At 60.1% G+C, this 57,353-nt stretch carries 54 protein-coding genes (1 of these 54 running past the window's edge); 18 read left to right on the forward strand and 36 right to left on the reverse strand.

The window, feature by feature from the left end; translation table 11 throughout:
• Positions 1–182: 182 nt before the first annotated feature.
• The 3 genes from LA321_RS02430 to LA321_RS02440 form a co-directional block, all read right to left on the reverse strand.
• Positions 183–1,229 (reverse strand): NAD(P)H-dependent flavin oxidoreductase, encoded by a 1,047-nt coding sequence (locus LA321_RS02430; RefSeq protein ID WP_042071342.1) that lies wholly within the window; start codon positions 1,227–1,229, stop codon positions 183–185.
• A complete protein-coding gene (locus LA321_RS02435; protein ID WP_042071341.1) occupies positions 1,226–1,513 on the reverse strand; it encodes a Pathogenicity locus in 288 nt (95 codons plus the stop codon). The genes LA321_RS02430 and LA321_RS02435 overlap by 4 nt, the downstream gene beginning before the upstream one ends.
• A gap of 62 nt (positions 1,514–1,575) precedes the next feature.
• Complete coding sequence (locus LA321_RS02440; RefSeq protein ID WP_042071338.1) at positions 1,576–2,217, reverse strand: ribonuclease T2 family protein; 642 nt, start codon at positions 2,215–2,217, stop codon at positions 1,576–1,578.
• Between the two features lie 229 nt (positions 2,218–2,446).
• Here LA321_RS02440 and LA321_RS02445 point away from each other — a divergent pair, with 229 nt between their 5' ends.
• The gene (locus LA321_RS02445) at positions 2,447–3,007 is read left to right on the forward strand and encodes a gamma carbonic anhydrase family protein (protein ID WP_026457421.1); all 561 of its coding nucleotides are present in this window, start codon (positions 2,447–2,449) and stop codon (positions 3,005–3,007) included.
• Between the two features lie 63 nt (positions 3,008–3,070).
• Here LA321_RS02445 and LA321_RS02450 read toward each other — a convergent pair whose 3' ends face one another.
• A complete protein-coding gene (locus tag LA321_RS02450; RefSeq protein WP_042071336.1) occupies positions 3,071–3,982 on the reverse strand; it encodes an SAM hydrolase/SAM-dependent halogenase family protein in 912 nt (303 codons plus the stop codon).
• Positions 3,983–4,179: 197 nt separating this feature from the next.
• Here LA321_RS02450 and LA321_RS02455 point away from each other — a divergent pair, with 197 nt between their 5' ends.
• The 3 genes from LA321_RS02455 to LA321_RS02465 all read left to right on the forward strand — a co-directional run bounded on the left by LA321_RS02455 (position 4,180) and on the right by LA321_RS02465 (position 7,588).
• Entirely contained in the window at positions 4,180–4,644 is a 465-nt protein-coding gene (locus LA321_RS02455; protein WP_042071333.1) for a hypothetical protein, read from the forward strand.
• Between the two features lie 141 nt (positions 4,645–4,785).
• Positions 4,786–6,291 (forward strand): GGDEF domain-containing protein, encoded by a 1,506-nt coding sequence (locus LA321_RS02460; RefSeq protein WP_042071330.1) that lies wholly within the window; start codon positions 4,786–4,788, stop codon positions 6,289–6,291.
• Between the two features lie 49 nt (positions 6,292–6,340).
• Entirely contained in the window at positions 6,341–7,588 is a 1,248-nt protein-coding gene (locus LA321_RS02465) for a DEAD/DEAH box helicase (protein WP_042071328.1), read from the forward strand.
• A gap of 421 nt (positions 7,589–8,009) precedes the next feature.
• Here LA321_RS02465 and LA321_RS02470 read toward each other — a convergent pair whose 3' ends face one another.
• Positions 8,010–8,957: a transposase gene (locus tag LA321_RS02470; protein WP_042071324.1), complete on the reverse strand. Its 948-nt coding sequence runs from the start codon at positions 8,955–8,957 to the stop codon at positions 8,010–8,012.
• Positions 8,958–9,128: 171 nt separating this feature from the next.
• On the opposite strand from LA321_RS02470, the gene LA321_RS02475 reads away from it, so the two are divergent.
• The gene (locus LA321_RS02475; protein ID WP_082043403.1) at positions 9,129–10,055 is read left to right on the forward strand and encodes a DUF2971 domain-containing protein; all 927 of its coding nucleotides are present in this window, start codon (positions 9,129–9,131) and stop codon (positions 10,053–10,055) included.
• Positions 10,056–10,163: 108 nt separating this feature from the next.
• Here LA321_RS02475 and LA321_RS02480 read toward each other — a convergent pair whose 3' ends face one another.
• A complete protein-coding gene (locus LA321_RS02480) occupies positions 10,164–11,867 on the reverse strand; it encodes an amidase (protein ID WP_042071322.1) in 1,704 nt (567 codons plus the stop codon).
• 168 nt (positions 11,868–12,035) lie between these two features.
• On the reverse strand, positions 12,036–13,133 hold the full coding sequence (gene aguA / locus LA321_RS02485) for an agmatine deiminase (RefSeq protein WP_042071320.1): 1,098 nt from the start codon (positions 13,131–13,133) through the stop codon (positions 12,036–12,038).
• Between the two features lie 144 nt (positions 13,134–13,277).
• Here aguA and LA321_RS02490 point away from each other — a divergent pair, with 144 nt between their 5' ends.
• Positions 13,278–14,231 carry a LysR family transcriptional regulator gene (locus tag LA321_RS02490; protein ID WP_042071318.1) on the forward strand — a complete coding sequence of 318 codons (954 nt, stop codon included), beginning with the start codon at positions 13,278–13,280 and terminating at the stop codon, positions 14,229–14,231.
• A 56-nt stretch (positions 14,232–14,287) separates the two neighbouring features.
• Here LA321_RS02490 and LA321_RS02495 read toward each other — a convergent pair whose 3' ends face one another.
• The gene (locus LA321_RS02495; protein ID WP_042071315.1) at positions 14,288–14,854 is read right to left on the reverse strand and encodes a TetR/AcrR family transcriptional regulator; all 567 of its coding nucleotides are present in this window, start codon (positions 14,852–14,854) and stop codon (positions 14,288–14,290) included.
• A 200-nt stretch (positions 14,855–15,054) separates the two neighbouring features.
• Here LA321_RS02495 and LA321_RS02500 point away from each other — a divergent pair, with 200 nt between their 5' ends.
• On the forward strand, positions 15,055–16,092 hold the full coding sequence (locus tag LA321_RS02500; protein ID WP_042071313.1) for an alkene reductase: 1,038 nt from the start codon (positions 15,055–15,057) through the stop codon (positions 16,090–16,092).
• Between the two features lie 77 nt (positions 16,093–16,169).
• Here LA321_RS02500 and rpoS read toward each other — a convergent pair whose 3' ends face one another.
• From rpoS to LA321_RS02595, 19 genes are all read right to left on the reverse strand, one after another.
• Positions 16,170–17,153: an RNA polymerase sigma factor RpoS gene (gene rpoS, locus LA321_RS02505; protein WP_026456793.1), complete on the reverse strand. Its 984-nt coding sequence runs from the start codon at positions 17,151–17,153 to the stop codon at positions 16,170–16,172.
• Positions 17,154–17,198: 45 nt separating this feature from the next.
• Positions 17,199–18,233, reverse strand: coding sequence for a LysM peptidoglycan-binding domain-containing protein (locus LA321_RS02510; RefSeq protein ID WP_042026880.1), 1,035 nt, complete (start codon positions 18,231–18,233; stop codon positions 17,199–17,201).
• A gap of 9 nt (positions 18,234–18,242) precedes the next feature.
• Positions 18,243–18,824: a YqaA family protein gene (locus LA321_RS02515; protein WP_026456795.1), complete on the reverse strand. Its 582-nt coding sequence runs from the start codon at positions 18,822–18,824 to the stop codon at positions 18,243–18,245.
• A complete protein-coding gene (locus tag LA321_RS02520; RefSeq protein WP_026456796.1) occupies positions 18,821–19,438 on the reverse strand; it encodes a protein-L-isoaspartate(D-aspartate) O-methyltransferase in 618 nt (205 codons plus the stop codon). Before LA321_RS02520 ends, LA321_RS02515 begins: the two co-directional genes overlap by 4 nt.
• 4 nt (positions 19,439–19,442) lie before the next feature.
• Positions 19,443–20,189, reverse strand: coding sequence for a 5'/3'-nucleotidase SurE (gene surE / locus LA321_RS02525; protein ID WP_042071311.1), 747 nt, complete (start codon positions 20,187–20,189; stop codon positions 19,443–19,445).
• Complete coding sequence (truD, locus tag LA321_RS02530) at positions 20,170–21,228, reverse strand: tRNA pseudouridine(13) synthase TruD (RefSeq protein WP_042071309.1); 1,059 nt, start codon at positions 21,226–21,228, stop codon at positions 20,170–20,172. The genes surE and truD overlap by 20 nt, the downstream gene beginning before the upstream one ends.
• Positions 21,228–21,704: a 2-C-methyl-D-erythritol 2,4-cyclodiphosphate synthase gene (ispF, locus tag LA321_RS02535; RefSeq protein WP_042026884.1), complete on the reverse strand. Its 477-nt coding sequence runs from the start codon at positions 21,702–21,704 to the stop codon at positions 21,228–21,230. Before ispF ends, truD begins: the two co-directional genes overlap by 1 nt.
• Positions 21,705–21,744: 40 nt before the next feature.
• Complete coding sequence (gene ispD / locus LA321_RS02540; protein WP_042071307.1) at positions 21,745–22,437, reverse strand: 2-C-methyl-D-erythritol 4-phosphate cytidylyltransferase; 693 nt, start codon at positions 22,435–22,437, stop codon at positions 21,745–21,747.
• Positions 22,430–22,747: a cell division protein FtsB gene (ftsB, locus tag LA321_RS02545; RefSeq protein ID WP_026458807.1), complete on the reverse strand. Its 318-nt coding sequence runs from the start codon at positions 22,745–22,747 to the stop codon at positions 22,430–22,432. The genes ispD and ftsB overlap by 8 nt, the downstream gene beginning before the upstream one ends.
• Before the next feature lie 204 nt (positions 22,748–22,951).
• Complete coding sequence (gene putP, locus LA321_RS02550) at positions 22,952–24,469, reverse strand: sodium/proline symporter PutP (protein ID WP_042071305.1); 1,518 nt, start codon at positions 24,467–24,469, stop codon at positions 22,952–22,954.
• Positions 24,470–24,826: 357 nt separating this feature from the next.
• Positions 24,827–25,753: a L,D-transpeptidase family protein gene (locus tag LA321_RS02555; protein ID WP_042071302.1), complete on the reverse strand. Its 927-nt coding sequence runs from the start codon at positions 25,751–25,753 to the stop codon at positions 24,827–24,829.
• A 148-nt stretch (positions 25,754–25,901) separates the two neighbouring features.
• Positions 25,902–27,179 carry a mechanosensitive ion channel family protein gene (locus tag LA321_RS02560; protein WP_042071299.1) on the reverse strand — a complete coding sequence of 426 codons (1,278 nt, stop codon included), beginning with the start codon at positions 27,177–27,179 and terminating at the stop codon, positions 25,902–25,904.
• A gap of 141 nt (positions 27,180–27,320) precedes the next feature.
• On the reverse strand, positions 27,321–28,520 hold the full coding sequence (locus LA321_RS02565; RefSeq protein ID WP_042071296.1) for an acetate kinase: 1,200 nt from the start codon (positions 28,518–28,520) through the stop codon (positions 27,321–27,323).
• Positions 28,521–28,720: 200 nt separating this feature from the next.
• Positions 28,721–29,191 (reverse strand): YhcH/YjgK/YiaL family protein, encoded by a 471-nt coding sequence (locus tag LA321_RS02570; protein ID WP_042071294.1) that lies wholly within the window; start codon positions 29,189–29,191, stop codon positions 28,721–28,723.
• Between the two features lie 304 nt (positions 29,192–29,495).
• Positions 29,496–30,602, reverse strand: coding sequence for a 1-acyl-sn-glycerol-3-phosphate acyltransferase (locus LA321_RS02575; RefSeq protein WP_042071292.1), 1,107 nt, complete (start codon positions 30,600–30,602; stop codon positions 29,496–29,498).
• 160 nt (positions 30,603–30,762) lie between these two features.
• Positions 30,763–32,370 (reverse strand): multicopper oxidase CueO, encoded by a 1,608-nt coding sequence (cueO, locus tag LA321_RS02580; RefSeq protein ID WP_042071290.1) that lies wholly within the window; start codon positions 32,368–32,370, stop codon positions 30,763–30,765.
• 126 nt (positions 32,371–32,496) lie between these two features.
• On the reverse strand, positions 32,497–33,189 hold the full coding sequence (locus LA321_RS02585; protein ID WP_042071287.1) for an aspartate/glutamate racemase family protein: 693 nt from the start codon (positions 33,187–33,189) through the stop codon (positions 32,497–32,499).
• 98 nt (positions 33,190–33,287) lie between these two features.
• Positions 33,288–33,878: a LysE family translocator gene (locus tag LA321_RS02590; protein WP_042071285.1), complete on the reverse strand. Its 591-nt coding sequence runs from the start codon at positions 33,876–33,878 to the stop codon at positions 33,288–33,290.
• A gap of 141 nt (positions 33,879–34,019) precedes the next feature.
• Positions 34,020–34,616: a LysE family translocator gene (locus LA321_RS02595; RefSeq protein ID WP_042071283.1), complete on the reverse strand. Its 597-nt coding sequence runs from the start codon at positions 34,614–34,616 to the stop codon at positions 34,020–34,022.
• Positions 34,617–34,734: 118 nt separating this feature from the next.
• Between LA321_RS02595 and LA321_RS02600 the strand changes: the two genes are divergently transcribed.
• Together LA321_RS02600 and LA321_RS02605 are read left to right on the forward strand one after the other, a co-directional pair.
• Positions 34,735–36,111, forward strand: coding sequence for an aminotransferase-like domain-containing protein (locus tag LA321_RS02600; RefSeq protein ID WP_042071281.1), 1,377 nt, complete (start codon positions 34,735–34,737; stop codon positions 36,109–36,111).
• A gap of 50 nt (positions 36,112–36,161) precedes the next feature.
• On the forward strand, positions 36,162–36,626 hold the full coding sequence (locus LA321_RS02605) for a hypothetical protein (RefSeq protein WP_042071280.1): 465 nt from the start codon (positions 36,162–36,164) through the stop codon (positions 36,624–36,626).
• 77 nt (positions 36,627–36,703) lie between these two features.
• Here the strand turns inward: LA321_RS02605 and LA321_RS02610 are convergent, their stop codons facing one another.
• Positions 36,704–37,120, reverse strand: a complete 417-nt coding sequence (locus LA321_RS02610; RefSeq protein ID WP_197064497.1) for a CBS domain-containing protein — start codon at positions 37,118–37,120, stop codon at positions 36,704–36,706.
• A 155-nt stretch (positions 37,121–37,275) separates the two neighbouring features.
• On the opposite strand from LA321_RS02610, the gene LA321_RS02615 reads away from it, so the two are divergent.
• From LA321_RS02615 to LA321_RS02625, 3 genes are read left to right on the forward strand one after another with little or no spacing between them, the layout of a single operon-like run.
• A complete protein-coding gene (locus tag LA321_RS02615; protein WP_042071277.1) occupies positions 37,276–39,186 on the forward strand; it encodes an ABC transporter ATP-binding protein in 1,911 nt (636 codons plus the stop codon).
• The gene (locus LA321_RS02620) at positions 39,179–39,640 is read left to right on the forward strand and encodes a DUF2390 domain-containing protein (RefSeq protein ID WP_042071274.1); all 462 of its coding nucleotides are present in this window, start codon (positions 39,179–39,181) and stop codon (positions 39,638–39,640) included. The genes LA321_RS02615 and LA321_RS02620 overlap by 8 nt, the downstream gene beginning before the upstream one ends.
• Positions 39,634–40,488, forward strand: a complete 855-nt coding sequence (locus LA321_RS02625) for a 23S rRNA (adenine(2030)-N(6))-methyltransferase RlmJ (RefSeq protein WP_042071271.1) — start codon at positions 39,634–39,636, stop codon at positions 40,486–40,488. The genes LA321_RS02620 and LA321_RS02625 overlap by 7 nt, the downstream gene beginning before the upstream one ends.
• Positions 40,489–40,582: 94 nt before the next feature.
• Here the strand turns inward: LA321_RS02625 and LA321_RS02630 are convergent, their stop codons facing one another.
• Positions 40,583–40,789 (reverse strand): hypothetical protein, encoded by a 207-nt coding sequence (locus LA321_RS02630; protein WP_042071359.1) that lies wholly within the window; start codon positions 40,787–40,789, stop codon positions 40,583–40,585.
• Positions 40,790–40,971: 182 nt separating this feature from the next.
• On the opposite strand from LA321_RS02630, the gene LA321_RS02635 reads away from it, so the two are divergent.
• Complete coding sequence (locus LA321_RS02635; protein ID WP_042071270.1) at positions 40,972–41,334, forward strand: DUF2061 domain-containing protein; 363 nt, start codon at positions 40,972–40,974, stop codon at positions 41,332–41,334.
• Between the two features lie 117 nt (positions 41,335–41,451).
• On the forward strand, positions 41,452–42,063 hold the full coding sequence (locus tag LA321_RS02640) for an MliC family protein (RefSeq protein WP_042071268.1): 612 nt from the start codon (positions 41,452–41,454) through the stop codon (positions 42,061–42,063).
• Between the two features lie 55 nt (positions 42,064–42,118).
• On the opposite strand, the gene LA321_RS02645 is transcribed toward LA321_RS02640, so the two are convergent.
• Complete coding sequence (locus LA321_RS02645) at positions 42,119–43,297, reverse strand: aspartyl protease family protein (RefSeq protein ID WP_042071266.1); 1,179 nt, start codon at positions 43,295–43,297, stop codon at positions 42,119–42,121.
• A gap of 328 nt (positions 43,298–43,625) precedes the next feature.
• Between LA321_RS02645 and LA321_RS02650 the strand changes: the two genes are divergently transcribed.
• The 3 genes from LA321_RS02650 to LA321_RS02660 all read left to right on the forward strand — a co-directional run bounded on the left by LA321_RS02650 (position 43,626) and on the right by LA321_RS02660 (position 45,394).
• Entirely contained in the window at positions 43,626–43,817 is a 192-nt protein-coding gene (locus tag LA321_RS02650; protein WP_042071264.1) for a hypothetical protein, read from the forward strand.
• 126 nt (positions 43,818–43,943) lie between these two features.
• Positions 43,944–44,984 (forward strand): hypothetical protein, encoded by a 1,041-nt coding sequence (locus LA321_RS02655; RefSeq protein WP_156141021.1) that lies wholly within the window; start codon positions 43,944–43,946, stop codon positions 44,982–44,984.
• Between the two features lie 110 nt (positions 44,985–45,094).
• Positions 45,095–45,394, forward strand: a complete 300-nt coding sequence (locus LA321_RS02660) for a hypothetical protein (RefSeq protein WP_082043401.1) — start codon at positions 45,095–45,097, stop codon at positions 45,392–45,394.
• A gap of 559 nt (positions 45,395–45,953) precedes the next feature.
• On the opposite strand, the gene LA321_RS02665 is transcribed toward LA321_RS02660, so the two are convergent.
• The 6 genes from LA321_RS02665 to rlmD form a co-directional block, all read right to left on the reverse strand.
• Positions 45,954–47,627: a methyl-accepting chemotaxis protein gene (locus LA321_RS02665; RefSeq protein WP_042071260.1), complete on the reverse strand. Its 1,674-nt coding sequence runs from the start codon at positions 47,625–47,627 to the stop codon at positions 45,954–45,956.
• A 346-nt stretch (positions 47,628–47,973) separates the two neighbouring features.
• Positions 47,974–49,275: a phosphopyruvate hydratase gene (gene eno / locus LA321_RS02670; protein ID WP_042026918.1), complete on the reverse strand. Its 1,302-nt coding sequence runs from the start codon at positions 49,273–49,275 to the stop codon at positions 47,974–47,976.
• Between the two features lie 89 nt (positions 49,276–49,364).
• Positions 49,365–51,002 (reverse strand): glutamine hydrolyzing CTP synthase, encoded by a 1,638-nt coding sequence (gene pyrG / locus LA321_RS02675; RefSeq protein ID WP_026458419.1) that lies wholly within the window; start codon positions 51,000–51,002, stop codon positions 49,365–49,367.
• A gap of 141 nt (positions 51,003–51,143) precedes the next feature.
• Positions 51,144–51,941 (reverse strand): nucleoside triphosphate pyrophosphohydrolase, encoded by a 798-nt coding sequence (mazG, locus tag LA321_RS02680; protein ID WP_042071257.1) that lies wholly within the window; start codon positions 51,939–51,941, stop codon positions 51,144–51,146.
• A 72-nt stretch (positions 51,942–52,013) separates the two neighbouring features.
• Positions 52,014–54,227 carry a GTP diphosphokinase gene (gene relA, locus LA321_RS02685; RefSeq protein WP_042026921.1) on the reverse strand — a complete coding sequence of 738 codons (2,214 nt, stop codon included), beginning with the start codon at positions 54,225–54,227 and terminating at the stop codon, positions 52,014–52,016.
• Positions 54,228–54,496: 269 nt separating this feature from the next.
• Positions 54,497–55,819, reverse strand: coding sequence for a 23S rRNA (uracil(1939)-C(5))-methyltransferase RlmD (gene rlmD, locus LA321_RS02690; RefSeq protein WP_042071255.1), 1,323 nt, complete (start codon positions 55,817–55,819; stop codon positions 54,497–54,499).
• A gap of 153 nt (positions 55,820–55,972) precedes the next feature.
• Between rlmD and barA the strand changes: the two genes are divergently transcribed.
• Positions 55,973–57,353: the 5' portion of a two-component sensor histidine kinase BarA gene (gene barA, locus LA321_RS02695; RefSeq protein WP_042071253.1), read on the forward strand. Its footprint extends 1,328 nt past the window's final position; the window shows 1,381 of its 2,709 coding nt (coding positions 1–1,381); its start codon is at positions 55,973–55,975; the stop codon falls past the right edge of the window.

Raw genomic sequence — 57,353 nt, forward strand, 5'->3', positions numbered from 1 at the left:
TGGCAAGGGCCTCAATGAAATAAAATTGCAAAAAAGCGCACTTTTTTAGTTATTCATATCAACGCACAGGGTTTATACAAATTTATCCACAGCCAATCTGCTTTTAGATTAAATATGCAGCAATGCGGTACTCCCCTAGCCCGTCCACCCAGCTCAGCAGATGGACTCCGAATATAGAAGGCTTATGCCAATCCGGCTTCCTGCACCCAACGGGCGATCAGTTCCCCGGCCGGTAGCTCACGACAACCCGACACATTCTGCCCAGCCCACAATGGCGAGAAGCTGCTGTCTCCCGCTTTTTCTGCCACCGCACGCAGCGACGCCAGAGCGCCACCGGCATAGGGGAAATCGGGCGCCAAGTCTGACAGGGGCCCTAGTTCTTGCATCAGGCGGTTGACGATGCCTCTGGCCGGACGGCCGCTGAACAGATTGGTCAGGGCAGTATGATGGCTGCCGGGAGCATGTAGCGCCGCCCGATGCAGCGCCGAGGTGGTGGCCTCCTGGCTGCACAAAAATGCCGTTCCCATCTGCACCGCGCTCGCCCCCAGCGCCAGCGCCGCCTGAATGCTTTTACCATCGACGATCCCTCCTGCGGCAATCACCGGCAGATCGACTGCTTCTACTATCTGCGGCAACAGGGTGAAAGTGCCCTGCTGCAGGTCGAGATCGTCGGAGAGGAAATGGCCACGGTGGCCGCCGGCCTCCAGCCCCTGGGCGATGATGGCATCGGTACCATGGCGGGCCAGCCACTGCGCCTCGGCCACTGTGGTGGCACTGGCCAGTACGCACGCCCCCATGGCTTTCACCCGGGCCAGCAGTTTGGGCTCGGGCAGGCCGAAGTGAAAACTGACGACCGCCGGTTTGAACTCTGCAAGCAGGGCTGCATGTTCGGCATTGAAGGGAGCCCGGCTTGGGGCTGCTACTGCCTCGTCTGCACTGATCCCCAATTCTGCGTAGTAAGGTGCCAGAGCCTGCTGCCAGCGCAGCATCTGCTGCGGGTCAGGGTCAGCTTGCCGATGGCAGAAGAAATTGACGTTGAAGGGAGCGTCAGTTGCGGCGCGGATGGCCGTCAGTGCTTTATATAGCTGTTCGGCATTGAGCATGGTGGCTGGCAGAGAGCCCAGCGCGCCGGCACGGCAGGCGGCGATGACCAGGCGGTGATCCTGCACACCCGCCATGGGTGCCTGAATGATGGGGTAACGCAGCCCCAGTTCGACAAACTGGTTCATGGGCGAGCCTCCTCGTTGGCCTGGAGAGGAGTGTCGGCGCTCTGGCGACGAGCCAGCACAATGGCGCCCTCAATGGCCGCGCGAGCTTGCGGGCTGTTCTGCCAACAGGTCGAGCCCAGCATACCGGCCACCAGCGTGACGATATGGCCACTATCGGCCTTCGCGAGTTCACTCAAACTGTGATAGCCCAGCTGTTCGAGCCGGCCAATCACGGTAGGCCCGACTCCCTTTACGCCGAGCAGCAGGCCACGGTCCTGCGCCGAAAACTGTTTCATCTCGCCCATGGTTCAGATTCCTTTCCGAAGGTGGTGTTTATCAGGCCCGCGAGGAGCCTGATGTGGGGGTATCAACGAACGCTGCGCAGCAGGAAGTCCGGCTGGCCACAGGAGCGGCGCTCCCGTGTTTGCATCTCGTCCGAGCAGGGAACCGCCTCCGTCCCTTCCTTATTGATGCAGACATAGATCTCCCGCAGGAAACGCCCCCCGTCGGCGCAGGCGATCGTGATGGTGTCCGGCGCCAGCCAGTCGTTGGCCGTGGCCAGATCCGCCTTGAGCTGGAAGCTGCTCTTGCGCAGCGGCACCTCGGGGGACTGATAGGCGGCCGGGATGTTCACCCGCTGGCGCAGATCGCTGGCCAGCTGATGGAACTGCTGCTGGGTGAGACCGGAGCAGGTGCCGTGCTTCTCCCACTCATGGCGATAGAGAAAACGGCTGGGATAGAGCCCGGGGAAGGCCTCCTCCATCCCGGGATAGAGCTGCTCGCCGGTGCAGTTGCTCGGGTAGCCCCGCTGATATTGCGGCCAAAGCCCGTGCAGCACGAATCCCAGCTGGCGGGAGCACTGCTCCCGATCGGCCGGTTTTACCGCGCAATGCTGCGGCGACCAGGAGAGCGCCATGGCGTAATAGTCAAATTCCCCCGCCTCCCCTTTGGCCTGAACGGCAGCGGAGAACAGCAGGCCTCCCATCAGCAACCCAATCATCTTCTTCATTTTGGTGTTATTCCTCGCAGCCACTTGCGCTTGGGGATGCTCCAAATGTCACCCCTGTTGACCCATGCTCCCATATTAAAGCGGCAGGCAACAGCCACCCCGGGCCGGAACGTGACAAGGGTCAGACCAGTGAGGGGTTTCCCAAGGCGATATCGAGGCGTAAGCTGGCCAACCGGTAGACTCCCCGTCCACCAGCTGACAATCCTTCATGGCAACCACAGGATGTAACATGATCCGCAAGAATCCCTCCGGCCACCTGCCGGTCATCGACGAATCTGCCTATATCGACAAGACCGCCATCATCTGCGGCAAGGTGATCATCAAAGAGAATGTGTTCGTCGGCCCCTATGCGGTGATCCGTGCCGACGAGGTGGATGAGAGCGGCGACATGGAGCCCATCATCATCGGCGCCAACTCCAATATTCAGGACGGGGTGGTGATCCACTCCAAATCCGGCGCTGCCGTCACCATAGGCGAATACAGCTCCATCGCCCATCGCTCCATCGTGCATGGCCCCTGCGAGGTGGGTAACCGGGTCTTCATCGGTTTCAATACCGTGCTGTTCAACTGCCATATCGGTGACGGCGCCGTGGTACGTCACAACTCGGTCATCGATGGCTGCGATCTGCCGCCGGAGTTTTATGTCCCCTCCACCACCCGCATCAACCAGCAGAGTGATCTGACCCACATCCCCCGGGTGTCGGTCGATGCCGCCGAATTCTCGGAAGACGTGGCCCACACCAACATCGATCTGGTCAAAGGCTACAAGGCGCTCTCCAACGAGTTCTGAGGCAGGCCAATCCTGCGATGACAAACGGGCGCCGCAGCGCCCGTTGCTATTTATGGTTCGTGCTTATGGTGAACACTTCTTCAGACTGATATGCCAGTTGGACCCGGACTCCACCTGATATTTGGTGGCAAAGCTATCCATGTTGAGGGCCACAGAGACCTGCAACAGGCTGTTGAGGTAAACCAGCGGCTGTCCTTCCGGCACATCGCCAAAGCTGCTGACGTAAGGGGCCTTGCCATCATATTTGACGACATCCCCTTGGCTAATCGCGATGCAGGCGGTGTCTCCCTTGTCGATCCCGGCTTTGGTCAACAGGGCGTCGTCGATATTGGTCCAGACGTTGCCATATTGCACATCCAGAATGGGGATGGTGCCCTTGAGGGTGCCATCCTTCTCGGCCACCGCAGCTTGATAGGGGATAGTCACCACCTCGGCGGGCAGTTTGGGCCCCACCTGCTCGTAACTGATGGTGCCGGAGGCAAGCCGGGCCCCGGTATAGGCGTAAACATCGCGACCGTGGAAGGTATAGGACTTTTCGGACCCCTCGAGGCGATTGTGCTTCTCATCGATCTGGCGCACCTGATCAATGCCGAAATGCTCGGCCACCAGAGTCAGGGTGCCGTTGTCCGGCGAGACGATATAGTGGCCACTCTTGGTCTTGAGCACGACTGACTTGCGATCCGTGCCCACGCCGGGATCCACCACGCTGACAAAAACGGTACCCTTCGGCCAATATTGCAGGGTCTGATAGAGGCGGTAGGAGGCTTCCCAGATATTGTAAGCCGGGATCTCGTGGGTCAGGTCATAGAGCGGCAGGGTACGATCCACCCCGAAGGCCACCCCCTTCATGGCCGACACGGCGCCATCCTTGAGACCGAAATCGGTCTGAAACACCAGTGCCTCGTTGGCGGCGGCGACACCGCTGGCCAACATAAAGGCGAGAGCAAGGGCGCGAGGTGCAGTACGAATGTCCATATTGAATCTCCTGAATCTGGTGGAAACGAAGAAAATGGCGACACCATTTGGCCAACCAGACTGTCACCATCGGGATCGTTTGCAAGGAAAAAGCCGTAAAGTGAGTCCTGGCTCGCAGAAAAATTGCTCATCAAACGGCCAGTCGATACCCTCAATCAACTGACCACCCCACATTGCTCACTGCAGGAGGCGTTGCTATGCCCCTATCCACACCCCGCACTGACTGCCTGCTACTGGAGATCGGTGAAAAGAGCAGCCAGGTCCGCCTTGATCTGTGGGACGCCACCCTTGCCCCAATTTCGCTGGCCTTTGGCATTCGCGCCATCCAGCCCGGGCCCTTTAGACATGCCCCGCCCACCCCGCTCGAACTGGAGCGCGCCATCATGGTGGTGGAGGATGAGCTGATGCGCATCGCCCCCCGGATCCCGCCCGGAGTGCCGCTGGCGGTACGCAGCCAGCCTTCACTGGCGCCGGTGCTGGGGGCGCACCAACTGAGTCGGGAGCACATCGAGCTGATCTTCGGCCAGTTGGCCGCCATGGCGGAAGGGGATCCCCTCGCCGCCAGCCAGCTGCCACGGGATGCCGATTTTGCTGCAACGCTGCTGATCATCCGGGAGTGGCTGCATCATCTGGCCAGCGACAGCGTCATCCTCATCGAATAACCGATCGCTTCAGCCTGGGGCAAGGATTGACAGTGGATTCTAGCGGGGTGCCGGTGGCATATACTCCAGCCACACGGACTTCATTTCCGATCAGTGCTGTACTTGACTCATCACACTCATTCCCGAGGAGAAGCCCCGGCCATGATCCGGAACCAGGTTCGCTTTCATCATCCCAAACCGGCACTGCTGGGAGTGATCCTGCTCATCCTGACCGGCCTTGGTTGCGTGTTCTACTACACCTATCTGAACATCCGCCACGACATGGACCTCATCACGGCCAAGCAAGACAACGTGTTCGAGGTTTTCTACCAGCGAGCCAAGATCCTCAAGGTGGAGAACATCACCCACTATCTCGAACAGCACCACGCTCTGGAGCAAGGGAACCCCAAGAGTGAAGAGGGCACCAACTACCTCTATGGCTACGATATCGAGAGCAAGGCCCGCTTTGCCGATATCCCGCTGCAATATCCGGCCGCCAATATTCTCAACACCTTCCGCTATGCCCTCTCCTATCCGGAGGTCATCAATATCTACACCATCTGGAATGACTACCGGCTGCTCGGCATGGTGGCCAATGACGATGTGCTGCCGACCAAACTGACGCCCATTGGCTCCAATATGAGGGCGTTTGCGCCCTGGCATCACTATTTTGGCTGCACCGACTTCATCACCAAGCACAAGCTGTGCAGCAAGGACGAGGCGTTCGTCTCGGATATCGAGGTTGACAGTTTCACCCTGCGCAACACCATAGTGATGTTCTTCCCCTTCGTGCTGGAGCAGAAGAGAAGCGATGCCAAATATGGGTTGCTCGGGATCGACATCGCCGTCGACAAAGCCTTCGAGGATGTGTTGCGCCCGTTCAACGAACTCAACCCGACACGCACCGCGATCTCCTTTGATGCTGCCAAGCCCTGCCCCGCCAGACATATCTGCCTGAGCCAGCCCTTTATGCGCACCAAGGCCGGGACCATTCTCTACCTCAAATGGGCATATTCCTGGCTCGACTTCATCAAGGTGACGCTGCACAGTGCCGCCTTCAAGGTCTATCTGATCCTGTTGCTGCTGATCATGGTCATCGGCAAGCAGCTCTACCAGCGCGTGCGCACCCTGGCCTATACCGATCAGCTGACCCGCTTGCCAAGGCGCGATGTGCTTAACCCGGCACGGTTACACGAGCACGACTACTTGATGCTGCTGGATATCGACAACTTCAAGTCAATCAATGACATCTATGGCCACAACGCGGGCGATCAAGCGCTGGCTGCCTTCGCCCGCCATCTGGAGGACAATACCCGCAAGATAGATACCGCCATCCGCTGGGGAGGCGAAGAGTTTATCGTGCTGTTCAAGGGGATGGGGGATGACGACATGATGCGCCACTCGGCGGCCCGCTTGCTGGCCAAGCCACTGGCGATCCCTGCCTTGCCGACCCCCATCACCTTCTCGGCCGGCATCATCCGCATTCGCGACTATCTGACGGTCTCGGAGGCTGTGCACCTGGCCGATGAGCTGCTCTATCACGTCAAACAGCATGGCAAGCACAATATCGCCTGGTATGAGGGGCAGGAGATCCGCCTGATCCGCGAGCCCTCTGCCCAGCCAGCTTCTGCCGATGAGGCGGCTCTGCTACCATCGCGGCCATTGTGACTGTTTCTGTCGTGGCCGCCGGCCGCGATAACCCCTATCTGGTGCCCTTATGTCTATTGCTTCTTTTGCCGAACTGGCTCTCTCCCCCCAACTGCTTCAGACCCTGAACGAGCTGGGCTATGCCGCCCCCACCCCCATCCAGGCTCGGGCGATCCCCGCCATTCTGGCGGGGCGGGATCTGCTGGCCGGCGCCCAGACCGGTACCGGCAAAACCGCCGCCTTTGTGCTGCCGCTAATTGAACAGTTGCAAAAGATGCCCACCAGTGACACCCGACCGGTGCGCGCCCTGGTGCTGGCACCGACCCGCGAGCTGGCGGTGCAGGTGCAAGAGAGCGTCGCGCGCTATGCCAAGGGCACAGATCTCACCAGCACCCTCGTCTACGGCGGGGTCAGCATCGCCGCCCAGGTGGAGGCACTCAAATCGGGTGTGGATATCCTGATCGCCACCCCGGGTCGTCTGCTCGATCATCTGCGCCACGGAGCAGTGAGCCTGGAATCTGTGGCCCATCTGGTGTTTGACGAGGCCGACAGGATGCTCGACATGGGCTTTATGGACGAAATCAAGGCGCTGCTCAAACACCTGCCAAAGGATCGCCAGACCCTGCTCTTCTCCGCCACTTGCGATGACAACCTGTTTGCCTTGAGCAAGGTATTGCTGCGCGACCCGAAGCTGATTGAAGTGGCACCGCGCAACACCACGGCGGCCGAGGTGGAGCAACGTGTCTATGCGGTGGACAGAGATCGCAAGGTGGAGCTGGTGCAGCACCTTATCAAGGTGAAGGGGTGGGCGCCGACGCTGATCTTCAGCCGCACCCGCCAGGGAGCCGACAAGCTGGCCCAGCAGCTTGGCAAGGCGGGCATCAATGCTCTCGCCTTCCACGGGGACTTGTCGCAAAGCGCGCGGGAGAAGGTATTGATCGAGTTTCGCGCTGGCACCCTGCAGGCCCTGGTGGCCACCGACGTGGCGGCACGCGGCCTCGATATCAGCGATCTCAACTATGTGATTAACATGGAGTTTCCCTTTGTGGCCGAGGACTACGTGCACCGCATCGGCCGCACCGGTCGCGCCGGCAACAAGGGACTCGCCATCACACTGTTCAGCCCGGAGGAAACGCCACTGCTGGAAAAAGTCGAGGCGGTGCTCGACACCCGATTGCCCCAGCAGTGGTTCCCGGGCTTTGAGCCAGATCTGACCCGAGATATCCCTACCCCGCGCCGCAATAGCAAGGGGGCCCAGAAGCAGAAGGCCAGACGCCAGGCTCTGGGGGGCAATAAAGGCAGCAAAGGACGACGCTAACACCCCGCCTCCATAAAAAAGAACGCCCAATCGGGCGTTTTTGTTACTGGCGTTTTGGCCTCTTGTTCGGGACACCCTTGTTCGGGACACCCACTTTTCTACCTATCTCTGTAGTGAAGACCGAGCTAATCGGCTGGTGGTGTGGTTTCAGCAGGATACAGCCAGAATCGTCACCATTTCAGGGCGAGATATGGAAGGCGCCGAAAGAAGGGCCTCTTAATTGGGACACCCATCTTTCTACTTATCTCTGTAGTGAAGACCGAACTAATCGGCTGGTGGTGTGGTTTCAGCAGGATATAGCCAGAATCGTCACCATTTCAGGGCGAGATATGGAAGGCGCCGAAAGAAGAGCCAGATAACGGCCAGCCAATGATACTGGTGTCATGGGACATACCAGGTTGCAGGTGGGTTTGGAGTGAAATCAGTGAATTGGTTGATGACATCGTCGCTGTCCACAGTGGTGGGCGTAGCGCTCACGAGCCACACCGTGACCGATGGCCCGGATACCGCTTCGTTTAAACAGCATCACCTGCTTGAGCCAGTCTTCACCGTCGAGTTGCAGCCGTTGCAAGATGGGGGAAAGCGCCTCGGGAATATAACCCCGCTTGTCACCCCGAATGGCACGGCCGGTCCAGTCGACCAGAATCAGATAGTCGGTGAGGGTGTAGGGGAGTGACCTGGGTTCACCCTTTTGAGCAAACGGGAGCAGCAGGGGTGGCAGTTCGGTGGCCTGGGTACGACCCAAGCGCTGGCTGATGCTGGTGTAGTCGCTCTCCTCTGGCCGGTCGGCCAGCTTGGCGCGAATGGGGTTTAGCTCTACATAGGCCATACAGGCGAGCAGCGCCGATTCCGTCAGCAAGGCCTGACTCTTGAAGCGCCCCTCCCAGAAGTGGCCCTTGCAGCTATCTTCTTGATTGGCTTGGCGAGCCAGCCCCTCGTTGAGCAGGCGCACAAACCAGCTGATGGAGTAGAGTCGCCCACGCCACTCCTCTATCAGCCCTTGTACCACCGTGAGCTCTGGCTCAATCAGGACATCCCCCTGATACCAGCGGCGGACCAGCAATGGCCACTGGAACAGCCCGGCCCAACGCTCGGCCACCTCTCGCTCACTCCAGCCCTGCGCCTGCTCTGGATCCACTTTCAACACCAGATGGTAGTGGTTACTCATCACGGCATAGGCGCAGATGCCGATGGCAAAAAGTCGCGACAACTGGCCCAGCCTGTCGACCACCCACTGACGGCGATGCTCGTAGCTCTGCCCCGAGTGGGCATCTTCCCCACACAGGAAAGCCCGCCGCACGCAGCGGCTCACCACGTGGTAGTAGGGCGTATCCTGCAGACTGATTTGACGTGAACGGGCGATGGTCATGGCAAGTTCCTCGGCAGTGATGTTTCAAGCCAAGCAGACTGCTACGCCCCTGTCAAAATGGTGGGTGTCCCAGAATCTTGCCATCCCAGAATCTTGCCAATAGATTAGAAAATAAATATGAAATCATATTATGATGCATAAAATTACTCACTAAAATGTGCAGGCACGGTGATGAAGAAAGAAATTTTCTACAAATACAGGGCAATGAATACTAACCTAATAGAATCTCTTTGTTGGGATAAAATATTTTATGCTTCACCCGCAACCTTTAATGACCCACTTGACTGCAAAATGTTCTCCATTGAGAATAATTCTTCAATTGAAGAGCTAAGAGAAATATATGCGTGGCTAAAGTTTCCTAGAACACTTAAAAATGCAGAAAAGAACATTAGAGGTAAAGACATTGAAGAAAAAATAAAACCCTTACTGGAAGAAATGGCAAAATCTATAGTAATAGATGACTTAAATAGAATAAGTTATAACTCAACCGATCCAGAGTATACCTGTACACCTGAGGATGCTGAAACTGGAATATTAACTTCAAATATACTTTCAGAGTTAAGGGAACATTACAGTAGAGGTGTTTTCTGTTTTTCGAAAGATGGGAAAAACATGCTAATGTGGAGCCATTATGGTGATGAACATAAAGGTATCTGCATTGGATATAGCAATAATAGAAAACCAATTCCTGATATCAAACCTGTGATATATGGCAAGCATGGCGTGATAAAAACATCATCACTTTACAATGCATTTGTTAAAAATGATAAAGATGAACAAACCATCATAGAAAATGAAATCCTCTTAAAGAAAAGCAGAACGTGGAAATATGAAAAAGAATACAGACTGATAAGTAACATTGGTCTTCAAAACTCTCCCCTAATGTTAGAGGAAATCACGTTTGGTCTCCGATGCCCAGCTGAAATAAGGCATACGATTATAAAAATGATGGAAGGTCGACAACCAAGTATAAAGTACTATGAAATGGTATTAACAAACAAAAGTGCCAACCTGATTAAACAACCTTACAACGAAAATTGCGAGTGGAGCGTCCACTTACCCAAGGTAGCATATTCAGGCGTGGAAATTTTTGGTTAACATAAGATGGAAATGCCGAACCAATAATACATTTAAATAAAAACCACCCGCATAACGGGTGGTTTTTTATCTCGGAATTACCCAGAGATATTTAACTCACAACACAAATCACCCCAACGGCGGCGTCCGCGGCGGCACCTTGCGCTTGCTGCCGGTAGACTCGAAGGCCGAGGCGACGCGCAGCAGGTTGTTGTCGTCATAGGCGCGACCGGCGAAGGTCAGGCCCACCGGCATACCGATATCGGTCATGATGCCCATGGGGACGGTGACTGTCGGCACGCCGAGATGGCGAATGGCGAGGTTGCCGTTAGCGACCCAGATGCCGTTGCTCCAGGCGATATCGGCGGAGGCCGGGTTCACATCCGCATCGGCCGGGCCGACGTCGGCGACGGTGGGGAACAGCACGGCGTCGAGCTTGAGTCCGTCCATCCAGTCTTCCAAGTCCAGCTTGCGGGTCTTTTCAAGGCCACGCAGACCGTCCGGCACTGTGGCAATCTCATCCCAGGATTTCAGGCCGCGCTTGGCCATATTGACGTATTCGTCCATGCCGGCCGCCAGATCGCCCTCGCGGTTCGGCAGGGTGCCCGGATCGTGGGGGAAGATCTTGGGCCCATCGACATCGGCGAGTTTATTGAGCTTGGGATCGCCGTTGGCGCGCAGGAAGTCGTCGAACGCCCAGCCGGAGAGCTCCCACAGCTCGTCATTGAGAAACTCAGGGCTCACGATGCCACGGTTGAACACGGTCGGTGCGCCGGGTCTGTCCCCTTCGCAGTTGGAGACCAGCGGGAAGTCCACCTCGATGACCTCGGCGCCCGCGGCTTCCAGCGCCTGGCGCGCCTGTTCCCACAGGGCAATCACCGACTCGCGGGTGTGGATGCGCTGACCGGTCGGGCCGCCGATGCCGGGGTGCTCGCTGGTGCCGGCCAGTTCATCCTTGTTGATAAACATGCGCGGCACGCCGAAGCGCTTGCCCTTGAGGGCCTCGGGCTTGGCGGCCAGATCCAGATAGGACGCCGGGCGCACCTCGGACGCCTTGGGCAGTTGCACCCAGGGCTGCATGCGCCACAGATCGCCACGGGTGTCGGCATCGTCGGCCACCACCACGTCCAGCACGGCCAAGAGATCGCTCATGGTGCGGGCGTAGGGCACCACCACGTCCATGGTCGGGGTCAGCGGCCAGTTGCCGCGCACCGAGATGACGCCACGGGACGGGGTGTAGGCGCACAGGCCGTTGTTGGAGGCCGGGCCCCGGCCGCTCGACCAGGTCTCTTCAGCCAGCCCAAAGGCGGCGAAACTGGCTGCGGTAGCGGTGCCGGCCCCGTTGGAGGAGCCGGAGGCAAAGGGCGCTGTCAGGTAGTCGGCGTTGTAGGGGCTCTCGGCGCGGCCATAGACGCCGCGCTGCATGCCGCCGTTGGCCATGGGCGGCATATTGGTTTTGCCCAGGCAAATCGCACCGGCGGCGCGCAGGCGCTCTATGGTGAAGGCGTCACGCTGGGCCACCAGATCCTTGAACGCCGGGCTGCCGGAGGCGGCGGTCAGCCCCTTGACCAGGTAGCTGTCTTTGGCGGTGTAGGGGATGCCGTCCAGCGGCCCCAGGGTCTCGCCACGGGCGCGGCGGGCATCGGACGCTTGCGCCTCTTTCAGGGCATCGGGGTTACGCACCACGATTGCGTTGAGTTTGGTGTCGGTCTCGGGGCCGTCATAGGCCTCGATGCGGGCCAAGTAGGCCTTGACCAGTTCGACCGCTGTGGTGCGGCCGGATTCGAGCGCGGCACGCAGCTCGGCAATGGAAACTTCAGTCACTTCGATCATTGGGGATCTCCTGTAAAAGGGTGACGGTGTGACGATATCCGCACAGCTTGGCAGACACCGCGTTGTGATTGCTTGCGAGGGTAGTATGTTCGGCCACCCACTTATCGAGAGATAAAACCCCACGGCGTGGGGTTTGAACACCAACCTCGGCTGGCTTGGAACCGATTCTTATTTGCCGGAGGGGATCTGCTGGGTAATACAGTGGATATTGCCACCGCCCAGCAGGATCTCGCGGGCCTGCACGCCGACCACTTTATGCTGCGGGAAAATTTCTTCCAGGATGCGCTGGGCCTCGCCGTCGGTGGCGGCGTCGAGCAGCGGGTAGACGATGCGATCGTTGGTGATAAGGAAGTTCACGTAGGAGCCAGCCAGACGGCCTTCCGCTTCGCGCGGCACACCGGTACCGCTCTCGACGCCGGCGGATTCTTCCTCAGTGCAGAACAGCGGGCCCGGTTGGGGCAGCTTCCATACTTTGAGCTTGCGACCCTTGGCGTCGACGGCGGCCTCGAGCACCTTGAGGGCGGCCAGGGAGCGGGCGTACTGGGGATCGGTCTCGTCGTCGGTCCAGTGCAGGGCCACCTCACCCGGGCGCACGAAGCAGCACATGTTGTCGATATGGCCGTCGGTCTCGTCCATGTAGACGCCCTCGTCCAGCCAGATAAAGCTGGTGACGCCCAGATAGTCGCGAAGGTGCGCTTCGATCTGCTCCTTGGTGAGATCCGGGTTGCGGTTCTCGTTGAGCAGGCACTCGGCGGTGGTCATGCAGGTGCCTTCGCCGTCGACGTGGATGGAGCCCCCTTCCAGAATGAGCGGCGCGTCGTAGCGATCCATACCGTGCTGTTCCAGCATCCGGGCCGCCACTTTTTCGTCCTGATCCCAGGGGTAGTAGAGACCGCCCTTGTGGCCGCCCCAGGCGTTGAAGCCCCAGTCCACGCCGCGGCACTCACCGGCCGCATTGGTGACTATGGTGGGACCTGTGTCGCGGGCCCAGCAGTCATCGCTGTTCATCTCGACCAAAGTGACGTGGGCGGGCATGACGGCGCGCGCCTGCTCCATAAACTGGGCAGGAACACCCATAAAGACCGGGGTGGCTTGCCCGATGGCGTCGGCAACCTTGGCGAAGGTGGCCTGCGCGAAGCGGCCGGCGACGCGCCAGTTGTCCGGGCGAAACGGCCAAATCATCCAGACAGCTTGCTGATGCGCCCACTCGGCGGGCATGGTGAAGCCGTCGGCGGCCGGAGTGGAGTTGATGGTCTTGATGCTCATCGCAAGGCTCCTTGCATGGATTGAGGCCCCCCTATTTGCACGGGAACCTGGGAAAAATAAGAGTGGGTCGCAGTGTAAAAAGTTGTACGCCCATCCATCAAATGAATAGGATGGATTGTCCCATAAACACTGCAAATAATCTTGATGAAACTGCACCAGCTCGACCTCAATCTGCTGCTCGCCTTTGACGCCCTGATGACACAGGGCAGCGTCACCCGCGCCGCCGAAACGCTCTTTATCAGCCAGCCTGCCATGAGCCACGCCCTCGGCCGGCTACGTACTTTTTTCGGCGACCCGCTACTGGTGCGCACCCCGCAGGGCATGCTGCCCACGCCGCGCGCCCAGCGGCTGCATCTGGGGGTACAGCAGGCGCTGCGGCTGCTGGAGCAACAGCTCAGTGAAGAAGAGGAGTTCGAGCCACTCCACTCCAAGCGGCGCTTTGTGCTCTGCACCACGGATTATGTGGAGTGCGTACTGATCCCGCCCCTTATCCAGCGCCTCAAGGTGCTGGCGCCCGGGGTCACCATCGAGATCCGCATCCTGCGCGACACCTTGCCCGAAGCCGAGTTGGCGAGCGGCGAGATAGACCTGGTGCTGGGGTTTGACGAATACATGCAGGTGCCGGGGTATCTGGGCAAGGAGACCTGGCTTACCGAGCCCTTGGCCGGTCTGGTGCGCGCCGATCTGTCCATCCCCAAATCGGCCCTCGCAGGAGTAGAGGATGACCCCTCCAGCTGGGCGGAACGCATCACCCTGCAGCAGCTGATCGCGATGCCCCACGTATTCCACTCGCCGCTCGGCACCTCGGAGGCGAGCCTGGATCGCTACCTCAAGAGCCTGGGTTTTGGCCGCACCATCTCGGTCAACAGCCAGAGCTATATGTCCGCCGCCGCCATCGTCAGCCAGAGCGACCACCTGCTGGTGCTGCCGAGCATGGTGGCTGAGCTGCTTGCCAGCCACTGGCCGCTGAAAAGCCTGCCGCTACCACAGGATGTGCCCGATTACCACCTCAACTGCGTCTGGCACCCCGTGCATGCGCAGCAACCAGCGCTGGTGTGGCTAAAAGAGTTGATGAAGGAGTTGGTGAGTCCGGAGTAACAGCCTCCTAAACAACAATGGCTCCCTAGGGAGCCATTGTTTTTTGCTGCGTCTCATCACGCTCGCAGGGCGTTGATCAGCTGGGTGACGACCCCGTCGAGCAGGGGGCGATCCGGGCGGCACTGGGCAAAGGTGACCAGGCCCTGAATATTGATCAGCAAGAAGGCGGTCAGGGTCGGGATATCCCGTTCGGCCGCCAGCTCACCGAGAGCCTGGGCCTGTTTCAGCTGCGCCGCCAGATCCTGCTCCATTTCGCCATAGATGACCTTCACTCGCTGGATCAGCTCCTCGTCCTGCTCACTCAGCTCCATCATGGTACGGGTCACCAGGCAGGTCCCGCAGAGGGCCTCACTCACCACCCGCTCGAGATAGGCGGCCAGCCCAGCCAGGGGGCTCGGGTTGTCGAGCAGCGCACGGCGCTGGGCACGTTTGCCCTCCACATAGTGATCCACCGCCGCCAGCAGCAAGCCGCGTTTGTTGCCAAAGGCGCCGTAGATGCTGCCCGGGTGCAGGCCGGTAGCGGCCACCAGCTCCTGCATGGTGGTCTTGGCATATCCCTTGGCACGAAATGCCTCCATGGCGTTTCGCAACACCTCGTCCCGATCAAACTCGGCAATACGCATGGCTCCTCCCCTGGGAAATGGTTCACCGGCAAGGGCGCAAATACCTGCCGATTCAAGAGTGCTTGGCAAAGGGCGGCAAGTTTACCCCAGCAGCAGGGCAAGGCCAACCATGTTGAATGAGCATTCAAAAAAAGCTTGCGCCCGTCCGCAAAAACGAATTGAATGCACATTCAAGAATAACTCGCTCAGGACAATCTATCATGAACACCCTGTTTCAGCCGTATCGTCTCAACGACACCATCACCCTCGCCAATCGCTTCATGATGGCGCCCCTGACTCGCTGCATGGCGGGCCCCGGCCTGGTACCGACCGAGCAGATGGCGGCCTACTACGCCCGCCGCGCCGATATCGGCCTCATCATCTCGGAAGCCGTCATCATTCGCCCGGACGGTCAGGGTTATCCCAACACCCCGGGTCTTTTCAGCGAGGCCCAGATCGAGGGCTGGAAGAAGGTGACCGACGCCGTGCACGCCAAGGGTGGCAAGATCTTCGCCCAGCTGTGGCATGTGGGTCGCCTCTCCCACCCTTTCTTCCACCACGGCGAGGTGCTGGCCCCCTCTGCAGTTGCCCATGAAGGCACAGTGCCGCGCATGCGCGAGCTGACCTATCAGGTACCTCGCGCCCTGACCCTGGCCGAGATCGCTCAGCTGGTGCAGGACTATGCCCAGGCCGCCGCCAACGCCATCGAGGCGGGCTTTGACGGGGTCGAGATCCACGGCGCCAACGGCTACCTCATCGACCAGTTCCTGCACCACTCCTCCAACCTGCGCAGCGATGAGTACGGTGGCAATCCGGCCAACATGAGCCGCTTCGCTCTGGAGGTGGTGGATGCCATCAGCGCGCGCATCGGTGGTGAGCGGGTCGGCCTGCGCCTCTCCCCTGGGGCCTATGTTCACCTGGCGGGCAGCCCGGAAGATCGCGCCGTGTTTGACCATCTGCTGGCCGAGCTGAACCAGCGCACGCTGGCTTATATCCATCTCGGGATCTTCGATGACAGCCTGACCTTTGACTATCTGGACGGCCGCGCCTCCGACTACCTGCGCAGCCACTATCAGGGCAATCTGGTGGGGGTTGGCAACTACAGCGCCGAGACGGCAGCACAGGCCATCAAGGCCGAGCGCTTCGATCTGGTGGCCATCGGCCGACCGCTGATCGCCAACCCGGACTATCTCGACAAGGTGAAGAATGGCGAGGCGCTGGTGCCCTATGCCGAGACCATGCTGGCGGAACTGGTGTAACTGGCAAGCCACTGCAAAGTGCAGATAACAACGAGGGGAGCCATGGCTCCCCTCAATGTCATTGCTATTGCCGACTGTTAGTTGGTGCGAAACAGCGCTTCGATGGAGAGCCCCTGACTCAGCAGGATCTCCCGCAGACGGCGCAGCCCCTCCACCTGGATCTGGCGCACCCGCTCGCGGGTCAGGCCAATCTCGGCCCCCACGTCTTCTAGGGTGGCAGGCTCGTAACCGAGCAGGCCGAAACGGCGGGCCAGCACCTCACGCTGCTTGGGATTCAGCTCCTCCAGCCAGTGCACAATGCTGGCGCGCATGTCGTCATCCTGGGATTCCAGCTCGGGCCCCATGCCGCGCTCATCGGAGAGCACGTCCAGCAGCGCCTTGTCGCGATCGCCGCCGATGGGGGTATCCACCGAGGTGATCTTCTCGTTGAGCTTGAGCATGCGGTTTACGTCATCCACCGAACGATCCAGCGCCTGGGCGATGTCCTCAGCGGTCGGCTCGTGGTCGAGACGGTGGGAGAGCTCGCGCGCGGTGCGCAGATAGACGTTCAGCTCCTTGACCACATGGATGGGCAGACGGATGGTGCGGGTCTGGTTCATGATGGCCCGCTCTATGGTCTGGCGGATCCACCAGGTGGCATAGGTGGAAAAACGGAAGCCGCGCTCGGGATCGAACTTCTCGACGGCACGGATGAGACCGAGGTTGCCCTCTTCGATGAGATCCAGCAGCACCAGGCCGCGGTTGTTGTAGCGACGGGCAATCTTGACGACCAGACGCAGGTTGGACTCGATCATGCGTTTGCGGGCGGCTTTGTCACCCCGCAAGGCACGACGGGCGTAATAGACTTCCTCTTCGGCGGTGAGGAGGGGGGAGAAGCCAATCTCCCCCAGATAGAGCTGGGTGGCGTCCATCACCTTGTTCAGTTCCGGTGCCAGCAACTCATCGGAGATAGTCTCTTCCGCCTCGGCGGCTACCTCCTGCAACTCCTCTACCTCTTGAGACTCGGATTCGGCGTCAAACTCTAATTCTGCATCCTGCATTACCAGTTGTTCTTGGCTCATGGTGTGTCTCCCTGACGTTACCAGAGTAAGACAGACTCTCTGGGATTAACGCTTTGGCAAATAGCTCATCGGATTGATCGACTTGCCTCTGTACCGGATCTCGAAATGCAATCGCACATCCGGCGCGTCCGTGCTGCCCATGTTGGCAATCACTGTTCCCCCCTTGACGCTATCCCCTTCCCGTACCTTCAACTCGTCGTTGTGGGCATAGGCGGAAAGATAGTCATCATCATGCTTGAGGATGATCAGCTTGCCATAACCCCTCAGTGCACTACCGGCATACACCACCTTGCCGCCGCTGGCGGCGTAGACGGGTTGCCCCTTCTGGCCGGCAATGTCGATCCCCTTGTTGCCCTGTTCGGCAACGGAGAAGCCTTCAACAATCCGGCCTTTGGCGGGCCAGTGCCACGCCAGTCGTGACTGGGAGCTGGTTGTTTTTTGTTCTTTTGCCTGAGCGTATGCTTTCGGTGGAGCCTCGGCAACGGATTTCTGAGAAACGAACGGCGTGGTCTGACCAGCACTACCACTCGCCCCTGCCGGACGCTGGGTCACAGGTTTGGTGGCCGCCACCATCTGGGGAGCCGTATTGGCGGCTGATTGTACGGTGAGCACCTGGCCCGGTTGCAGCGCATAGGGGGCGCTCAGATTGTTGCGCTGGGCCAGCTCCTGGGGCGTGGTACCGAACTGGCGACCAATGCTGCTCAGGGTATCGCCACGGCGTACCTGATAGGTGCTGGTGCTGCGGCTGGCCATGGCGCCGGAGCTGGACGCATCGAGGCGCAGCTGCTGGCCCGGATAGATGTTGTAGGGAGGACTGATGCCGTTGAGGCTGGCCAGCGACGGCACATCATTGCCCGAATTGAAGGCGATGGAGTAGAGGGTATCTCCCCGCTTTACCACATAGCTGCTGCCCGTGATGGGCGCGCGGTTCGGAGTCCCCGCCTGGCGAACCGGGATGGTCGAGACAAAGGGGTCGCCCCCCACACCATCCACCGGAGCCGCATTTTTACTGGAGGAGCAGGCAAGCAGCAGCCATGAGAGCATGACCACACTGCTTCCTTGCCAAATACGCGAACGCATAATGGATCCTTAACGACTAAACCAGAAATAGGCCACGACGGCCAGACCGATACAGAGCCAACCGAGCACATCCACATAGTGCATCAGCTTGCGTTCCATCTTCTCCCCGCCCCAGCGCATCAGGCCCGCAACCAGGAAGAAGCGCATACCACGCCCGATCAGCGAGGTGATGATGAAGGGCACCAGAGCCATTTGCAACAGTCCGGCGGTCACGGTGAATACCTTGTAAGGGATGGGCGTGAAACTGGCAATAAAAATGACCCAGATGCCCCACTGTTCGAACCACTGGCGAGCGATGGCGATCTTGCCTTCGTAACCGACGGAGGCCACCAGGGGCTGGACCACAGGATCCCACAGGGCATAACCCAGGGCATAGCCAAACAGGGCGCCCAGTACGGAGAAGAGGGTCGCCAGGGTGGCGAAATGCCACGCCTTGTGCGGCTTGGCCAGCGCCATGGGGGCCAGCATCACATCCACCGGGATGGGCCAGAACACCGACTCGATAAAGGCGGTGACGGAGAGATACCAGGGGGCGTATTTGTGGCGCGCCCACTGCATCACCATCACGTACAAACGGGAAAACAGCTTCACTCAACATCTCCATCTATCAAGGGAACAAAGCGCACCGGCTCCAGGATCCGGCTGGTCAGCTGGGAACCGGCGCGCTCAATCAGTTGCAGGGTTTGCTGCTTGTCGCCCACCGGCAACACCAGACGCCCCCCTTCGGCCAGCTGGTCGGTGAGGGCCGCGGGGATCTCGCTCGCCGCGGCGGTGACCAGAATGGCATCAAACGGCCCTTTGCTGGGCCAACCCAGCCAGCCGTTGCCGTGCTTGGCCGAGACATTGTGCAGATCGAGCTGGCGCAGACGGCGCCTGGCCTGGAACTGCAGCGACTTGATCCGCTCGACCGTGTAAACATGCTCCACCAGATGGGCGAGGATCGCCGTCTGGTACCCAGAGCCAGTGCCAATCTCCAGCACGTGGGCCGGATTGTTCTGCATCAGCAGCTCGGTCATCCGCGCCACCATGTAAGGTTGCGAGATGGTCTGGCCGTGGCCGATGGGCAGGGCGGTATTATCCCAGGCCTTGTGCGCCATGGCCTCGTCCACGAACAGCTGGCGCGGCACTTTCGCGATCGCCGCCAACACGCGAAAATCGCGAATATCCTGTGCAATGAGTTGATTTAAAAGGCGCTGAACTATCACACCCTCATCCCTGCATATCTAGCCATGCACCCAGCCCAGCCAGACTGTCGTAGGCAGTCATGTCGATGGTCAAGGGGGTAATCGAGACATAACCCTGTTCGATGGCGGCAAAGTCTGTGCCATCTCCCGCATCCTGCTGGCTGCCGGGGGGGCCAATCCAGTAGATGGGCTGGCCGCGGGGATCCTCGGTGCAAATCACCGACTCCGCCCGGTGGCGGTTGCCAAGGCGGGTCACCCTGATCCCCTTGATCTGGTCGAGGGGCAGATCCGGCACATTGACGTTGAGGATCTTGTCGGCAGGCAACGGATACTTCATCAACCCCTTCACCAGCAGGGCCGCATAGTGGGCTGCCGTGGCGAAATGGGTCTTGCCCACCAGGGAGATGGCGATGGAGGGATACCCCAGGTGGCGCCCCTCGGTGGCGGCCGCCACCGTCCCCGAGTAGATGACATCATCCCCCAGGTTGGCACCGTGGTTGATCCCCGCCACCACCATGTCGGGCTCAGGGCGGACCAGCTCGTTGACTGCCAGATGCACGCAGTCGGTCGGCGTCCCCTTCACCGCATGAAACCCGGTCTCGCCGATGCGGGTGACCCGCAGCGGCACTTCCAGGGTCAGGGAGTGGCTGGCGCCACTGCGGTTGCGATCCGGCGCCACCACAATGACCTCACCACAGGCGCCCAGCGCCTCGCTGAGGACACGAATGCCCTCGGCATGCACACCATCGTCATTACTGACCAGAATTCGCATCGGTCTGCTTCCTGAAACCATGATCGGCCTCTTCGGCCTGCATTAATTCCCGCACCACGCTGGTGGCAAAGGCGCCCGCCGGCAGGAAGAACGACAGGGTCAGCGCATCGCCTTCCAGCTGCCAGCTCATCTGTTCCGGCTTGAGCAGCAGCGGACGCCTGTCCTGATCCAGCCCGGCCTTCTCCAGCCCCTCGCACCAGTCGCTGTAAGGCGCCAGCACTCCCTGCTCGAATTCGGCTGCTGCTCCCTGGCTCGCTAGCCGGCCGCGACCCCACATGGGGGCGGTCAGCTGCACGTCACCGGCGGCGAGGCGCGCTGCCAGCTCGGGGGTCACGCTCTCTTCGCTGAAGATGGATTGGCTGCCCCTCAGCATCACGCAGTCACCGGCCAGCAGCTGATGTGCCAGCCCCTGCTCGATGCGGGCGCTGACGATGGAGTTGAACAGCATGCTGCGGGCGGCGGAGAGGTAGAGGGAGCGCTTGTTGCGATCCTTGATCCGCTTGCCGGCAAACATCGCCTTGGCCGCTTCCAGGTTGTTGCCTTCCCGGCCAAAACGCTGCTCGCCGTAATAGTTCGGCACCCCCTGGGCGGCAATGGCCTGCAGGCGGGACTCCAGCCCGTCGGCCCGGGTCAAACCGGTCAGGCGCAGGGTGAAGTGGTTGCCCTTGAGGTAGCCCACCCGCAGTTTGCGGTTGTGGCGTTTGGCCTCCAGAATCTGGATGCTGTCGCTCTCGATGACCGACAAGTCCGGCTCGGCCTTGCCCGGCAGGTGGATGCCGAACCACTGCTCGGTCACCGCGTGGCGATCCTTCAGGCCTGCCCAGGTCACTGCATTGCGCGCGACCCCGGCGGCATCGGCCAGCAGCCCAGCCACCCAGGCGGTGTTCTCGCCGGTTTTGCGCACCCGCACGAAGATGTGCTCCCCTTCCCCGCAAGGCTCGAACCCGAGATCCTCGATCACCACGAAATCGCTGGCCTCGGCCTTGAGGATGCCGTGGGCGGTGGGGGTTCCGTGCAGATAGTTAAGCTGTTCCAACATTATTGTTTCACCAGTAAGACGACGGCTTCGGTGGCGATCCCTTCCTTGCGCCCCGTGAATCCCAGTTGTTCGGTGGTGGTCGCCTTGACGTTCACCCGGTTCAAATCACACTGCAGATCGGCAGCCAGCACGGCGCACATGGCATCGATGTGGGGAGCCATCTTGGGGGCTTGGGCGATGATGGTCACGTCCAGGTTGCCGATGGCATAACCCGCCCGCTGCACCCGGGCAAAGACATCCCGCAGCAGGATGCGGCTGTCGATCCCCTTGAATTCGGCGGCGGTATCGGGGAAGTGGCGACCGATGTCACCGGCGCCGATGGCGCCCAGCAGGGCATCGCTCACCGCGTGCAGCACCACATCCCCATCGGAGTGAGCCAGCAGACCCTGTTCATACGGCACCGCGACCCCGCCCAGCATGCAGGGGCCTTCCCCGCCAAATTTGTGTACATCAAAACCATGTCCAATCCGGATCATGTGCGCTCCTTGTTTGGGCCTATTTGTTCGAATTCGCGGGCTATGCCTGCTGGCTTAAAAACAGCCCGGCCAGGGAGAGATCCTCCGGCCGGGTCACCTTGATATTGTCGGCGCGCCCTTCCACCATGCGCACCGGGAAACCGGCCCGCTCCATGGCGGAGGCCTCGTCGGTAATGGTGGCCCCCAGCATCAACCCCTCTTCCAGCGCCCGCTTGAGGGTGCGGGTGGGGAACATCTGCGGGGTGAGGGCATGCCACAGCTGTTCACGCTCGACGGTGGCGATGATGTTGCCCGCGGCATCCGAGCGCTTCATGGTATCGCGCACCCGGCTGCCGAGGATGGCCCCACCGCAGTTCATGGCGGTGGCAATCAGGGCATCGAGATCCCCGTGGGTCAGGCAGGGACGGGCGGCATCGTGCACCAGCACCCACTCCCCCTCGGCCACCTGGAGGGCATTGAGAACAGAAAAGGCGCGTTCGGCGCCTCCTTCGACCCGGATGACACGGGGATCGGCGGCGACGGGCAGGCTCTCGAACCAGGGGTCATGGGGCGCCAGCGCCACTATCACCCGCTCGATGGCAGGATGTGAGAGCAGGCGCGCCAGGGTGTGTTCCAGAATAGTCTGCCCCGCCAGCTGCAGGTACTGCTTCGGGCAGTCGGCCCCCATCCGGCTGCCAATCCCGGCGGCCGGCACAATCGCCGTCAGACCGAAGGCGCGGCTTGCATCAGTCATGGTAGGGCTCATCGTCCGGTACTGTCTCTTTGTCTTTCTCTTTGGGGATGATCCGGTAGAAGGTCTCCCCCTGCTTGATATAACCCAGATCGTTGCGCGACAGCTCCTCGATGGCCTCAAGGCCCGAGGTGAGATCATCTATTTCGCGGTAAATGAGGTCGTTACGATCCTTGAGGGCCTGGTTGTCCCGCTCTTGTTGCGAGATCGCATCCGACAGGTTCTGGTAATCGGACAGCCCGTTCTTCCCCAGCCAGAGGTCATATTGCAGGCCCCCCAGCAGGAGGAGCAGGATCAGGGTGAATAGGCGCATGCTCTAGGTCTCCTTCAGGGGGCCTAGTGTCCCATATTCGGTGGCAAGACAAAAGAAAGCCAGCACCCGGGAACCCGGGTTAGCGCATAAAAAAAGTCCGAAGATGAACCAGATAACAACAAGCCCCGCCAAACCGGGACAAGGGTACCGAAGCGGTACTCCCTGACCGGGGCGGGGCCGAGGGGCGTCAGACTGCCTCGAAGATTAGTTGACCGCGACCGGGGCTCCTTCGCTGGCAGCCGGGGTGTTGAACTCCTCTTCCGCCTCGTTGAAGCGCTCCAGCATGGCCTTGGAGGGTGCTTCGCCAAGCAGGCTGCCAATCACGATGGCAATGCTGGCGAAGACGAAGCCCGGGATGATCTCATACAGACCCAGCCAACCGTACTGCTTCCAGACGATGACGGTAACCGCACCGACCAGCATGCCGGCCAGGGCGCCGTTGCGGGTCATGCGCGGCCACAGCACGGAGAAGAGTACCACGGGGCCGAAGGCGGCACCGAAGCCTGCCCAGGCGTAGCTCACCAGCCCCAGCACCCGGTTCTCCGGGTTCATGGCGACCGCGATGGCCACCAGGGCGATAGCCAGCACCATCAGGCGGCCGACCCACACCAGTTCGCGCTGGGAGGCGTTCTTGCGCAAGAACGGCTTGTAGAGATCCTCGGTGATGGCGCTGGAGCAGACCAGCAGCTGGCAGCTCAAGGTACTCATCACCGCCGCCAGGATGGCGGAGAGCAGCACGCCGGCAATCCAGGGGTTAAACAGCAGCTTGGAGAGCTCGATGAAGACCCGCTCCGGGTTACCGGTAACGCCGGCGGCCACTTCCGGGAAGCGGCCGAAGTAGGCCAGACCGAAGAAGCCGATGGCCACGGCGCCGGCCAGGCAGAAGATCATCCAGGTCATGCTGATGCGACGGGCGCTGGCCATGGAGTGGTGGGAGTCTGCCGCCATGAAGCGCGCCAGGATGTGCGGCTGACCGAAGTAGCCCAGACCCCAGGCCATCAGGGAGACGATGGCGATCACGTCCAGGTTCTTGAACATGTCGAGGTTGCTGGCGCTCTTGGCCGCCACTTCCACCATGGCGCTGTCGATGCCGCCCACGGCGATGATGACGAACACAGGGGTGAGGATCAGGGCGAAGATCATCAGGGTCGCCTGCACCGTGTCGGTCCAGCTCACCGCGAGGAAACCGCCGAAGAAGGTATAGGTGATGGTGGCTGCGGCACCGACCCAGAGGGCGGTGTTGTAATCCATGCCGAAGGTGCTCTCGAACAGGCGGGCACCGGCCACTACGCCGGAGGCGCAGTAGATGGTGAAGAACAGCAGGATCACCAGGGCCGAGAGGATGCGCAGCACCTTGCTGTGATCCTCGAAGCGGTAGGTGAAGTAATCCGGCAGGGTCAGGGCGTTGCGGTTCTTCTCGGTGTGGACCCGCAGGCGGCCGGCCACCCAGCGCCAGTTGAGATAAGCGCCGATGACCAGACCGATGGCGATCCAGCTCTCTGAGATGCCGCTGATGAAGACTGCGCCTGGCAGGCCCATCAGCAGCCAGCCGCTCATGTCGGAAGCACCGGCGGAGAGGGCGGTGACCCAGCTCCCCATGCGGCGGCCGCCGAGGATGTAGTCGTCGAAATTGCGGGTGGCGCGATAGGCGATAAAACCGATCAGCACCATCCCGAGGATGTACACCAGGAAGGTGATTAACATGGGTGTGCTAGCTGTCATTCAAAACTCCGTTTCATGTAGCGTGACGGCCCGCTCTACCGACGGGCTCTTTCCTTAAAAACCGCCATAGCTTAATCAGCAGATCCCGTGAGCTCAATCATTTTTAACAAACACAAAACACAATAAAAACCTTTGTGCATCAACATATCCTCCAGGACAAGGGGATAAGTCACTATTTTATATTGCGGCAGTGGCCTCGCAGCCCCCACTCCAGACACGCCTCCATCTGGCTGGCATATCGGTGCACCGACCGGACTCACGACGCCGTATGTCACAGGGCATGAGGCAACAAAAAGGGCGAACAGCATGCTGTTCGCCCTTTTCATCATCTTATCGCCCGTTGGCGCTCGACTACCTTCAGCGATTGATGGCAATCGGCATGCCGCTGCGCTGCTCCAGCGCCTGCTTGACCCGCTGGGAGTCGCTGTCGGCGTGGGCGATGAAGCGGGTCACCGCCGGGGTGATCGGCAGCGGCGCCGGCAGGCTGGAGTTGAACTCGGCTTCGCTACGGGAGAGCGGCTGGTGCACCTCGAGATAGCGGCGACCATCCGGCTCTTTGGCGGCCTTGATCGGCTGGTTAACGAACTGCACCCGGGTACCGACCGGTACCTGTTTGAACAGGTATTCGATGTCATCATTGCGCAGGCGCACACAGCCGTGGCTCACCCGCAGGCCGATGCCAAACTGGGCGTTGGTGCCGTGGATGGCGTACATCTTGCCGATGTAGAGGGCATAGAGACCCATGGGGTTGTCGGGACCGGCCGGCCAGACCGCAGGCAGGGTCTCGCCACGGGCGGCATATTCGGCGTGCATCTTGGCCGTTGGGGTCCAGGTCGGGCGCTCCTTCTTGCGCTGCACGCTGGTCACCCAGTCCTCCGGAGTATCGGTGCCCAGCTGGCCGATGCCGATGGGCAGTACCTCCACCACCTTCTTGCCCTTGGGATAGTAATAGAGGCGCATCTCGGCCACGTTGATGACAATCCCTTCACGCGGTGCATCCGGCAGGATTAACTGCTGCGGGATCACCAGCTTCTCGCCGGTCTGCACCAGCAGGGGATCCGCCTTGGGGTTGGCCTCAAGCATGTTGGTCAGCCCGAGCTGGAATTTGGCGGCGACCGCCTCCAGCGGCTGGCCGTTTTCCCCGGCCGGCACCACGTATTCCAGATTTTCCCCCACCAGGCGGCTGTTGGCGGCAGGCAGGGCATATTCAACGGCAAACACAGGCGCGGCGGTCAGCAGCAGGCCGTAGCAGAGGGTTGCCACACTATTGCGAAAGAGCTTCATAACTTTCCCATGATGATGACTTGATGGAGGTCTTCGGGCTGGCCCAAAGGCGCAATATGCCTGGGGCCGAAGAGAAGGCCGCCATTCTTCTCCTCTGCCCGGCAAATTTCAACCGACAAGTCGTGACGGGTCAGTGATTAATATTCGCTCAGGCCGCTTGCCCGGTTTTCTGGTCGGCCGGTACGGCCCCGCTTTGCCAGGAGCGCATATCGTAACCTGTGGGAGACTGGTGCAACCGCAGATGAAACTGCTCGATGATGGCAAAGATGTGGTCGAAAATATCGGCCTGGATCCCTTCGTATTCACCCCAGGCCGTGGTCGCGGTGAAGCAGTAGATCTCCAGTGGCAAGCCATCTGACGTAGGGGCCAGTTGGCGCACCATCAGGGTCATGTCATTGCGAATGCCGGGATGGGCCTTGAGATAGGCATCCAGGTAGGCGCGCAGGGTACCCAGGTTGGTGAGATGGCGGCCGTTGATGGGGCAGTTGATCGCCTCCCTGAGCTGCTGGTTGTAGCTGCTCAGCTCCTGCTCCTTGCGGCTCAGATAGGGGGCCAGCAGTTGGGCCTGCTTGAGCTGCAGTTGCTCGTCTGCAGTCAGGAAACGCACGCTGGTCATGTCGATGTTGACGCTGCGCTTGATGCGGCGACCACCGGATTCGGTCATACCCTGCCAGTTCTTGAACGAGTCGGAGATGAGGGCATAGGTGGGAATGGTGGTGATGGTCTTGTCCCAATTCGACACCTTGACCGTGGTGAGGCCGATGTCGGTCACCTCGCCATCGGCACCGTATTTATCCATCTGCAACCAGTCCCCCACGCTCAGCATGCGGTTGGCCGAGAGCTGGATCCCCGCCACCAGGCCGAGGATGGGGTCCTTGAACACCAGCATCAGCACCGCGGTCATGGCACCCAGGCCGCTGAACAGGAAGAGAGGGGATTTGCCGAGCAGCAGGGCGATCATCAGGATGCCGACCAGCACGCTCCCAACCAGCTTGGTGCCCTGGAAGATGCCGCGCAGGGGCAGATCCCGTCCCAGGCTGGTGTTGCGGCTCACCGCCAGCACGCAGTCGAGCAGGGCGAAGAAGGCGAGCAGCAGGAACAGCAAGATCCAGAGCTGGGCCACCACTTCGATCAGCGCCAGGCTGTCGGAGCCGCCGGGCAGCCAGATCTCCGCCTGGGCGAGCAGCACGCCCCCTTGCAGCACAAAAGCGAGCCGGTTGAAGAGCCGCTGCTGCAGCTGGGGCGGCAGCCACACCTGTTTGGCCTTGCCGAGGACCCCGACCAGGCGCACCAGCAGGAAGCGGTGCAACATCATGTGCAGCAACAACGAGGTGATCAGGATGAAGCCGAGCGCGATCACCAGCGCCATCATGCTGGTCACCTCCACACCAAGACCGGACAGCCAGCTAAAAAACGCTTCTTTCATTCTTCTCTCCCAAACCTTGCAGCGGTTCGCTGCAACCACCATGGCGGTCAGGGTACCTATCCCCTCCCCCATGTCAAATCGGCCACCACCAGAAACGACAACGCCCGGCACAGGCCGGGCGTTGAGACAACACGAAAAGCGTTAGCCAACCAGGCCGAGGGCATCGCGGGCGATGACCAGCTCTTCGTTGGTGGGGATCACCATGGCCAGACGGCTCTCTTTGGTGGTGATGCGACCCTCGCCACCCAGCACGGCGGCGTTGTTGGCTTCCTGGTCCACCTTGAAGCCGAACAGGGCCAGGCGATCCAGCACCATCTCGCGCACCATGGCGGCGTTCTCACCGATACCGCCGGTGAACACCAGGGCGTCCAGACGACCATCCATGGCGGCGGCATAGGCACCGACATACTTGGCCACGCGATAGGTGAAGACATCCAGCGCACGCTTGGCACCGGCGTCGGTCGCATAGTTGGAGGTCACATAGCGGCAGTCGCTGCTCGCCTCGGTCAGGCCCAGCAGGCCGGACTCGCGGGTCAGCACCTTGTTGATCTCGTCCACGCTGTAGCCGAGCTGATCGTGCATGAAGAAGACGACCGCCGGGTCAATGTCACCGCTGCGGGTACCCATCGCCAGCCCTTCCAGCGGGGTCAGCCCCATGGAGGTATCGACGGATTCGCCATTCTTGATGGCGCAAACGGAGGCACCATTGCCCAGATGGCAGTTGATGATGTTCAGCTCTTCGAGCGGTTTGCCCAGCTCCTTGGCAGCTTCTTCCGCAATGAAGCGGTGGGAGGTGCCGTGGGCACCGTAGCGACGGATGCCGTGCTCGCGATAGAGCTTGTGGGGCAGCGCATAGAGGTAGGCCTCTTGCGGCAGTGTCTGGTGGAAGGCGGTGTCGAACACGGCCACGTTCTTCTCGGCCAGAGCCGGGAATACCTTCAGCGCGGCACGGATGCCGATGAGGTGGGCCGGGTTGTGCAGCGGCGCGAACGGGATGGCCGCCTCGATGCCGGCAATCACGCTGTCATCGATGCGCACGGAGCGGGAGAACTGCTCGCCGCCATGTACGATGCGATGGCCGATGGCAACCAGTTGCCCGGCAAGAGTGGGATCCTGCGGCAGGATGTGGCCCACGATGTGGTCGAGGGCCTCCTGGTGAGCGGCACCCGCTCCCAGCATGGCTTCGCCCTTGACCCCGTGGAGTTTCCATTTGATACGTGCATCATCCAGATTGAAGCATTCGGCCAGGCCGGACAGCATGTCCTCACCTGTTTCGGCGTCCATTACGGCAAATTTCAGGGAAGAGCTACCGCAGTTAAGGATCAGTACCAACTTGCTCATTTTCTACATCTTCCTGTGCTTCGGCTTTATGCCGACAGTGTCGTGTCATCCAAAAGAGGATGGGATTCCCCTGCCGGGGGCTTATGGTCGCAGGAGGGTGCGTCCAATTTTTCAATTCGGGTCGTGCATGGCACTGATTGCAAACGGTGCGCTGCACTCAAGTTCAGGCAGCGTGCAACGCACGCCTTGATTCGAGAACGTCAGATGTTGACCAGCAGATCCCTGTGTACCTTGACCACCAGCTTCTTCACTTGGGCGGGTTGCTTGAAGGTACAGAGCGGGCGATGCAGCTCGCCCGGCCAGAAGATGGCGAAATCCCCCGGTTGCAGCGCCAGATAGCTGGTCTGCTCGTCGTCGACGAACCAGAGGTCGGGATGGGGATGGTCGGCGCCCTCGCTCACATAGTCGTGGGGGCCCACACCGATCCACTCTTCACCGCGCAGCAGCAGCTGGATATCGAGGTACTGCTCATGAAATTCTCCGCGGCGATCCGGGACCGGCTCGGTCAGATCCTCGCTCACCAGACAGAACAGCGTGAGGCCGTCTATTTCCTGCTTGCCGACGGGGGCATCGCGCCAGTGGGCGACGCTTTTCACCACGTCAGCCATGATGCGGGCGAGCGGCGCTGGCAGCGGGGTGCGGTGCAGAGTGTTCAGGCTACCGGTGATCATGGCGCGTCTTTCCTGTTAGGTGTATCTGCGCGGCATCTTTGCCCGCCAATGAAAAAGGACCTGTGTCAGGTCCTTCGATAATGCCGTCTGCGATCCATGCAAACCGGTTTAGAGCTTTTGCTCGTTGTCTCTCTATGGGTGCACTGTTACACACTCGTCCTGTGCTTGCCAAGGCCATGGCACCCAATTGCGCAGTGATCGTACCAGCTGAAACCATATTATTCACCACCCTTTTACCATCGGCTTTGACCAGACGCAAAAACGGGAGCATCAGCTCCCGTTTTTTTCAGGTAATCGGTTTCGTTCAAACCTTGCCGGCGTTTTCCACCGGTTTGGCATACATGGCTCGCCAGATTGCCTTGTGCTCTTCGGGCACCTCGGACTGGCGACTCAGGAAGGCGGCCTGTTCGATGGTGTTGGCGTGGCCGGTCACATCTGCCGCCAGGTAGTTGCTGGGGAAGAGCTGGTAGTTGCCCCAGATCGCCTTGTCGATCAGCGCCGCCAACTCGTCCGGATCGCTGAACCCCTCGGTGATGGGAGCGCCGAAGGAGACATGTACCCGCCCCTTCATGCCGACGATGCCGGCGACGATACTCTCGATATCCTCGAACTCGCCCTTCTCGTAGCTGCCGTTGACCGACTTCTCGTAGAGCTCGCGCGCCTTGGCCTTGTCGGTAGGATCCAGCTCGTAGCTGATGCTCACCGGCACGATATTGAGGCTGCGCATGTAGTCGGCAAACTCGATCTTCTGCTTCTTGCCGTCCACGTAGAACATCTTGAGGATGGCCGGATCCGTCTTGTCATCCCCATCCTTGGCACGCCCTTCCTTCTGGGCGATCCAGATGGAGTGCCCCTCGTGCACCGACTGGCCGATATAGGCCGACAGCTCGCCGAGGGCTTTCATCATCTCCCGCGGCCCCTTGGCGGAGCGCTTGACGATAAAGCTCTTGTTGAGCTTCATCAGCTCGGTGGCGCAGGGTTTGCGCAGCAGGTTGTCACCGATGGCGATGCGCACCGTATCGAAACCATGGGTATAGAGACCCCAGTTGACGAACGCCGGATCCATAGCGATGTCCCTGTGGTTGGAGACAAACAGATAGCCCTGCTCTTTCTTCAGATGCTCGAGCCCGGAGAAGGTCACCCCCTTGGTGGAGGTGGCGATCATGCGGGACATGTACTGGGTCACCCCCATCTGCACCTGATGTACCGTGGTCACCTTGGACCACTTGTAGCGCAATACCTGGCGGATCAGCGGGCGAATGGCCCAGCCCAGCCAGCTCATCAGGGAGCCAAAACGATATTTGGCGATGGCACCGACGAACTCATCATCCTGGATCAGCCGTTCGATGGCGGCGGGCACTTCCTCATCACGGTAAGGGCGAATGTCCGCGAATCTATCTACTTCAGTCACAATGTCAGCCTTGCATGCTAGAGGGGCACGGCCAACCCGAGTTGGCCGGGAAAAAATCAGGGCGCAATTTTACACACTTTTATGGCGAGGGGTATGAGGTGGACGTAGATAGTGAGATCTGACCAGTAAAATGAACGGATGGCCCGCAGGCCATCCGGGATCAGGCCTCCACGGTGAAGGAGAGCATCATGCCGGTGTCCTCGTGCTCCAGCAGATGGCAGTGCGCCATATAGGCACGCTCCTTCGGGGCCGGATGGTCGAAGCGCACCAGCACCTCGCTGCGATTTCCCTCTACTCGCACCATGTCCTTCCAGCCGGCACGATGGGGCGCCACCGCCTGGCCGTTCTCCCGCAGGATCCGGAAACGGGTGCCGTGAATGTGGAAGGGGTGCAGCATCATGTCCCCCTCTCCCGAGATGCTCCAGCGCTCGGTCCGGCCCTGCTTGACCGCAAACATCGGCTGGTCCATGACAAATGCCTGACCGTTGATCCGGTTGCCCGTATGCAGATCCAGCGGCTTGGGCGCCTCTTTCATATCGGCCATACCGTCGTGCTGCATCTTGACCATCTCGCCGTGATCCATGCCCTCCATCTTCATGGCACTCTGTTTGCCGGCATCGCCGTGCGCCATGCTCATGCCCGCCATGGCGCCGTGACCATAGCGCTCCATCAGCGCCTGCATCCCCAGGCGATCCAGTTCGGGATCCATCGACAGGGTCAGGGTGCGGCTCGTCATCCCCTCCAATGCGGGCAAGGCCGGCAGACGGGCCAGGCTGTCCGGCAGCCGCCCCTTGCCCTCGATGAGGGAGGGCTGGATCCGCAGCAGCGGCAGCGCGGCATCGAACGGGGCGAGCGTCATCCCCATCTGGCGTACCGGCAGGCTGACCAGATCGAACGCCTTGCCATTGCGGGCATCCACCATCACCTCGAAGCGCTCCCCCGGCAGCAGCTCGAGCTTCTCAAGCACAACCGGCTCCGCCAACAGGCCGCCATCGCTGCCAATCACATAGAGGGATCGCCCGTCGCTGGTCGCCACCTTGAGGGAGCGGGCATTGCACCCGTTGAGCAGCCGCAGTCGCAACCAGCCCCTGGGGGCGGCATGGCTCGGGAACTCGGCGCCATTGGTCAGCATCAGATCGCCAAACCAGCCGACCGCCGCACTCATCACATCCAGCCGGTAATCGACCTGATCCTGGCCATCAAGCCGCTTGTCCTGCAGCACGACCGGAATGTCATCCAGGCCCCAGCGGCTGGGCAGGGGCAAGCGCTGGCTCTCCTCATCGTCGAGGATAAAGAGTCCGGCCAGCCCCATCGCCACCTGATGGCCGGTCCGGCCGTGGGTATGGGGGTGATACCAGCAGGTGGCCGCCGGCTGCTCGATGCGAAATGCCGCCTGCCACTGCTTGCCGGCGGCAATGGTGGCCTGGGGGCCGCCATCGGCGCTGCCCGGCACCTCCAGGCCGTGCCAGTGGATCGTGGTGGTCTCGGAGAGCTGGTTGTTGACCTGCATCGTCAGCGACTGCCCCTGCCGCGCCCGCAGCGTCGGTCCCAGCAGATTGCCGTTGTAGCCCCAGGTGCGGGTCGGCTGGCGCCGCCATTGCATCTGGCCCGGCTGGGCATTGAGCCGGATCACCCCCTGCTCGTCCGGCGCAAGCAGGGCGGGGATCGGCAGGACGGGGCGCTCGGCCGCCAATACCTGGTTCCACCAGGGCAAGGCGCTGGCCACACCGAATGCGGTAGAGAGTTTCAGAAAATCGCGACGCTGCATGGATCAATCCTCCTGGTCTGAGACAGACTCTCAGCCTAGATGAGCGCCCAATGGCAAGGTCAAGGGCTGATACACCGGCATGTCTTATTTCCCCGGCTCGTCAGCTTGCCACCCGGACTCCTTGCTTTAGCCCAGTGCCAGCGTAACCGCCGCCTCGGCATGGATGGCGGTGGTGTCGTAGAGCGGCACCGAGGCTTTCGTCTCCCCCACCAACAGGGCAATCTCGGTGCAGCCGAGAATGACGGCCTCGGCCCCGGCAGCCGCCAACCCCTCGATGATGGTCAGATACTCGGCCCGCGACGGCTCGCGGATCTGGCCCAGGCAGAGCTCGTCATAGATGATGCGGTGCACCCGCTCCCGCTGCGTCTCTGGAGGAACCAGCACCTCCAGCCCGAAACGCGTCTGCAGCTGCCCCTTGTAGAAATCCTGCTCCATGGTGAAACGGGTACCGAGCAGCCCGACCTTTTTCACCCCATCTGCCAACAACTGGTGGGCGGTGGCATCGGCGATATGGAGCAGCGGAATGTCGATGGCCGCCTCAATCTCGGGAGCCACCTTGTGCATGGTGTTGGTGCCGATCAGCAGAAAATCGGCGCCACCGGCCTGCACGTTGCGAGCCGCTTCCGCCAGCAGACGGGCGGTGGCGGGCCAGTCACCTGCGTGTTGCAGCCGCTCTATCTCGGCAAAATCGACGCTGCTTAGCAGCACCCGCGCCGAGTGCAGACCGCCGAGGCGCACCTTTACTCCCCGGTTAAGCGCCTGATAGTAGCTGACGGTGGACTCCCAGCTCATGCCACCCAGCAGACCGATACATTTCATGGGAACTCCTTATGCGATCCGAGCGCAGCACGGCGGCCGCCATCGCGATAAAAAAGGCCCCGAAGGGCCAACAAGACAGACGGTAAAGGCCAGCAGGCCTAAATCCAGATCATCAGCACGCAGGCCGCCGTGGCGAGCCCCATACCGAGGTTGAAACGACGCCAGCCACGGGCGGTGCGGATAAGGCGGCGCACCTGGGCACCGAACAGCACCCAAAAAGCCCCGGTGTAGAGGCCGGTAATAAAGAAGATGGCCAACACCCAGAGGGCGGACGGCCAGTAGCCCTCCCCCGCCAGGGTGAAGCCGCTGATGGCGGAGAGCGCCATCATCCACGCCTTGGGATTGAGCAACTGCAGCATGGCCCCCTGATGGGCCGGGATCAGCGGCCGGTTGCCCTCCGCCGGGCCACTGGCGGTCGCCACCTTCCAGGCCAGCCAGAGCAGGTAGGCCGAGCCGATGAGCTTGAGGCCGTCGTGCAGCAACGGCACCTTTTCAAACATGACCCCAAGGCCGAGCGCCGTGGCCAGGATCATCAGATTGATCCCCCCCACCACTCCCACCAGCAGGGGCAGGGTGCGGCGAAAACCCTGGGCGGCGCCGGCGCTGGTGAGCAGCATGTTGTTGGGGCCCGGCGTGCCGCAGGTAACCAGGGCAAATCCCGCCAGGGGCAGTAACCAGTTCAGATCCATCTCAACCTCTTGGTGGTACAACACATCCGTTATGGAGCAAGCCTCCTAATATGCAGAGCCGGCCCAGCGGCGACAAGGGCACCAACGCACTTATTTGCATTTTTATGCGTGCCAGGCACAGAGATCCAAGGCGCCAGAGAGTCAATACCAGAGCATCACCACACAGAGCGCCGTCAGCAGGCCGAGGGAGCCATTGAGGCGATGCCAGCCCCGTTCCGTGCTGATCCAGTTGCTCAGCTGATGGCCGAACAGCACCCAGACAAAGCAGACTGGAAACCCCACCAGCGGGAAGATCAGCATGATCCCCCACAGACTCGGCCAGTAGCTGGCGCCGGGCAGGCTGAACAGGCTGATGGCGGAGATCCCCATCATCCACGCCTTGGGATTGAGAAACTGAAAGCCCAGCCCCTCCAGCAAGGTCAGCGGACGGGCTCGCCTGGTCGGATCGCCGGGGGCGCCGGCCACCGCGATGCGCCAGGCCAGCCACAGCAGATAGAAGCTGCCGAAGATCTGCAATCCCACCCGCAGCGGCGGCCAGCTCTCGAACAGGGGATAGAGCCCCAGCGCCAGCACCAGTTGCAGCACTGGTTGCCCCACCGCGACCCCGGTCAGGTGTGGCAGGGTGCGACGCACCCCGAAATTGGCACCGGAAGCAGTTAACATGAGATTGTTGGGGCCCGGCGTGCCGCAGGTGAGCAGGGCAAACCCGAACAGGGTGACATACCATTCCATTGTCATCTTTGTACTCCCGAATCGCGGCAAATTGTATCGATACAATTTGCCGTCACTGATTGTTATTAGGTTGAATTTCACGCTATATTGCCGATACATTTCGATCAATGGATTTATTGTCACCATGACAATCTGGACCCCGGACATCACAACCTTCGACGGCCCCCTCTACCTCAAGCTGGTCAAGGCCATCGAGCGCGACATAGCCAACGGCACCCTGCCGGCGCAGACCCGCCTGCCCACCCACAGGGCGTTGGCGGACAGGCTGGGGGTGACGGTTGGCACCATCACCCGCGCCTATGGCGAGGCAGAGCGGCGCGGCCTGCTGGCCGCCCGGGTGGGGCACGGGACCTGGGTCAAGGGGGACAATGAGGATCCGGCCAACGCCTGGGTGATCCGCAAGGAGGAGGGACATCGCATCGAGCTGTGGCAGAACCTGCCGGTGCAACTGGATCGGGCCGCCATCATCCGCCCCATGCTGGAAGAGCTGGCCGGCGGGGATCTCAACGCCCTGCTCGGCTACGACAAGGAGGCGGGCCAGCCCGGCCAGCGCCAGTTGTTTATCGACTGGCTGGCGGAACAGGGCGTAGCGGGGAGTGAGGATCGCCTGTTGTTCAGCCACGGCGCCCAGCACGGTATCACGCTGGCGCTGCTGGCCACCGGCTGCGTGGGGGAGACCCTGTTCTGTGAAGGGCTCAGCTATCCCGGCATGCTGGGCAACGCCCGCCAGCTGAAGAACCAGGTGGTGGGACTGGCAATGGACGAAGAGGGGCTAATCCCCGCCGCGCTGGAGGCGGCCTGCCGTACCCGCCGTGCCAAGCTGCTCTACCTCACCCCAACCCTGCAAAACCCCACCACAGCCACCATGAGCCAGGCCCGGCGCGAGGCCATCGTCGCCATCGCCCGCCGCCACGATCTGCTGATCGTCGAGGATGACGTCAACGGCCTGCTGCCCCAGACACCGGTGACGCCGCTGGTCAACCTGGCGCCGGAGCGGGTCATCTACCTCGGCAGCCTGGCCAAGATCGCCTGTGGCGGCCTGCGAGTCGGCTTCGCGCTGGTGCCAAGTGCCCTGCGCAGCGCCTTCGCCCAGACGATGCGCCTGTCGAGCTGGATGGTAAGCCCGCTGCTCATCGAGCTGGCCTGCAAGCTGGTGAGCCAGCGCCAGATCATGCCATTGGTCGAACAGCAGCGGCAGATCCTGGCACGGCGCGGCGAACTGCTGCGTCACCTGTTGCCGGGCGCCTGCTGGCAGGCGGGATCCATGCACGCCTGGTTGCCGCTGCCCGAGCCCTGGCGCAGCCATGAGTTCGCCGAGGCTGCCAACGCCCTGGATGTCGGGGTGGCGAGCGGGGAGCACTTCGCCGCCGGCCAGTTTGCTGCCCCGCAAGGGGTGCGCCTGAGCCTCAGCCAGCCGGCCACCGACGCTCGCGTCGCCGAGGGGCTGGATCGGCTGGCGCAATTGCTGCGGGGCACACCGCCCACCAATCCCCTGCTATAGTGGGCCAGCATCCATCACCCGGCCCATTCATGCGCTCATAAGGAGAGTCCATGCACCCGTTTCGCGCCCCGTTCTTGCTTATCACCCTGCTGCTGGGAGGCTGCGCCTCACCCGCCCATCAACAGCTGGGGGCGGCGCTGGACGGGCTGGAGGGGGAGCTAAATCGGCTGGAAGAGGAGCTGGCGGCCATGAACGGCCTCCATTACCAGAAGGCGATCGATGCCCCCCTGAGCCTGCGCCGCTACCTGAACGCCCCCCGCCCCACGGCCGAGGGGTTGGTCCCGATCCGCAGCCAGTTACAGGATGGCCCCCTCCTTCACTACGACTACCGCTTGCCTGTGGGCATGACGAGCCTGCCATTGGACAACCCCTGCCTGCGCTACGAATTCGAGCTGCGCCACCTGGGCAGACTGGGCAAGCTGGCGCTGCACTGGCAGGATGCCCAGGGTCAGCAGAGCAACCTCATTCGCCAGGAGGAGTGCCCTTTCTCTCCCAAGGGGCCCGGTCTGCTCTGAGGCCCACCGGCCAGTCCACCAAACCCAAAAACAAAAAGAGCTGCCCCTGGCAGCTCTTTGTGGATCATGACCCAAATTTAGCCGAGGCCATCATGGTCGAGGACGGTTTTCAAGAAATCCTTCCAGCTGATGATGCCCACCAGGGCGCCGTTTTCCAGCACCGGCAGGCAGGAGACATTCTTCTCCAGCATCAGCTTGATGCCGTCCCGCAGCGGCAGGTTGGGGGCAATGGTGACCAGCTGACGGCTCATGATCTGGTGCGCACGGCGGTTGAGGGTCTCGGTGTCGCGGCTCATCTCGGCCTCGGAGTCGAGATAGGGGCTGATGGCGCGAAACAGATCCCGATCCGAGATGACGCCGACCAGCTCTTCCTCCTCCAGCACCAGCAGATGGCGAAAGTGAGCCTGCTCGAAGATATCCTTGATGACCCCGAGCCTGTCATCCATGGAGACGGTGGCGACCCGGGTCGTCATGATGTCCCTGATATGCAGCATGCTAGCCTCCACCATCCTGATTGATAGTTCTGTTATGACATGTTTTTGCGGCGCCAGCCAGTAGCAGGCCCGCTCCCAAAGTGCAAACCGGCGCCATTTCACGTAAGATCCGCGCCAGTTTTTCTCCTCCATTTTTGAGCAAGCAGATCCCACCCATGATAGTTGCCAGTCAAATCGAACTGATCCGCGGCGGCCGCAAGCTGCTGGACAACGCGTCCGCCACCATACACCCAGGCCACAAGGTGGGCCTGGTGGGCAAGAACGGCTGTGGCAAGTCCACCTTTTTTGCACTGGTACGGGGGGAGCTGGCCATCGACAGCGGCACCTTCAGCCTGCCCGCCGGCTGGCAAATTGCGGGCGTCGCCCAGGAGACCCCGGCGCTGGAGTGCTCCGCCCTAGACTACGTGATCGACGGTGACAGGGAGTTTCGCGCACTGGAAGCCCAGCTGGCTCAAGCAGAGCAGGACGACAACGGTCTGCTGGTAGCCGAGCTGCACAGCAAGCTCGACACCATAGGCGCTTACAGCATTCGCGCTCGCGCAGCCGAGCTGCTGCACGGCCTCGGCTTTGGTGACGAGCAGCTCGCCTCGCCGGTACGCAGCTTCTCCGGTGGCTGGCGCATGCGCCTCAACCTCGCCCAGGCGCTGCTGTGCCGCTCCGATCTGCTGCTGCTGGATGAACCGACCAACCACCTGGATCTGGACGCCGTCATCTGGCTGGAAAAGTGGCTCAAGGGCTATCAGGGCACGCTCGTCTTGATCTCTCACGACCGCGACTTCCTCGACTCGGTGGTGGGCCGCATCATCCATATCGAGAACGGCAAGCTCAACGAATACACAGGCGGCTACTCCGACTTCGAACTGCAACGCGCCGAACACCTGGCCCAGCAGCAGTCCATGTACGAGAAGCAGCAGCGGGAGATGGCCCACATGCAATCCTATGTGGACCGCTTCCGCTACAAGGCATCCAAGGCCCGTCAGGCCCAGAGCCGCCTCAAGGCCATGGAGCGGATGGAGAAGATCCTGCCCGCCCACGCCGACTCCGAATTCAGCTTCGAGTTTCGCGAACCCTCGGCCTTGCCGACCCCGCTGATTGCCATGGAAAACCTCAGCGCCGGTTACGGCGACAAGGTGATCCTGGAGAAGATCAAGCTCAACCTGGTACCCGGTTCGCGCATTGGCCTCTTGGGCCGCAACGGCGCGGGCAAGTCCACCTTTATCAAGATGCTGGCAGGCTCCAACCCGCCACTCTCCGGCAAGCTCGAAGTGAGCGCCGGGGTCAGCATCGGCTACTTTGCCCAGCATCAACTGGAGACCCTGCGCCTGGACGACAGCCCCCTCGATCATCTGGTGCGCCTCGCCCCGGACAAGACAGAGCAGGAGCTTCGCAACTATCTGGGCAGCTTCGGCTTTCACGGCGACAAGGCGCTCGACAAGGTGGCCCCCTTCTCCGGCGGCGAGAAGGCGCGACTGGTGCTGGCCCTCATCACCTGGCAAAAGCCCAACCTCTTGCTGCTCGATGAACCGACCAACCACCTGGATCTGGAGATGCGCCACGCCCTGACCATGGCGCTGCAAGGATTCGAGGGGGCCATGGTGGTGGTCTCTCACGACCGTCACCTGCTGCGCACCACCACCGACGACTTCTATCTGGTGCACGGCGGCCGAGTCGAGCCGTTCGACGGCGATCTCGACGACTACCACAAGTGGCTCGGCGAGCAGGAAAAAGAGGCCAACGCCAAGCCGACTGATGCCCCCGCGGCCGCCAACTCGGCGGTGGCGCGCAAGGATCAGAAGCGCCGCGAGGCGGAGTTCCGGCAAGCGACCAGGCCGCTGCGCCAGAAGCTGGAGAAACTCGAAACCAGCATGGAGAAGCTGCAGGGGAAACTCGCCGAGATCGAGACCCAGCTGGCCGACCCGGCCATCTATGAAGAGAGCGCCAAGGGCAAGCTGTCCGAGCTGCTCAAGTCCCAGGGCCCCATCAAGGAGGAGCTGGAAAACGTCGAGATGGAGTGGATGAGCCTCTCCGAGGAGCTGGAAACCATGGAGCAAGCCTTCCTTGCGTAATCTGTCACTGGTGACGACCGACGCGGTCGCCGAACACGAACTGCCGGGCCCGCTCGATTTCTGGCACTGGAGCGGCGAAATCTATGGCGCACGCAGCCAGGACTGGCTCCAGGTGCAGGAGCTGGGGGGTTGCGTCAATCTGGCGCTCTTGCTGCATCGGCTCGATCAATGCGGGATCCCGGTCGATCTCACCGACCTGCAACCTGCGCTGGTGCAGACCGAGGCGGTGCTGACCCCCTGGCGCGCCCTGCGCAAAAGCGCCAAAGCGCGAGTCGGCGAGCAGGAGTATCAGGCCATGCTGGCCCACGAGCTGGAGCTGGAGCGGCTGCAGCAGGGGGTGCTGCTGCAGACCCTGCGCGAGCTTTCCCTCTACCGGGGCAAGAGCCACAATCTGTTGAACTATCTATCGTTACTGGGTGCCCAGCAGGGCCCCCTCAGAGATCTAATATGCTGAGCTATCGCCACGCCTTTCACGCCGGCAACCATGCCGACGTGCTGAAACACGCCGTCCAGGCCCTGATCATCGAGTCCCTCAAGAAGAAGGAAAAACCCTTCATCGTGCTGGATACCCATGCCGGCGGCGGTCTCTACGACCTGCGCGGCGACTGGTCCCAGAAGAAGGCGGAATATGCCGACGGCATCGGCCGGTTGTGGAACGAGCGGGCCCAGTGGCCGGCCATGGCCCCCTATCTGGATGTCATCGCCGACATGAATGTCGATGGTCAGCTGCACTACTACCCGGGCTCCCCCGAGCTGTCGCGCCGCCTCACCCGCGAGCAGGACAAGCTGGCGTTGATGGAGCTGCACAACAACGAGGTGGAGGATCTGCGCGCCAACATGGGGTACGACCCGCGTGTCGCCGTTCACCACCGCGACGGCTTCGAGGGGCTGGTAGCCCTGCTGCCCCCCACCCCTCGCCGCGGCCTGGTGCTGATCGACCCGCCCTATGAGCTCAAGGAAGACTACTTTGCCGTGGTCGATACCCTGAAAAAAGCGCAAAAACGCTGGGCCACCGGCATCTACGCCCTCTGGTATCCCATACTGGGACAGGAGGCGGACAAGTCCCGCGACATGCTGCGCGCCATCAAGCGCGAAAACTTCGATAACGTCCTGGTCGCCGAGCTGGAAGTAGCCGGCCAAACCAGCGATTGGGGCATGAATGGATCAGGGATGCTGATCATCAGCCCCCCCTGGATGCTGGACGAGCAGATCGAAGCCTTCTTGAAACCCTTGTGCGCCAAGCTGGCCCAGGGCGCCGGTGCCCAGTACAAGGTGGAGTGGCTCAACAAGGTGGAAGAGTAACCGCCTGAAAAACAAGAAAACCGCCAAGGGCCTGCCATTGCAGGCCCTTTTTATTGGCAAGATCGGCGGGCTGCACGGATGCCATGGCTGGCAATCAGGGGCTGGTGGGTCTGTCCAGGTGCAAGACCAGCAACAGCAGGGCCAGCAGACCCAAGGGCGGAAACAGGGAGAGCAGAGCGCAGAGGGTGGCGATCAGGGCGGGGCGCTCGCTTCTGCGACGGGCCAGCCAATAGGCCAGCACACCCACGATGATCATCAGCAACAGTATGCCCTGTCCCAGCAGGGTGGCGTTGATATTCATATGCATGAAAGCTCCTTTTTCATGGCAAAACATCACTTTAGCGCGGCAACAGTTCAAGGCAAGCCCCAGTCTGGCAACAAGACATTTGATAGGCATTCCCTATTTAATTATTAGATGAGAATAATTTTCATTTAATGGCATTCCGGGTGATACTGCCAATATCACCAAAGGGAGCCGCCATCATGAAAAAGACCATCAGCTTTGCCGCCCTGCACTTCACCGTTGCCTTTACCCTGGCCTATCTGCTGACCGGCGAGCTGCTGACCGCCAGCCTGATCGCCCTCATCGAACCCGCCGTCAACACGGTCGCCTTCTACTTTCACGATGTCGCCTGGCACAAGTTCAAGCCCAGTCACAGCCTGCAGGCCAAGACCAGCAGCTTCGCCCTGGTGCACTTCTCCGTGGCCTTCGGCGTCGCCTTCCTGCTGAGCGGCGAACTGCTCACCGGCGGGGTGATGGCGATGATCGAACCCACCATCAACACAGTCGTCTTCTTCTTCTACGAGCGGCTGTGGCGCGCCCGCCAGCAGCTGGTGCTGGCCTGAACCCTGGCTCCGGGCTTTACGCGCCAACCCGTGCCGCCAGCGCCAAAAAAGCGCTCGGCGGCATGAGTGCTTTTGTGTTTTAGTGAAGCGATATCTCTCTTTTCAGGAACCGCTTCGATGACCCCGCTCAAGACCCTGCTGCTTGCCCCCCTGGCACTCTTTCCCCTGCTGGCCTGTGCCGCAACCCCCTCGTTCGATTGTCACAAGGCCTCGGGGGCGGTCGAGACGCTTATCTGCAAGGATGCGAAACTGACGGCGCTGGACAATGAACTGGCCGACCTCTATCACAAGGCAATAGCTCAGCTTTCCCCCGAGCAGCGCAAGACGGAGCAGGCGACCCAGCGTGGCTGGATCAAGGGGCGCAACGAGTGCTGGAAGGGGCAGGATCTGCGCCAGTGCGTCGAGGATAACTACAAGCTGCGGATCGCCGAGCTGCAAGTCACCGGTGGCCAGCTGATGGTCACGGCTCCCGTCTTCTACCGCTGCGGCGACCAGCTCATGCTGGAGACCTATTTCTATCAGGATGCCAAGGTGCCGGTGGCCGTACTCAACCTGAGTGAAGATAATCGCCCGCCACTGCAGACCATCGCCTATCAGGAACCCAGCGCCAGCGGCGCCCGCTATGAAGGGCAGAACATCAGCCTGTTTACCAAGGGGGATGAGGCCAGGCTGGAGCGTTTCGGCCAGCCGGCGCTCGCCTGCAAGGTGAGCACGGCACAAGGCAAATAACGCGCTCTGGGGGCCGGCCACCGTTTCGCCCTGACGGTGCCGGCCCTGTTATGTGCTAGATGGCGATATCCAGCGCCTTGCCTTCCCGCACCACCCGCACCTTGAGCGACCCCGCCTTGCTCTGGTTCAGCAGATCCCGCACCCTGTCAATCTGTAGCGGGTGATAGGGCACGCCGTTGATCTGCTCGATGACGTCGCCATTTTTCAGGCCAAACGGCGCCAGATCCCGCTCGTCGTTGTAGTAGACCTGCAGATGCTGGCCATCGAAGCGCACCGCAATCTGGCGCAGGTTTGGCTGCACCTGCTGCGCCAGCGTCTCTGCGTCATAGCAGAACATCATGCGCCCCGGGATGATGGCAAAGCGCTTGAAGCGACTCACAAAGTCCATGCCGAGGGCATACTTGTCGTTGTCATTCTCCGACACCCGCAGCTGACCGAGGGGGCGGCCGTCAAAATGCAGGCCGGTGATAACATGATCGCCCAGGTCCTGCATGCCGCTCGCATCGACCCCCTTCATCGGCGTCGAGCCATCCTTCAACAGCGCCTGCTGCTCGGCCATGTGGCCGATAAAGCTGCGATCGACATAGCTCTGATCGGCCCCGGTATCGAGGAGCATTCGCAGGCTGCCCTCGCCCTGGGTCAGGTAGAGCGCCGGTGAACGGTTGTAGCTGTCGTCATAACCGATGCAGCGCTCGAACCCGGCCGCCGAAGGGGCCGACGACCAGGCGCTGATCTGGTGCTGCTCCTGATCAAACACCCAGTTGAAGCGACGTATGACCTCTATCCCGAGCACCCCGTCGATGCGCGTGCCGAGGGATTGGGAGATGAGCGAAAAATCCATGGCGCCCCACAGATCACTGTCATCGATCGTGACCGAGCCAACCGACAAGGGCACCGGCTGTACAAACCCGAAATGTTCACTCTCAATCTGACCCGAGACGCTGACCATATTGGCAAAATCGGCCTGGTAGGCGCGAGGCAACTGACTCAGGGAAAGCACCTTGAAGCGGCTGGCAATGCGGCGATCGAGCACGGTGATGCTGGCGCCGGTATCGAGCAGAAACTGGTACTGCTCACCGGCGATGGTGACAGGTACTATGGGGCTACGCTCGTAAGAGACGGCAAGCACGGGCTGGGGCTTGCTTGCTGCATGGGCAGCATCCGGGGTACTGCAACCCTGGGTGCCAAACAGGGTCAAGATGGCGAGCGCCACTGCTTTTCGCTGCAATGTCATAAGACTCCTTTGCGATAGACAATGTGTCTGCGTCTCCCCCGACTACAGCACCAAACACAAACTATCCTGTTGATTTATATGTAAATAAACCAGATTTTACGGGGCACTCGACAATAACAAAGTGTTTTATGCCGGCTCAAGCTGATTATGACCCCTCACCATCCAGGGATCTGGCAAGCTCATCCCCCGAGTCCCCACCCCGCCATCGTTCAACTCACCCTATCGATTAATTTATTGATCCTGCTCAGGAATACCCGTTCTGCTTCTTTTCCTCTGCACGGCGTCCGTTAATATACCCGATTGGCAACAGCCTCAGCGGAGTCACCCCATGAGCCACGCCATTCCTCACGCAGGTAAAAAGCAGCAGACTGGGGGCTGGAACTCAGGAGCGGTAGCCTTGCTGGCGATAATCATGGTCAACACCCTCACTGTTTTCTATACAGTCGTAATGTTGCACAAAAAGAAGAGGTCAAGCGAATACGTTCAACTTCAAAGGAGTAAAGGTAAGCGATTGATTTAAAATATTATTTTTCGCATCCCATATCAGACAGGTGTGGAGTTAGATGGAAGTCGGTATTAATGTATTAAGTACCGCCTTCCATCTAATCACTGTTAGCACTATAGATAATTTTATCGGGTATTTTTGATGAAATGGAATGAAATTTCGATTGCAGAGGAAAGCTTCTCTGATCAGTTTAGTAGTGATGGTATTGTGGTAAGAGATGCCCTGATTAAGTCGGAATCAGTAACACCATTTGAGGTATATTTGTGCTTAAAGGAGGCATTTGGTCTACCTAATAGCGAGATGTTTGACGAAGATAAAAGTCAATGGATGTATGCATTGCAAACTACTGATGCATATTTTGAAGTATATGATTGGAAGCAGTTCAGTTGGAGTATTGCCGTATATGTTAAGGATAAAGGCTATGATGCTTATGAGGTTGGAAGTAAATTTCTAAAATTAGTTGAGCATAAAGCTAAGTCGAAAAAAGCGCAAATAAAGGATAGGGCAAAGAAACCTGACGGTCTGGTTATAGAAAACCCATATATGATTTATCGAGAGACTGGAGATTCTGTTCTCAACCTCGCAAGAGAACTTAGTCACAAATCAGGTTTTGATGGGGACAGCATTAATTTTAATCATTATCGTCAATCTGAAGATCTTTGCCGTTCATCATTTCTAATGTATTTGTCTTCAGTTGAAGCCTTCATGAATCTAGTTTACGAGCTTTACTTGAAAAGCGATCTTAGAGAAAAGCGGATATACGATCGTATTTCTCGAGAGCAAATCGACTTAAAAATTAAGTTAGCACCATTGTATTGTGAATGTTTTGCTGGTGACGCATTAAGCGCTGACAATGAAGTGTTCAAGAAATACCACTCACTTGTGAACCTAAGAAATGATTTTGTTCATGCAAATGTGACAAAACCAATGATGACTCCAATAATTCAAGAAGATGGGTTCGGATTCTTGATCAACTCAGACTCTACAACTTCAATTGGTATCCCTAGCAGTTTCAATGATTTTGATATTGGGCACATTGAATTGGTTAAAGATATTACTCAGAATTTAGTCGATTATGTGATTCAGACGATGACGCCTAGGTATAGAAGAGAAATAGTACAGGTCTTAGAACATAGCCATATTCAAGTAGAATACGAAAATGGACAAATGTACGTAATATAGTGCTAACAAAGCATTTAAGAGTGATTCGCAACGCTTGGCATTTTCGCTTCGCTCAAGTATAGCCAAGCGTCGCTCACACCTTAATTCGGCGTTATGTACTCGGAGGAAGTATGAATATTGACGGTTGCCCAGTTTGTGGTTATTTTGAATTCACGGCATTAGATAGTTTCGGCTGTACAACATTTGAAATTTGCCAATGCTGTGGATATGAATCTGGACTTGATTATCAATCTGATGCTTCTTATGAACATTTGCTAAAACTTCGAAGAGACTGGTTGCTTACAGTTCCTCAACTTTGGTGGGGGCGAGAGGTAGATAAACCTAAAAATTTTAACCCAATTGTTCAGTTAAAGCTAAGTAAACTCATTAATACGCTAACAGATGATGAGATTGAAAAAATACGTACATAACAAGCCGTTCAAAATGGATTCACAACGCTTGGCGATTTCAGTTCCAGTCAGGTTAAGTGTTTAAGGTGCAATGGTTTAGGTTTGGTGATTGGCGTTGTTCACCACTTAACGCGGCGTTAGAGAGGAAGAAATTAGGACACCCACCATTATGAGCGCCGCGTAGTGAATTTTCCCTATCAGACGAGGGCGGGCACGGTATTGCGAGCCACTGCAAGCCGTCGGGCGAGTTGAGCGGGTCAGTAGTGCCGTTATGGTCGCCACAGGGGTGGGAGGTCAGCCAGCTTCACCCCGCTGAACAGGCGAGCGCCTTCGCAAGGATAAAGCCATCGCAGAAGACCCCCACCCCAACCCTTCCCTTGACAGGGAAGGGTGTCACTCTGCGACGATGCAGCCTCCAACTCCCCGGTGCAATCCGCTGCGCTTATTGCACCCTACCCCACGATACCCCGTTACCCACCACCCCACTCCCGCAGGGCGGGCGAAATCCCGGTAGCACCAAGCCAGCTAAGCTTGCTCTCCTGGCCACAGCAAAGGAGCCCGACCGGGCTCCTTTTTCGTTCTATATCTGGAATCGCTCCACCAACCGATGCAGGGTACGGCCCGAGTCGGCCAGCTCCGCGCAGGTATGGCGGGTGGCATCGGCCCCCTCGCTCAGCTCGGCCACGATCTGTTGGATTGCCACCAGGTTGCGGTTGATCTCCTCGGTCACCGCGTGCTGCTGCTCGGCGGCGCTGGCGATCTGCAGGTTCATGTCGTTGATGGTGGTAATGGCGCTGCTCATCTCGTCTAGATTGGTCACCAGGGCGCCGGTCTCGGCCAGGGTATTGCTGTGGCGGGCCTGGCTCTCGCTCATCAGGGAGCCGGCGGTAGTCACCATCTGCTGCAGCCGCTGCAGCATGGTGCCGATCTCGACCGTGCTCTGCTGGGTACGGGAGGCGAGCTGGCGCACCTCGTCGGCCACCACGGCAAAGCCGCGCCCCTGCTCGCCGGCCCGCGCCGCCTCGATGGCGGCATTGAGCGCCAGCAGGTTGGTCTGATCGGCAATCCCCGAGATAACCCCCACCACGTTCTGGATCTGATCCGTCTCCCGGGTCAGGGTGCTTATCTGTTCATGAATGGCGTTAAGGTCGGTGATCAGGGTGTCAATGCCATCCATGGCGCGGGTGATCACCACCCGGGTCTGGCGTGACAGGTTGTCGGCACTGCCGGTGGCGGCCGCCGCATCGCCGGCGTTGCCCGCCACGCTGTGGGCGGTGGAGCTCATCTCTGTCATGGCGGCCACCACCTGTTCCGTCTCCCTGTGGTGGGAGCCCATGCGGGAGAGGTAGTCGCCGGACTGGCGCTGCAGGGTCTCAACCGACTGGTAGACCCGATCCGAGGCCGACGTCACCTGCTCTACCAGATGGTGGATCTTCTCGATAAAGCCGTTGAAGCTGCGGGCGAGATCGCCAAGCTCATCCCCCTGCTCCAGCTTGAGGCGGCGGGTGAGATCCCCCTCGCCGTGGGCGAGATCGTGAAAACTCTCCACCAGGGTCTGGATCGGCCGGGTGATGGAGCGCGACACCCAGAGGCCGCCAACGATGGCAAGCAGGGTTAGCAGCAGCGAGGTGAGCAGGGTATCGCGCATGGTGATGGCCAGTTCGGCCTCCCCTTCCTCGCGGACCCTGGCCACCGCATCGTCGATGTCGTCGATATAGAAACCGGTGCCCAGCACCCAGCCCCACTGGGGCAGCAGCACGGCATAGCCGAGCTTGGGTTGCTCGCTCCCCTTGGAGGGCTTGTCCCAGATAAAGCGTGAATAGCCGTCGCCACTCTCGGCCGCCTTGATGATATCGAGGATCACCTTGTTGCCTTCGCTGTCGGTCATGCCGGAGAGATCCTTGCCCTCCAGCGCCTGCTTGATGCCATGGGCGATGTTGATCCCCCTGGTGTCGTAGACGTAGAAGTAACCGTCCTCGGCATAGCGCAGGGTGCGCAGTATGCCCTTGGCCTGCTCGCGGGCCTCGGGGCTGTCCTGACTGAGCAGATGAGCGATGGCGGTCTTGGCCATCAGCACGTGTTCGGCCAGCGCCACCTTCTTCTGCTCGAGGGCACTGGTGCGGTAACGATCGAGCTGATCCGTCAGGGACTGCTGTGCGCGCCACCAGATCCCGACATTGAGCAGCAGGGCCATCATCAGAATGGGGACTATGGCCAGGGTCAGGGTCTTGCCCCTGATGGAGAGGTGTTTCATCTGCGTAGACATCCTTTGTGCAAGCGTTTGCCGGATATCATAAAAGACTTATTTATCAGTGACTGTTAACAAGATCATGGCTTTGGCCGCTGGCCCCTTTTCAAACCCGCAGCAAGCTCGAAACGCACGCTCCCCCCGGCACCCCATACGCCTGTTGGCAGGGGCAGCCCGTTGTCGCCACACTCCAATGTGCCCTGCCCTACTCTTGCCTTGCCTGCATAAGGGCTAGGCAGACGTTCCGCAATCAACACAGGTGGCAGACTCGGCGCAATCTGCAGACGAAAAAAAACCGGAACCCAAGGGTTCCGGTTTTTCTCACACCAGCCGAGGCTGGTTAACCAGCAAATCAAGCCTGGTTTTTAACTTCTTTCAGACCGCGGAACGGAGCCTTCTCACCCAGCGCTTCTTCGATACGGATCAGCTGGTTGTACTTGGCAACACGGTCAGAACGGCTCATGGAACCGGTCTTGATCTGGCCAGCAGCGGTACCAACGGCCAGGTCGGCGATGGTCGCGTCTTCGGTCTCACCGGAGCGGTGGGAGATAACGGCAGTGTAGCCGGCGTCTTTGGCCATCTTGATGGCAGCCAGAGTTTCGGTCAGGGAACCGATCTGGTTGAACTTGATCAGGATGGAGTTAGCGATGCCGTTGTCGATACCGCGCTTCAGGATCTTGGTGTTGGTTACGAACAGGTCGTCACCCACGATCTGGATTTTCTTGCCCAGTTTCTGGGTCTGGTAGGCGAAGCCTTCCCAGTCAGATTCGTCCAGGCCATCTTCGATGGAGACGATCGGGAACTTGGCAGTCAGCTCTTCCAGGAAGTCGGAGAAACCGTTGGAGGTGAAGACACGGCCTTCGCCTTTCAGGTTGTACTCTTTCTTCTCTGCGTCGTAGAACTCGGAAGCAGCGCAGTCCATGGCCAGGGTCACGTCGGTGCCCAGCTTGTAACCGGCAGCAGCAACGGCTTCGGCGATCACTTCCAGCGCTTCGGCGTTGGATTTCAGGTTAGGAGCGAAACCACCTTCGTCACCAACGGCAGTGTTGTAACCCTTGGCCTTCAGTACTTTGGCCAGGTTGTGGAACACTTCAGCGCCCATGCGAACGGCTTCTTTCAGGGTCTTGGCGCCAACCGGCTGGATCATGAACTCCTGGATGTCGACGTTGTTGTCGGCGTGCTCACCACCGTTGATGATGTTCATCATGGGCAGCGGCATGGAGTAAACACCCGGGGTGCCGTTCAGCTCGGCGATGTGGGCGTACAGCGGCAGGCCTTTGGCAGCAGCAGCAGCCTTGGCGTTAGCCAGGGAAACAGCCAGGATGGCGTTGGCGCCGAACTTGGATTTGTTCTCGGTACCGTCGAGGTCGATCATGATCTGGTCGACAGTGGCCTGGTCCTTGGCATCTTTACCCAGCAGAGCTTGAGCGATCGGGCCGTTTACGGCTTCGATGGCTTTCAGCACGCCTTTACCCAGGAAACGGCTCTTGTCGCCGTCACGCAGTTCCAGCGCTTCGCGGGAACCGGTGGACGCGCCAGACGGAGCGGCTGCCATACCAACAAAACCACCTTCCAGGTGAACTTCGGCCTCAACGGTCGGGTTACCACGGGAGTCGATGATTTCACGACCGATCACTTTAACGATCTTGGACATGTGTATTTCCTCAGGTTTCGTAAAAAAACAACAAAAATATGCCAAAAAAAGCGGCTGTGGCACAGTGCCCCAACCGCATTTATTTTCAATTACTTCAAATTACGCTTCTGGTACTCACCTGCCGCCTTCACGAAACCGGCGAACAGGGCGTGGCCATCACGAGGAGTAGAGGTGAACTCCGGGTGGAACTGGGCCGCGACAAACCAAGGATGATCCGGGATCTCGATAATTTCCACCAGCTTCTTGTCGGCGGAGAGACCGGTCACCTTCAGGCCTGCTGCCTCGATCTGCGGCAGCAGCTTGTTGTTAACTTCATAACGGTGGCGGTGACGCTCGTAAATGGTCGGGCTGCCGTACATCTGACGCACCTTGGAACCTTCGACCAGGTGGCAGAGCTGGGAACCCAGACGCATGGTGCCGCCCAGATCGGACTTCTCGGTCCGAGTCTCGACGTTGCCCTCTTCATCCACCCACTCGGTGATGAGGCCAACCACCGGATAGGGGCACTCTTTCTTGAACTCGGAGGAGTGAGCCCCTTCCATGCCCGCTACGTTGCGGGCGTATTCAATCAGTGCAACCTGCATGCCGAGGCAGATGCCGAGATACGGGATCTTGTTCTCACGGGCATACTTGGCGGCCAGGATCTTGCCTTCCACGCCGCGCTCGCCGAAGCCGCCCGGCACCAGGATCGCATCCAGACCTTCCAGCAGCTCGGCGCCACGGGTCTCGATGTCCTGGGAATCGATGTACTTGATGTTGACGGAGAGACGGGTCTTCAGACCGCCGTGCTTGAGCGCCTCGTTGACGGACTTGTAGGCGTCCGGCAGGGAGACGTACTTACCCACCATGCCGATGGTTACTTCGGCGGTCGGGTTGGCCTCTTCGTAGATAACCTGTTCCCACTCGGCCAGGTCGGCCTCTTTGCACTCGATGCCGAAGCGCTCGGTGATGTAGGAGTCCAGGCTCTGGGATTTCAGCAGTGCCGGGATCTTGTAGATGGAGTCGACGTCCTTCATGGAGATGACGGCGCGCTCCGGTACGTTGCAGAACAGGGCGATCTTGGCGCGCTCGTTGGCCGGAATGGCACGGTCGGAGCGGCAGATCAGCACATCCGGCTGAATACCGATGGAGAGCAGCTCTTTGACGGAGTGCTGGGTCGGCTTGGTCTTCACCTCGCCAGCGGCGGCCAGGTAAGGAACCAGAGTCAGGTGCATGAACATGGCGTTGTTGCGGCCCACTTCGGCAGCCAGCTGACGAATGGCCTCGAGGAACGGCAGGGACTCGATATCGCCCACGGTACCGCCCACTTCGACGATGGCAACCTGATGACCTTCGGCACCGGCAATCACCCGCTCCTTGATGGCGTTGGTGATGTGCGGGATCACCTGGATGGTGGCGCCCAGGTAGTCACCACGACGCTCTTTGCGCAGCACGTCGGCATAGATGCGACCGGTGGTGAAGTTGTTGCGACGGGTCATCTTGGTGCGGATGAAACGCTCGTAGTGGCCCAAATCCAGATCGGTTTCGGCCCCGTCCTCGGTTACGAACACTTCACCATGCTGGGTCGGGCTCATGGTGCCCGGATCCACGTTGATATAGGGGTCCAGTTTCATGATGGTCACATCCAGACCACGGGCTTCCAGAATGGCTGCCAGAGAAGCTGCGGCAATGCCTTTGCCGAGGGATGAAACAACGCCACCAGTTACAAAAATATATTTTGTCGTCATGCTGAACCTGAAAGAAGTTTAGGGAATTTTAAGGGGTGCTTCGGGGATGAAGCAGGACGGGGAAACAGTATACCAAAAACCCCTCTCCCAAACAATGAGCAAAAATCTATCAGGCTCCTCGCCGCCCCGTCTTGCGCCAAATCAACTTTGCTCGGTTTCCTTGGCTCTATCCCAGGCAGCATCGAGCTTCTCCAGTGAGCAGTCGGTCATTTTCAGCCCTTCTGCGGCGATAAACTGCTCAACCTGACGAAACCGTCGCTCGAACTTGGCGTTGGCGGCCCGCAGCACCTGTTCCGGATCCTTGCCCAGATGGCGCACCAGGTTGACGGTGGCAAACAGCAGGTCGCCGAGCTCGTCGCTCACCCGCGCCTCATCCACATCGGCCATCAGCGCCTCTTCCATCACCTCGTCAATCTCCTCGTGGATTTTGTCCACCACGGGGCCCAGGGTCTTCCAGTCAAAACCAACGGTGGCGCAGCGCTTCTGGATCTTGGCGGCTCGAGTCAGGGCCGGCAGCGAGAGGGGGATGTCATCGAGCACGCTCTCTTTGTCTAGCGCCGCCCGCTCTTTGGCCTTTTCCGCCTCCCAGTTTGCCTTGACCGCCTGCTCGTCGCCGAGATCGGCATTCGAGAAGACATGGGGGTGACGGCGGATAAGCTTCTCGCTCACCGTGTCGACGATGTCGGCAAAGTCGAACAATCCCTGCTCCTTGCCAAGCTGGGCATAGAAGACCACCTGAAACAGCAGATCCCCCAGCTCCCCTTTCAGCCCCTGCCAATCTTCGGTTTCGATGGCGTCGGCCACCTCGTAGGCCTCCTCCAGGGTGTGAGGCACTATGGTCTTGAAGCTCTGCTTGAGATCCCAAGGGCAGCCATTTTGCGGGTCGCGCAGGCGGGACATGATATCGAGCAGTTGAGGCAGGTCGTAACGTTGAGACATGGGATATTCGCTTTTTCTTCGTGCAACAGGGGGATAAAACAGTGACCGGCCACAGGGGCCGGTCAGTCGGTATCAGAGGCGCTTGGCGCTGATCACATCGTTGAGCTGGCTCAGCTTGGCCAACGCCCGGTTGAAGGCGTTGATGTTGTAAATTTCCAGCTCCATATCGATCTCGGCGGTCTGCTCGCGCACGTTGGAGCGTGAGCGCACCCCCATCACGTTGATCTTCTCGTTGGCGAGCACGGTCGTGATGTCGCGCAACAGACCGGATCTGTCGTTGGAGAGGATGCGGATGGTGAGGCCGTAACCACCGGAGTAGTTCTCCCCCCATACCGCATCGATCAGCCGCTCCGGGTTGCGCCGTGACAGCTCTTTCAACTGCTCGCAATCCTCCCGGTGGATGGAGACGCCACGGCCCATGGTGATGAAGCCCTGGATAGCATCCCCGGGGATCGGCTGGCAGCAGCGGGCAATATGGGTCATCAGGTTGCCCACACCTTCCACCACTATGTGATCCTTGGGCTTGTGGCGGAACGGCGCGTTGGCCTTCTGCTCCAGCTTCTCCAGCAGGCGGCGATCTTCCTCCTCCGCCGTCGGCTTGTTGTAGCAGGTGTCCAGGTAGTTGATCACCTGGTTGATGCGGATGTCGCCGCTACCGATGCCGGCCAGCAGATCGTCGGTGCTCTCCAGATTGAAGCGGCGCAGCATGCTGCCCTTGTCGATCTTGGCCATGCTGAGGTTGTGGCGATCCAGCTCCTTGTCGAACAGCTCGCGCCCGGCAACGATGTTCTTGTCCCGATCCAGCTTTCTGAACCAGGTGGCCACCTTGGCCCGCGCCCGGCTGGAGCGCAGGAAGCCGGAGTTGGGATTCATCCAGTCGCGGCTCGGGTTCGGCTCCTTCTGGGTGATCACCTCCACCTGATCGCCGGTCTGCAGCGCATAGGTGAATGGCACGATGCGGCCGTCGATCTTGGCACCGATGCAGCGGTGGCCGATCATACTGTGGACGTGATAGGCAAAGTCGAGGGGGGTGGCTCCCGCCGGCAGGTCGATGACATCCCCTTTCGGGGTGAACACATAGACCCTGTCCTCGAACACCTGACTGCGCAGATCCTCGAGCAGTGAGCCACTCTCGGAGAGATCCTCCTGCCAGGCGAGCAGCTTGCGCAGCCACTCGATCTTGTCTTCGAAGTTGCCCCCCTTGCCGCCGGCCTGGGCCCCTTCCTTGTAGCGCCAGTGGGCGGCAACCCCGAGCTCGGCATCCTGGTGCATCTGATCGGTGCGGATCTGGATCTCCACCGTCTTGCCCTCGGGCCCCACCACCACGGTATGGATGGACTGGTAGCCGTTGGGTTTGGGGTTGGCGACATAGTCGTCAAACTCGCGGGGAATATGGTGGAAATGGGTGTGAACGATGCCAAGCGCCGCATAGCAATCCTGCAGCCGCTTGGTCACCACCCGCACCGCGCGCACGTCGAACAGCTCGTTGAATTCAAGGTGCTTCTTCTGCATCTTGCGCCAGATGCTGTAGATGTGTTTCGGGCGGCCGTAAACCTCGGCCTCGACCCCCGCCTCTTTCAGGGCATCGCGCAGGGACTGCACGAACTCGCGGATGTAGCGCTCCCGATCGAGGCGCTTCTCGTCGAGTTGTTTGGCGATCTGCTTGTAGGTGTCCGGGTGCAGGTAGCGGAAGGCGAGATCCTCGAGCTCCCACTTGAGCTGACCGATGCCGAGGCGGTTGGCAAGCGGAGCATAGATGTTGGTGATCTCCTGGGCCATCAGCACCCGGGTCTCTTCATCCGCCTTCTTCGCCTCCCGCAGGCAGGCGATCCGTTCCGCCAGCTTGATGACCACGGCGCGCACATCCTCGACCATGGCAAGCAGCATGCGCCGCACATTGTCGACCTGCTCAGGCGAAGTCTCGCTGCGATGCAGGGTCTGCAAGGAGCGGATGGCCTCCATCTCCAGCACCCCTTCCACCAGCTTGGCGATCTTGGGCCCGAAGTCCTCGTCCATCCGCTCCTGGCTGATGAGACCGGCTTCGACGAAGGGGTAGATGATGGCAGCCTTGAGGGTCGCGATATCCATGCTGAGCATCAGCAGGATGCCCACCATCTCGATGCCACGCACCAGCAGCTTGCTGGTCAGCGCCTCGTCACCGAGCGTCAGACAATACTGGTAGACGGTTCGCAGCTGATCCTTGTCACTGTCACTTAAGGAGAGCGAGCCGACCCACTCCTCCAGGGTGAAGTTGTCTTTCAAATGAATATCGCGAACCGCAACCATGGTATCAATCCTTTAAATTGTTGGGCCGAAAGCTGACGCTTCCTCCCCCCTCATCTGATGAGACTGCTTCAAATGGGGATATCCGGAGAACTATTCAAGGCGCACCGCCCAAAGGCAGATGTGTTCTCCAGCAGGCCCTGCCTACGTACCGAGGGGTTAGATTACCCCATTCACTCCTGCTCAGACAGCGCCATAGGGGCGAAAGAACAAGAGAAAAGCGGGCGTCATGGGCCCCCTCCCGATCCCGTGGCAGGGAGCCCATGCAAGGGTCACTCCCGCACAAACAGCGCCATGGACTCCAGGTGGCCGGTATGGGGGAACATGTCGAGCATCCCCAATCGGGCCAGCCGATAGCCGCCCTTCACCAGCACCTGGCTGTCACGGGCCAGCGTCACCGGATTACAGGAGACGTAGACCACCCGTTTGGGAGAAAGCTTCGCCACGTGTCCCATCACTTCCAGGGCACCGGGGCGCGCCGGATCCAGCAACACCAGGTCGAACCCTTCCCGTGCCCAGGACATGCCGACGATGTCACCACTGAGATCCGCCTTGTAGAAACGGGCGTTGTCGATGCCATTGCGACGGGCGTTCTCCTCGGCGCGGGCCACCATGGCCAGCTCCCCTTCCACCCCCACCACTTCGCGGGCCTGCCGGGCAAGCGGCAGGGTAAAGTTGCCGATGCCGCAGAACAGATCCAGCACCTTGTCATCCCTGGTCGCCCCGAGCCAGGCCAACGCCTGGGCCACCATGCTCTGGTTGATGGGGCCGTTGACCTGGATAAAGTCACCGGGAGCGAATGCAAGAGACAAGCCATCGAGCGAGTAAGAGGGTTCGAATTGTTGATGCAGCGGCTCTATCTGCTCGTCGTTCGCCTGCAGATAGAGGTCGACCCCCTGTTCTGCGGCAAACGCCACCAGCAGGGCGCGGTCGGTCTCGTTGGGGCGCCCGGTGTGACGCAGCAGCAGCATGATCCCCTGCTCTGACTGGATCAGCTCCGCATGGCCCAGTTCACGCTGACTCTTGAGGCGGTTGAGGCAGGCACGCAGCGGGGTGATCAGAGCCGAGAGCGGCGCGGCCAGCACGGGGCACCCCTCAATCTCGACCAGATCATTGGTATTGCGGCGACGAAAACCGACCCGGGTGCAGCGACCGTTTTTGTCAAACTTGATGGCGAGGCGGCAGACCCGGCGATAGGCCCTATCTTCGCCGCTCAGTACCGGTTCAAGGGCGGGGGCCTTGATGTTGCCAAGGCGTTCGAACAGGCTGATCAGCCCGGCCGCCTTGGCGGCCTGTTGATCGTCCACCGACATATGCTGGGCACTGCAACCGCCGCACTCGCGATAGTGGCTGCAAAACGGAGCGATGCGATTGGCCGCCGGCGTCACCACCTGTTGCAGCGCCGCATGGCCATAGTGCTTCTTCTCCTCGGTGATGCGGGCCTTGACCGTCTCGCCGGGCAGCGCCCCTTCGACGAAGATCGCCTTGCCCTGGTGGCGACCGATGCCGACACAGTGGTGGTCCAGAGTGTCTATCGTAAATTCAATACGTTGGGGCTGGGTGGACTTCTTTTTGGGCTTGAAAAACTGGGCCATAAAACTTGGTGCCTATAGGTGGCTATGTCATGATTGTGGAATCTGCAGCTGGGTATTGTCCCACAAGAATAATAGTATGACCAAATACGGCCACAGAGCCCGTGCATTGCCGTTCACCCTATCGCCAACCCCGTTTACTGGTGGCCTGTTCGTATGACCAAATATGGCCTGAGAGCACGTGTTCTCGCCTTTACCATACTGCCTACCCTGTTGATCGGCGGCCTGATGGCCGGTTACTTCACCTTCCACCGCTATCAGCAACTGGAAAACAACCTGATCGATCAGGGCATCAACATCATCGAACCCCTCGCCATCGCCAGCGAATATGGCATGACCCAGCACAGCAGGGAGTCGCTCAAACGGCTGATAGGGCTGACCCATCGCAAGAATTCGCCGCTCATCAAGTCCATCGCCGTCTTCACCCAGGACAACCAGCTGTTCGTCACCTCCAACTACCACAGGGACTTTACCCGGCTGCGGCTGCCCGACGGCCAGCCCATCCCGGAGCTGACCAGCGTCACCTTTCAGGGGGATGACATCATATTGCGCACCCCGATCCAGGCCGAAACCAACCTGGACGGCTTCCCGCTGCCAAGCGATGTGGAGCCACCGATGATCGGTTATATCTCCATGCAGATAACGACCGATCGCGCCATGTTGCTTCACTATCGCGACACCTTCTTCGCCGTCATCATGGTGATTATCGGGGTGGCATTCAGTACCCTGTTTGGCTTCCGCCTGGTCAAGAGCGTAACCCAGCCCATCACCGACATGGTGCAGGCGGTGCACAAGATCAGGGAGGGTCGCCTCGACACCCGTGTCAACGGCCAGCTCACCGGCGAGCTGGACATGCTGAAAAACGGCATCAACGCCATGGCCAAGGCGCTCTCCGAATACCATGAGGAGATGCAACAGAACATCGATCAGGCCACCTCGGACCTTCGTGAAACCCTGGAGCAGATCGAGATCCAGAACGTCGAGCTCGACATGGCCAAGAAGCGCGCCCAGGAGGCGGCGCGGGTCAAGTCCGAGTTCCTCGCCAACATGTCCCACGAGCTGCGCACCCCGCTCAACGGCGTCATCGGCTTTACCCGCCAGCTGCTGAAAACCAGCCTGACCCCGAGCCAGACCGACTACATGCAGACCATCGAAAAGTCGGCGCGCAACCTCCTTGGCATCATCAACGACATCCTCGACTTCTCGAAACTCGAGGCGGGCAAGCTGCAGCTGGAGCATATCCCCTTCAGCCTGCGCGACACCCTCAACGAGACCATGCATCTGCTCGGCCCCAGCGCCCACGACAAGCAGCTGGAGCTCTCCCTGCGAGTGGATGCCGAGGTGCCGGACTACCTGACTGGCGACCCCATGCGCCTGCAGCAGGTACTGACCAATCTCGCCGGCAACGCCATCAAGTTTACCGAGCAGGGCAACGTGGATGTGCACATCCAGCAGATCGGCAGCAGCCATCACAAGGTGAGGCTCAACGTCCAGATCCGCGATACCGGCATCGGCATCTCGGAAGAGCAGCAGCGCC

This window comes from Aeromonas enteropelogenes (genome assembly GCF_020097295.1).
Taxonomy (GTDB): domain Bacteria; phylum Pseudomonadota; class Gammaproteobacteria; order Enterobacterales; family Aeromonadaceae; genus Aeromonas; species Aeromonas enteropelogenes.

Coding starts and splice junctions, on each gene's coding strand:
- LA321_RS02430 (WP_042071342.1), bottom strand. CDS start 1,229: ATGAACCAGTTTGTCGAACTGGGGCTGCGTTACCCCATCATTCAGGCA.
- LA321_RS02435 (WP_042071341.1), bottom strand. CDS start 1,513: ATGGGCGAGATGAAACAGTTTTCGGCGCAGGACCGTGGCCTGCTGCTC.
- LA321_RS02440 (WP_042071338.1), bottom strand. CDS start 2,217: ATGAAGAAGATGATTGGGTTGCTGATGGGAGGCCTGCTGTTCTCCGCT.
- LA321_RS02445 (WP_026457421.1), top strand. CDS start 2,447: ATGATCCGCAAGAATCCCTCCGGCCACCTGCCGGTCATCGACGAATCT.
- LA321_RS02450 (WP_042071336.1), bottom strand. CDS start 3,982: ATGGACATTCGTACTGCACCTCGCGCCCTTGCTCTCGCCTTTATGTTG.
- LA321_RS02455 (WP_042071333.1), top strand. CDS start 4,180: ATGCCCCTATCCACACCCCGCACTGACTGCCTGCTACTGGAGATCGGT.
- LA321_RS02460 (WP_042071330.1), top strand. CDS start 4,786: ATGATCCGGAACCAGGTTCGCTTTCATCATCCCAAACCGGCACTGCTG.
- LA321_RS02465 (WP_042071328.1), top strand. CDS start 6,341: ATGTCTATTGCTTCTTTTGCCGAACTGGCTCTCTCCCCCCAACTGCTT.
- LA321_RS02470 (WP_042071324.1), bottom strand. CDS start 8,957: ATGACCATCGCCCGTTCACGTCAAATCAGTCTGCAGGATACGCCCTAC.
- LA321_RS02475 (WP_082043403.1), top strand. CDS start 9,129: ATGAAGAAAGAAATTTTCTACAAATACAGGGCAATGAATACTAACCTA.
- LA321_RS02480 (WP_042071322.1), bottom strand. CDS start 11,867: ATGATCGAAGTGACTGAAGTTTCCATTGCCGAGCTGCGTGCCGCGCTC.
- aguA (WP_042071320.1), bottom strand. CDS start 13,133: ATGAGCATCAAGACCATCAACTCCACTCCGGCCGCCGACGGCTTCACC.
- LA321_RS02490 (WP_042071318.1), top strand. CDS start 13,278: ATGAAACTGCACCAGCTCGACCTCAATCTGCTGCTCGCCTTTGACGCC.
- LA321_RS02495 (WP_042071315.1), bottom strand. CDS start 14,854: ATGCGTATTGCCGAGTTTGATCGGGACGAGGTGTTGCGAAACGCCATG.
- LA321_RS02500 (WP_042071313.1), top strand. CDS start 15,055: ATGAACACCCTGTTTCAGCCGTATCGTCTCAACGACACCATCACCCTC.
- rpoS (WP_026456793.1), bottom strand. CDS start 17,153: ATGAGCCAAGAACAACTGGTAATGCAGGATGCAGAATTAGAGTTTGAC.
- LA321_RS02510 (WP_042026880.1), bottom strand. CDS start 18,233: ATGCGTTCGCGTATTTGGCAAGGAAGCAGTGTGGTCATGCTCTCATGG.
- surE (WP_042071311.1), bottom strand. CDS start 20,189: ATGCGAATTCTGGTCAGTAATGACGATGGTGTGCATGCCGAGGGCATT.
- truD (WP_042071309.1), bottom strand. CDS start 21,228: ATGTTGGAACAGCTTAACTATCTGCACGGAACCCCCACCGCCCACGGC.
- ispF (WP_042026884.1), bottom strand. CDS start 21,704: ATGATCCGGATTGGACATGGTTTTGATGTACACAAATTTGGCGGGGAA.
- ispD (WP_042071307.1), bottom strand. CDS start 22,437: ATGACTGATGCAAGCCGCGCCTTCGGTCTGACGGCGATTGTGCCGGCC.
- ftsB (WP_026458807.1), bottom strand. CDS start 22,747: ATGCGCCTATTCACCCTGATCCTGCTCCTCCTGCTGGGGGGCCTGCAA.
- putP (WP_042071305.1), bottom strand. CDS start 24,469: ATGACAGCTAGCACACCCATGTTAATCACCTTCCTGGTGTACATCCTC.
- LA321_RS02555 (WP_042071302.1), bottom strand. CDS start 25,753: ATGAAGCTCTTTCGCAATAGTGTGGCAACCCTCTGCTACGGCCTGCTG.
- LA321_RS02560 (WP_042071299.1), bottom strand. CDS start 27,179: ATGAAAGAAGCGTTTTTTAGCTGGCTGTCCGGTCTTGGTGTGGAGGTG.
- LA321_RS02565 (WP_042071296.1), bottom strand. CDS start 28,520: ATGAGCAAGTTGGTACTGATCCTTAACTGCGGTAGCTCTTCCCTGAAA.
- LA321_RS02570 (WP_042071294.1), bottom strand. CDS start 29,191: ATGATCACCGGTAGCCTGAACACTCTGCACCGCACCCCGCTGCCAGCG.
- cueO (WP_042071290.1), bottom strand. CDS start 32,370: ATGCAGCGTCGCGATTTTCTGAAACTCTCTACCGCATTCGGTGTGGCC.
- LA321_RS02585 (WP_042071287.1), bottom strand. CDS start 33,189: ATGAAATGTATCGGTCTGCTGGGTGGCATGAGCTGGGAGTCCACCGTC.
- LA321_RS02590 (WP_042071285.1), bottom strand. CDS start 33,878: ATGGATCTGAACTGGTTACTGCCCCTGGCGGGATTTGCCCTGGTTACC.
- LA321_RS02595 (WP_042071283.1), bottom strand. CDS start 34,616: ATGACAATGGAATGGTATGTCACCCTGTTCGGGTTTGCCCTGCTCACC.
- LA321_RS02600 (WP_042071281.1), top strand. CDS start 34,735: ATGACAATCTGGACCCCGGACATCACAACCTTCGACGGCCCCCTCTAC.
- LA321_RS02605 (WP_042071280.1), top strand. CDS start 36,162: ATGCACCCGTTTCGCGCCCCGTTCTTGCTTATCACCCTGCTGCTGGGA.
- LA321_RS02610 (WP_197064497.1), bottom strand. CDS start 37,120: ATGCTGCATATCAGGGACATCATGACGACCCGGGTCGCCACCGTCTCC.
- LA321_RS02615 (WP_042071277.1), top strand. CDS start 37,276: ATGATAGTTGCCAGTCAAATCGAACTGATCCGCGGCGGCCGCAAGCTG.
- LA321_RS02625 (WP_042071271.1), top strand. CDS start 39,634: ATGCTGAGCTATCGCCACGCCTTTCACGCCGGCAACCATGCCGACGTG.
- LA321_RS02630 (WP_042071359.1), bottom strand. CDS start 40,789: ATGAATATCAACGCCACCCTGCTGGGACAGGGCATACTGTTGCTGATG.
- LA321_RS02635 (WP_042071270.1), top strand. CDS start 40,972: ATGAAAAAGACCATCAGCTTTGCCGCCCTGCACTTCACCGTTGCCTTT.
- LA321_RS02640 (WP_042071268.1), top strand. CDS start 41,452: ATGACCCCGCTCAAGACCCTGCTGCTTGCCCCCCTGGCACTCTTTCCC.
- LA321_RS02645 (WP_042071266.1), bottom strand. CDS start 43,297: ATGACATTGCAGCGAAAAGCAGTGGCGCTCGCCATCTTGACCCTGTTT.
- LA321_RS02650 (WP_042071264.1), top strand. CDS start 43,626: ATGAGCCACGCCATTCCTCACGCAGGTAAAAAGCAGCAGACTGGGGGC.
- LA321_RS02655 (WP_156141021.1), top strand. CDS start 43,944: ATGAAATGGAATGAAATTTCGATTGCAGAGGAAAGCTTCTCTGATCAG.
- LA321_RS02660 (WP_082043401.1), top strand. CDS start 45,095: ATGAATATTGACGGTTGCCCAGTTTGTGGTTATTTTGAATTCACGGCA.
- LA321_RS02665 (WP_042071260.1), bottom strand. CDS start 47,627: ATGAAACACCTCTCCATCAGGGGCAAGACCCTGACCCTGGCCATAGTC.
- eno (WP_042026918.1), bottom strand. CDS start 49,275: ATGTCCAAGATCGTTAAAGTGATCGGTCGTGAAATCATCGACTCCCGT.
- pyrG (WP_026458419.1), bottom strand. CDS start 51,002: ATGACGACAAAATATATTTTTGTAACTGGTGGCGTTGTTTCATCCCTC.
- mazG (WP_042071257.1), bottom strand. CDS start 51,941: ATGTCTCAACGTTACGACCTGCCTCAACTGCTCGATATCATGTCCCGC.
- relA (WP_042026921.1), bottom strand. CDS start 54,227: ATGGTTGCGGTTCGCGATATTCATTTGAAAGACAACTTCACCCTGGAG.
- rlmD (WP_042071255.1), bottom strand. CDS start 55,819: ATGGCCCAGTTTTTCAAGCCCAAAAAGAAGTCCACCCAGCCCCAACGT.